This window comes from Streptomyces sp. WG7 (genome assembly GCF_049975785.1).
In the GTDB taxonomy this organism is placed as follows: Bacteria; Actinomycetota; Actinomycetes; order Streptomycetales; family Streptomycetaceae; genus Streptomyces.
Genome location: NZ_JBNGGE010000023.1, coordinates 1 through 57,333, shown reverse-complemented (window position 1 = coordinate 57,333; position 57,333 = coordinate 1). Strand labels below are relative to the sequence as shown.

The 57,333-nt window shown below is 73.2% G+C and carries 44 protein-coding genes and 1 pseudogene; 24 read left to right on the top strand and 21 right to left on the bottom strand.

Annotated features, from left to right (window positions below; all coding sequences use genetic code 11):
• Nucleotides 1–181: 181 nt before the first annotated feature.
• From ACP4J0_RS22320 to fxsA, 4 genes and pseudogenes are all read left to right on the top strand, one after another.
• Nucleotides 182–622: an Lrp/AsnC family transcriptional regulator gene (locus tag ACP4J0_RS22320; RefSeq protein WP_426523101.1), complete on the top strand. Its 441-nt coding sequence runs from the start codon at nt 182–184 to the stop codon at nt 620–622.
• 400 nt (nt 623–1,022) lie between these two features.
• Complete coding sequence (locus ACP4J0_RS22315; RefSeq protein WP_426600432.1) at nt 1,023–2,627, top strand: amidohydrolase; 1,605 nt, start codon at nt 1,023–1,025, stop codon at nt 2,625–2,627.
• 527 nt (nt 2,628–3,154) lie between these two features.
• Nucleotides 3,155–3,949, top strand: a pseudogene (locus ACP4J0_RS22310) (polyprenol monophosphomannose synthase); the annotation flags it as partial.
• Between the two features lie 304 nt (nt 3,950–4,253).
• Nucleotides 4,254–4,829 (top strand): FxsA family membrane protein, encoded by a 576-nt coding sequence (gene fxsA, locus ACP4J0_RS22305; protein ID WP_426600431.1) that lies wholly within the window; start codon nt 4,254–4,256, stop codon nt 4,827–4,829.
• 103 nt (nt 4,830–4,932) lie between these two features.
• Here fxsA and ACP4J0_RS22300 read toward each other — a convergent pair whose 3' ends face one another.
• The 4 genes from ACP4J0_RS22300 to ACP4J0_RS22285 all read right to left on the bottom strand — a co-directional run bounded on the left by ACP4J0_RS22300 (nt 4,933) and on the right by ACP4J0_RS22285 (nt 8,469).
• Nucleotides 4,933–5,307 carry an RNA polymerase-binding protein RbpA gene (locus ACP4J0_RS22300; RefSeq protein ID WP_003977404.1) on the bottom strand — a complete coding sequence of 125 codons (375 nt, stop codon included), beginning with the start codon at nt 5,305–5,307 and terminating at the stop codon, nt 4,933–4,935.
• 277 nt (nt 5,308–5,584) lie between these two features.
• Nucleotides 5,585–6,931: an MFS transporter gene (locus tag ACP4J0_RS22295; RefSeq protein WP_426600430.1), complete on the bottom strand. Its 1,347-nt coding sequence runs from the start codon at nt 6,929–6,931 to the stop codon at nt 5,585–5,587.
• Nucleotides 6,932–7,006: 75 nt separating this feature from the next.
• Complete coding sequence (locus tag ACP4J0_RS22290; RefSeq protein ID WP_426600429.1) at nt 7,007–7,774, bottom strand: glycerophosphodiester phosphodiesterase; 768 nt, start codon at nt 7,772–7,774, stop codon at nt 7,007–7,009.
• A complete protein-coding gene (locus ACP4J0_RS22285) occupies nt 7,771–8,469 on the bottom strand; it encodes a YczE/YyaS/YitT family protein (protein WP_426600428.1) in 699 nt (232 codons plus the stop codon). Before ACP4J0_RS22285 ends, ACP4J0_RS22290 begins: the two co-directional genes overlap by 4 nt.
• A gap of 102 nt (nt 8,470–8,571) precedes the next feature.
• On the opposite strand from ACP4J0_RS22285, the gene ACP4J0_RS22280 reads away from it, so the two are divergent.
• Nucleotides 8,572–10,071: a PLP-dependent aminotransferase family protein gene (locus tag ACP4J0_RS22280; protein ID WP_426600427.1), complete on the top strand. Its 1,500-nt coding sequence runs from the start codon at nt 8,572–8,574 to the stop codon at nt 10,069–10,071.
• 175 nt (nt 10,072–10,246) lie between these two features.
• Here the strand turns inward: ACP4J0_RS22280 and ACP4J0_RS22275 are convergent, their stop codons facing one another.
• A complete protein-coding gene (locus tag ACP4J0_RS22275) occupies nt 10,247–12,049 on the bottom strand; it encodes a hypothetical protein (RefSeq protein ID WP_426600426.1) in 1,803 nt (600 codons plus the stop codon).
• A gap of 60 nt (nt 12,050–12,109) precedes the next feature.
• The gene (locus ACP4J0_RS22270; RefSeq protein WP_003977410.1) at nt 12,110–12,304 is read right to left on the bottom strand and encodes a hypothetical protein; all 195 of its coding nucleotides are present in this window, start codon (nt 12,302–12,304) and stop codon (nt 12,110–12,112) included.
• A gap of 331 nt (nt 12,305–12,635) precedes the next feature.
• On the opposite strand from ACP4J0_RS22270, the gene ACP4J0_RS22265 reads away from it, so the two are divergent.
• From ACP4J0_RS22265 to ACP4J0_RS22245, 5 genes are all read left to right on the top strand, one after another.
• Nucleotides 12,636–13,028 (top strand): ankyrin repeat domain-containing protein, encoded by a 393-nt coding sequence (locus ACP4J0_RS22265; protein ID WP_426600425.1) that lies wholly within the window; start codon nt 12,636–12,638, stop codon nt 13,026–13,028.
• Between the two features lie 334 nt (nt 13,029–13,362).
• Nucleotides 13,363–14,781, top strand: coding sequence for a HEAT repeat domain-containing protein (locus tag ACP4J0_RS22260; RefSeq protein ID WP_426600424.1), 1,419 nt, complete (start codon nt 13,363–13,365; stop codon nt 14,779–14,781).
• A gap of 321 nt (nt 14,782–15,102) precedes the next feature.
• A complete protein-coding gene (locus tag ACP4J0_RS22255) occupies nt 15,103–16,230 on the top strand; it encodes a glycosyltransferase family 4 protein (RefSeq protein WP_426600423.1) in 1,128 nt (375 codons plus the stop codon).
• The gene (locus ACP4J0_RS22250; RefSeq protein ID WP_426600422.1) at nt 16,227–17,384 is read left to right on the top strand and encodes a glycosyltransferase; all 1,158 of its coding nucleotides are present in this window, start codon (nt 16,227–16,229) and stop codon (nt 17,382–17,384) included. The genes ACP4J0_RS22255 and ACP4J0_RS22250 overlap by 4 nt, the downstream gene beginning before the upstream one ends.
• On the top strand, nt 17,381–18,229 hold the full coding sequence (locus tag ACP4J0_RS22245) for an SGNH/GDSL hydrolase family protein (protein WP_426600421.1): 849 nt from the start codon (nt 17,381–17,383) through the stop codon (nt 18,227–18,229). The genes ACP4J0_RS22250 and ACP4J0_RS22245 overlap by 4 nt, the downstream gene beginning before the upstream one ends.
• A 347-nt stretch (nt 18,230–18,576) precedes the next feature.
• On the opposite strand, the gene ACP4J0_RS22240 is transcribed toward ACP4J0_RS22245, so the two are convergent.
• The 5 genes from ACP4J0_RS22240 to ACP4J0_RS22220 all read right to left on the bottom strand — a co-directional run bounded on the left by ACP4J0_RS22240 (nt 18,577) and on the right by ACP4J0_RS22220 (nt 23,129).
• Entirely contained in the window at nt 18,577–19,446 is an 870-nt protein-coding gene (locus tag ACP4J0_RS22240; RefSeq protein ID WP_426600420.1) for a biotin-dependent carboxyltransferase family protein, read from the bottom strand.
• Nucleotides 19,443–20,069 (bottom strand): 5-oxoprolinase subunit B family protein, encoded by a 627-nt coding sequence (locus ACP4J0_RS22235; RefSeq protein ID WP_426600419.1) that lies wholly within the window; start codon nt 20,067–20,069, stop codon nt 19,443–19,445. The genes ACP4J0_RS22240 and ACP4J0_RS22235 overlap by 4 nt, the downstream gene beginning before the upstream one ends.
• On the bottom strand, nt 20,066–20,824 hold the full coding sequence (locus tag ACP4J0_RS22230) for a LamB/YcsF family protein (RefSeq protein ID WP_426600417.1): 759 nt from the start codon (nt 20,822–20,824) through the stop codon (nt 20,066–20,068). Before ACP4J0_RS22230 ends, ACP4J0_RS22235 begins: the two co-directional genes overlap by 4 nt.
• 152 nt (nt 20,825–20,976) lie before the next feature.
• A complete protein-coding gene (locus ACP4J0_RS22225) occupies nt 20,977–21,792 on the bottom strand; it encodes a putative hydro-lyase (RefSeq protein WP_426600475.1) in 816 nt (271 codons plus the stop codon).
• Between the two features lie 14 nt (nt 21,793–21,806).
• Nucleotides 21,807–23,129 (bottom strand): MFS transporter, encoded by a 1,323-nt coding sequence (locus ACP4J0_RS22220; protein ID WP_426600416.1) that lies wholly within the window; start codon nt 23,127–23,129, stop codon nt 21,807–21,809.
• Nucleotides 23,130–23,305: 176 nt separating this feature from the next.
• On the opposite strand from ACP4J0_RS22220, the gene ACP4J0_RS22215 reads away from it, so the two are divergent.
• From ACP4J0_RS22215 to ACP4J0_RS22200, 4 genes are all read left to right on the top strand, one after another.
• Nucleotides 23,306–24,001: a GntR family transcriptional regulator gene (locus ACP4J0_RS22215; protein ID WP_426600415.1), complete on the top strand. Its 696-nt coding sequence runs from the start codon at nt 23,306–23,308 to the stop codon at nt 23,999–24,001.
• Between the two features lie 181 nt (nt 24,002–24,182).
• Nucleotides 24,183–25,709, top strand: a complete 1,527-nt coding sequence (locus ACP4J0_RS22210; protein ID WP_426600414.1) for a hypothetical protein — start codon at nt 24,183–24,185, stop codon at nt 25,707–25,709.
• A gap of 109 nt (nt 25,710–25,818) precedes the next feature.
• Nucleotides 25,819–26,700 carry a hypothetical protein gene (locus tag ACP4J0_RS22205; RefSeq protein ID WP_426600413.1) on the top strand — a complete coding sequence of 294 codons (882 nt, stop codon included), beginning with the start codon at nt 25,819–25,821 and terminating at the stop codon, nt 26,698–26,700.
• Nucleotides 26,701–26,756: 56 nt separating this feature from the next.
• Nucleotides 26,757–31,406 carry a hypothetical protein gene (locus tag ACP4J0_RS22200; protein WP_426600412.1) on the top strand — a complete coding sequence of 1,550 codons (4,650 nt, stop codon included), beginning with the start codon at nt 26,757–26,759 and terminating at the stop codon, nt 31,404–31,406.
• Here ACP4J0_RS22200 and ACP4J0_RS22195 read toward each other — a convergent pair.
• The 5 genes from ACP4J0_RS22195 to ACP4J0_RS22175 all read right to left on the bottom strand — a co-directional run bounded on the left by ACP4J0_RS22195 (nt 31,403) and on the right by ACP4J0_RS22175 (nt 38,493).
• A complete protein-coding gene (locus tag ACP4J0_RS22195) occupies nt 31,403–32,530 on the bottom strand; it encodes an aromatic ring-hydroxylating oxygenase subunit alpha (protein ID WP_426600411.1) in 1,128 nt (375 codons plus the stop codon). The genes ACP4J0_RS22200 and ACP4J0_RS22195 overlap by 4 nt on opposite strands.
• On the bottom strand, nt 32,527–33,732 hold the full coding sequence (gene solA / locus ACP4J0_RS22190; protein ID WP_426600410.1) for an N-methyl-L-tryptophan oxidase: 1,206 nt from the start codon (nt 33,730–33,732) through the stop codon (nt 32,527–32,529). The genes ACP4J0_RS22195 and solA overlap by 4 nt, the downstream gene beginning before the upstream one ends.
• A 19-nt stretch (nt 33,733–33,751) precedes the next feature.
• A complete protein-coding gene (locus tag ACP4J0_RS22185) occupies nt 33,752–36,208 on the bottom strand; it encodes a GcvT family protein (RefSeq protein ID WP_426600409.1) in 2,457 nt (818 codons plus the stop codon).
• Entirely contained in the window at nt 36,205–37,290 is a 1,086-nt protein-coding gene (locus tag ACP4J0_RS22180) for an S-(hydroxymethyl)mycothiol dehydrogenase (protein WP_426600408.1), read from the bottom strand. The genes ACP4J0_RS22185 and ACP4J0_RS22180 overlap by 4 nt, the downstream gene beginning before the upstream one ends.
• Nucleotides 37,291–37,635: 345 nt before the next feature.
• A complete protein-coding gene (locus tag ACP4J0_RS22175) occupies nt 37,636–38,493 on the bottom strand; it encodes an IclR family transcriptional regulator (protein ID WP_426600407.1) in 858 nt (285 codons plus the stop codon).
• 205 nt (nt 38,494–38,698) lie between these two features.
• Here ACP4J0_RS22175 and ACP4J0_RS22170 point away from each other — a divergent pair, with 205 nt between their 5' ends.
• Nucleotides 38,699–39,022, top strand: a complete 324-nt coding sequence (locus tag ACP4J0_RS22170; RefSeq protein WP_426600406.1) for a bifunctional 3-phenylpropionate/cinnamic acid dioxygenase ferredoxin subunit — start codon at nt 38,699–38,701, stop codon at nt 39,020–39,022.
• Nucleotides 39,019–40,245, top strand: a complete 1,227-nt coding sequence (locus ACP4J0_RS22165; protein ID WP_426600405.1) for an NAD(P)/FAD-dependent oxidoreductase — start codon at nt 39,019–39,021, stop codon at nt 40,243–40,245. The genes ACP4J0_RS22170 and ACP4J0_RS22165 overlap by 4 nt, the downstream gene beginning before the upstream one ends.
• A gap of 53 nt (nt 40,246–40,298) precedes the next feature.
• Here the strand turns inward: ACP4J0_RS22165 and ACP4J0_RS22160 are convergent, their stop codons facing one another.
• On the bottom strand, nt 40,299–40,868 hold the full coding sequence (locus ACP4J0_RS22160; RefSeq protein WP_426600474.1) for a hypothetical protein: 570 nt from the start codon (nt 40,866–40,868) through the stop codon (nt 40,299–40,301).
• Between the two features lie 421 nt (nt 40,869–41,289).
• Between ACP4J0_RS22160 and ACP4J0_RS22155 the strand changes: the two genes are divergently transcribed.
• From ACP4J0_RS22155 to ACP4J0_RS22140, 4 genes are read left to right on the top strand one after another with little or no spacing between them, the layout of a single operon-like run.
• Nucleotides 41,290–44,175, top strand: a complete 2,886-nt coding sequence (locus tag ACP4J0_RS22155; protein ID WP_426600404.1) for a nitrate- and nitrite sensing domain-containing protein — start codon at nt 41,290–41,292, stop codon at nt 44,173–44,175.
• Nucleotides 44,172–44,606: a roadblock/LC7 domain-containing protein gene (locus tag ACP4J0_RS22150; protein WP_426600403.1), complete on the top strand. Its 435-nt coding sequence runs from the start codon at nt 44,172–44,174 to the stop codon at nt 44,604–44,606. Before ACP4J0_RS22155 ends, ACP4J0_RS22150 begins: the two co-directional genes overlap by 4 nt.
• 10 nt (nt 44,607–44,616) lie before the next feature.
• A complete protein-coding gene (locus ACP4J0_RS22145) occupies nt 44,617–45,012 on the top strand; it encodes a DUF742 domain-containing protein (protein WP_426600402.1) in 396 nt (131 codons plus the stop codon).
• 58 nt (nt 45,013–45,070) lie between these two features.
• The gene (locus tag ACP4J0_RS22140; protein WP_426600401.1) at nt 45,071–45,676 is read left to right on the top strand and encodes a GTP-binding protein; all 606 of its coding nucleotides are present in this window, start codon (nt 45,071–45,073) and stop codon (nt 45,674–45,676) included.
• A 231-nt stretch (nt 45,677–45,907) separates the two neighbouring features.
• Here ACP4J0_RS22140 and ACP4J0_RS22135 read toward each other — a convergent pair whose 3' ends face one another.
• Complete coding sequence (locus tag ACP4J0_RS22135; RefSeq protein WP_426600400.1) at nt 45,908–47,533, bottom strand: GGDEF domain-containing protein; 1,626 nt, start codon at nt 47,531–47,533, stop codon at nt 45,908–45,910.
• Between the two features lie 149 nt (nt 47,534–47,682).
• Here ACP4J0_RS22135 and ACP4J0_RS22130 point away from each other — a divergent pair, with 149 nt between their 5' ends.
• Both ACP4J0_RS22130 and ACP4J0_RS22125 read left to right on the top strand, forming a co-directional pair.
• On the top strand, nt 47,683–48,495 hold the full coding sequence (locus ACP4J0_RS22130; protein WP_426600399.1) for a M15 family metallopeptidase: 813 nt from the start codon (nt 47,683–47,685) through the stop codon (nt 48,493–48,495).
• 47 nt (nt 48,496–48,542) lie between these two features.
• Nucleotides 48,543–49,079: an NUDIX domain-containing protein gene (locus ACP4J0_RS22125; RefSeq protein ID WP_426600398.1), complete on the top strand. Its 537-nt coding sequence runs from the start codon at nt 48,543–48,545 to the stop codon at nt 49,077–49,079.
• Here ACP4J0_RS22125 and ACP4J0_RS22120 read toward each other — a convergent pair.
• Entirely contained in the window at nt 49,070–51,448 is a 2,379-nt protein-coding gene (locus tag ACP4J0_RS22120; protein ID WP_426600397.1) for a glycoside hydrolase family 31 protein, read from the bottom strand. The genes ACP4J0_RS22125 and ACP4J0_RS22120 overlap by 10 nt on opposite strands.
• Before the next feature lie 213 nt (nt 51,449–51,661).
• On the opposite strand from ACP4J0_RS22120, the gene ACP4J0_RS22115 reads away from it, so the two are divergent.
• Nucleotides 51,662–53,638 (top strand): acetoacetate--CoA ligase, encoded by a 1,977-nt coding sequence (locus ACP4J0_RS22115; protein WP_426600396.1) that lies wholly within the window; start codon nt 51,662–51,664, stop codon nt 53,636–53,638.
• 143 nt (nt 53,639–53,781) lie between these two features.
• On the top strand, nt 53,782–54,672 hold the full coding sequence (locus ACP4J0_RS22110) for a hypothetical protein (protein WP_426600395.1): 891 nt from the start codon (nt 53,782–53,784) through the stop codon (nt 54,670–54,672).
• Nucleotides 54,673–54,738: 66 nt separating this feature from the next.
• Here the strand turns inward: ACP4J0_RS22110 and ptsP are convergent, their stop codons facing one another.
• Both ptsP and ACP4J0_RS22100 read right to left on the bottom strand, forming a co-directional pair.
• A complete protein-coding gene (gene ptsP / locus ACP4J0_RS22105; protein ID WP_426600394.1) occupies nt 54,739–56,409 on the bottom strand; it encodes a phosphoenolpyruvate--protein phosphotransferase in 1,671 nt (556 codons plus the stop codon).
• A 77-nt stretch (nt 56,410–56,486) separates the two neighbouring features.
• On the bottom strand, nt 56,487–56,936 hold the full coding sequence (locus ACP4J0_RS22100; protein ID WP_426600393.1) for a PTS sugar transporter subunit IIA: 450 nt from the start codon (nt 56,934–56,936) through the stop codon (nt 56,487–56,489).
• Between the last annotated feature and the right edge of the window lie 397 nt (nt 56,937–57,333).

Sequence of the window (57,333 nt, the reverse complement as noted above, 5' to 3'; positions counted from 1 at the left end):
GAGAACATCACGGAGACCGTCCAAGGCATGTGGTCTTCGTCACATGCCGCTCGCAGGTGCCCCGTGCGGCGGATTTGTCCCCTCTCGGCCGTCGGCCGACTCCCCGTCACATCACGAACCGGGCATGACCTGGACTGCTCAGGTATCCGAGGAGATCAACCGCCCTGTAGGTTCTTGCGCCATGGAGGAGCTGGACCGACAGATCGTGCAGCTGCTCGTCAAGGACGGGCGGATGAGCTACACAGACCTGGGCAAGGCCACGGGCCTGTCCACGTCGGCCGTGCACCAGCGGGTGCGGCGGCTGGAGCAGCGTGGCGTCATCCGCGGTTACGCCGCGGTCGTCGACCCGGAAGCCGTCGGACTGCCGATGACCGCTTTCATCTCGGTGAAACCGTTCGATCCCAGCGCCCCCGACGACATCGCCGACCGTTTGGCCGTCGTCCCCGAGATCGAAGCCTGTCACAGCGTGGCGGGCGACGAGAACTACATCCTCAAGGTGCGCGTGTCCACACCGCACGAGCTCGAGGAACTGCTCGCCCGGGTCCGCTCCCTCGCCGGGGTGTCGACCCGGACCACCGTGGTGCTGTCGACGCCGTACGAGTCCCGGCCGCCGCGGATCTGACCGTCGGCCGGGCCCCCGCGCCGCCTCGGGCGTCGTGGCGTGCGGTGCACGGCCGGCCGCTGCGGGGCGGAGGCCCGAGCCGAGAGCGCGGCGACGGGCCGCCCGGGGGCGCGCCGCGCCGGGGGCACCGTCGGCGGCCGGGAACGACGTCTCCCGGGGCCGGCTTCGGCCCGCACGCGGCGTGCGGTGGCACGACGGGCGGCCACCGTGACGTCCGTGCCCCGCTGCCCGTCTCTCCCCGCGCGCCCGGCTTTCCCCCGCGCGCCCGGCTTTCCCCCGTGCGCCCGGCTTCCGCCGCGCGCCTGGCTCTCCTGTCCGCACGCCCGGCGCGACCGCCCGTACGCCCGGCGCGGCCGCCCCGACTGCCGTGTGGTCCGGGCAAGGGGCGAGACTGGTGTTCATGAGTGAGTCCACCACCCCGTCCACGACCGTCCTGCTGCGCCGCGGCGAGGTCCACAGTCCCGCCGACCCCTTCGCGACGGCGATGGTCGTCGAACGCGGCCAGGTCGCCTGGGTCGGCTCCGAGGGTGCCGCGGACGCCTTCGCGGACGGCGTGGACGAGGTGATCGACCTGGACGGCGCCCTGGTGACCCCGGCGTTCACCGACGCACACGTGCACACCACGTCCACGGGCCTCGCCCTCACCGGCCTCGACCTGTCCGGCGCCGCCACCCGCGAGGCGGCCCTCGCCCTCGTACGGGACTTCGCCGCGGCCCGTCCGGACGACCGCGTCCTCCTCGGCCACGGCTGGGACGCTTCCCGCTGGCCCGACGGACTGCCCCCGACACGCGCCGAGCTGGACGACGCCACCGGCGGCCGCCCCCTCTACCTCAGCCGTATCGACGTCCACTCGGCCGTCGTCACCACCGCCCTGCTCGACCTGGTCCCGCAAGGCGCCGGCCGGCCGGACGGCCCGCTCACCGCCGACGCCCACCACGCCGCACGCGCCGCCGCACTCGGGGCCGTCGCCCCCGCCCAGCGCGCCGAGGCCCAGCGTGCCGCCCTCGCGCACGCGGCCTCCCTCGGCATCGGAACCGTTCACGAGTGCGCAGGCCCGGAGATCTCCTCCGAGGACGACCTCACCGGCCTGCTGCGCCTCGCGGCAGGGGAGCGCGGCCCGCGAGTGATCGGATACTGGGCCGAACAGGACGTCGACAAGGCGAGGGAACTGGGCGCCGTAGGTGCCGCGGGCGACCTCTTCGTCGACGGCTCCCTCGGCTCGCACACCGCCTGCCTGCACCAGCCGTACGCCGACGCAGGCCACACCGGCACCGCGTACCTGGACGCCGCCGCCGTCGCCGCCCACGTCGTCGCCTGCACCGAGGCCGGCCTCCAGGCGGGCTTCCACGCCATCGGCGACGCCGCCGTGACCGCCGTGGTGGAGGGAGTGCGCGCCGCCGCCGACGAGCTCGGCCTCGCCCGGGTCCGCGCCGCCCGCCACCGCGTCGAGCACGCCGAGATGCTCACCCCCGAGACCGTCGCGGCCTTCGCCGAGCTGGGCCTGACCGCCTCCGTCCAGCCGGCCTTCGACGCCCTGTGGGGCGGCGAGGACGGCATGTACGCCCAGCGCCTGGGCGGCGAGCGGGCCCGCACCCTCAACCCCTTCGCGGCCCTGCTGCGGGCCGGCGTCCCGCTCGCCTTCGGCTCCGACAGCCCGGTCACGCCCCTCGACCCGTGGGGTACCGTCCGGGCCGCAGCGTTCCACCGTACGCCCGAACACCGCGTCTCCGTACGCGCGGCCTTCACCGCGCACACGCGCGGCGGCTGGCGGGCGATCGGACGCGACGACGCGGGCGTCCTGGTGCCGGGCGCACCCGCTGACTACGCCGTGTGGCGCACCGGCGAGCTCGTCGTCCAGGCCCCCGACGACCGGGTCGCGCGCTGGTCCACCGACCCGCGCTCCGGCACCCCCGGCCTGCCCGATCTCACTCCGGGCCGGGACCTGCCCGTCTGCCTGCGCACCGTGGTGGGCGGACGGACGGTGTTCGTACGGCCGGGCGAGTGATCTCCACGGCCGACGGAGCGATGATCTTCTTCCGTCTGCCACCTGCACGTCCTCCGCTCTGACCTGCGCGTTGACATGGAAGTCGCAGGTCGAACGACTGTTGACAGGCGACGGCGGGGGGCCGGTAGGTTCGGCCGGGTCCACCACCGGACGCCCGACCGGGGAATCTTCCGCGCACGCGTCGCGGCGCCGCTGGGTCAGGGACGGTGTGCCGCACCGGCGCACCGTCGCTGGGAGCCAGGCTCAGCGCTCGCGACGCGACGAGGGAACATTCCGGCCGGTCGGGAGGTGTGACCCGGGTGGGGCCCGGGCGCTCAGTAGACAACGGCTTTCGGTCGACCCGCAGCCAGCGGGCCCCGGGTCGGCCCGAAGGGCGCCGGGCCCCCATCCGCAGTGGAAACGGTCCTTAACCGTGCATCCCTACCCCGATGCTCGGGAAATGACACCGCCATACGAACGTCCTGTCACGTCATCGCAGGCCGCGGCCATTATGGTGGTCCTCTGCGTACGGACATGAAGGGGCAGCGGTGAACGACGGCGACGGGACACCCGCGGAAGCGGGGCGGGGGAGGCGGTTCGGCCCCCTGGGCACGGCCTTGGTGATCGTTCCGACCTACAACGAGGCGGAGAACATCAAGGCGATCGTCGCGCGCGTGCGCGAGGCGGTCCCTCAGGCGCACGTTCTCGTGGCCGACGACAACAGCCCCGACGGCACCGGCAAGCTCGCCGACGAACTGGCCGCCGAGGACGACCACGTCCAGGTCCTGCACCGCAAGGGCAAGGAGGGCCTGGGCGCCGCCTACCTCGCGGGCTTCCGCTGGGGCCTGGAGCACGGCTACGGCGTACTGATCGAGATGGACGCCGACGGCTCCCACCAGCCCGAGGAACTGCCCCGCCTGCTGACCGCCCTCAAGGGCGCCGACCTGGTGCTCGGCTCCCGCTGGGTGCCCGGCGGCCGGGTGGTGAACTGGCCCAGGTCCCGCGAATTCATCTCCCGCGGCGGCAGCATGTACTCCCGCCTCGCGCTCGACCTGCCGCTGCGCGACGTCACCGGTGGCTACCGCGCCTTCCGCCGCGAGACCCTGGAGGGGCTCGGCCTGGACGAGGTCTCCTCGCAGGGCTACTGCTTCCAGGTCGACCTCGCCCGCCGGGCGATCAAGGCGGGCTACCACGTCGTCGAGGTGCCGATCACGTTCGTCGAGCGCGAATTCGGCGACTCCAAGATGAGCCGCGACATCCTGGTGGAGGCGCTCTGGCGGGTCACCACCTGGGGTGTGGGGGAGCGGGTCGGCAAGGTGCTGGGCCGCGACAGGCAGCCCGGCAGAGAGCCGGGCAGGGCGGCCGGCAAGCCGACCGGAGCACCGGCCGAGGCGCCGCCGGACGACGTGCCGGGCGTCAAGCCGGCCGAGAAGGCGGCTGAAGACTCTGCCGAGAAGGTGGCTGAGGGCTCTGCCGGGACGGTGGCCGAGAGCTCTGCCGAGACGGCTGCGCCGTCTGCCGCGAAGGCGACCGAGAAGGCGACCGAGATGGCGACCGAGACGGGCGACAAGCCGACACAGACGCCCGGCGAGAACGCCTGATCGTCCCCTTATGCCGTGCTGAGCCGGGGCCAGGCACACTAGGGGTATGACGACTGGCGCTCAGACCCCCAGGTCCCCCGCCCGGCCCCCGCGCTCCCGCCTGCGCACCTTCCTGCCGCTGGGCATCGCCGCGTGGCTCGTGCTGGAGATCTGGCTGCTGACCGTGGTCGCGGGCGCCTCCAGCGGGTTCGTGGTCTTCCTGCTGCTGGTGGCGGGCATCGTCCTCGGATCCGTGGTGATCAAGAGCGCGGGCCGCCGGGCCTTCAGGAACCTCACGGAGACCCTGCAACAGCAGCAGGCAGGCGTGATGCCCGAGGCCGCCCGACCGAACAGCGAGGGCAACGGCCTGATGATGCTGGGCGGACTCCTCCTGATACTCCCCGGCCTGATCTCCGACGCGCTGGGCCTGCTCATGCTGTTGCCCCCGGTACAGAAGGCCGTGAGCCGCTACGCGGAGCGGACGGTGGAACGCAAGCTCCGCGAGGCCGGCCCCGGAACCTTGGGCGACGCGTTCCGCCAGGCCCGCATGCGCCAGCCGGGCGGCAAGGTCGTCCAGGGCGAGGTCGTGCGGGACGACCCGGGCGGCGCACCGCAGGACCCGCGTCCTCCGCTGACGCGCTGAGCTCCGCTCCCGCCGACCCGGACCCGCCAAAAACCGCGGGTGCCGTACGTGAAGTTCACGTACGGCACCCGCGGTGTTCGGTTGTGCTGCTTACGGTTTCCCGCTACGCACTCTTGCGACTGTCTCGCGGATGCACCGCGATGTTCATCGCGCCGGAGCGCAGAACGGCCAGTCGCTCCTCGAGGACCTCTTCGAGTTCCTCGCGGGTGCGCCGCTCCATCAGCATGTCCCAGTGCGTACGCGCGGGCTTGGCCTTCTTCTCCTCAGGGCCGTCGCCGTCCACAAGGAGTGCCTGGGCCCCGCAGACCTTGCACTCCCACTCCGGCGGGATCTCCGCCTCGACCGAGAAGGGCATCTCGAATCGATGCCCCTTCTCGCATGCGTACTCCACGGCCTGGCGCGGGGCCAGGTCGATGCCGCGGTCCGTCTCGTAGCTGGTCACCACGAGGCGCGTGCCGCGAAGAGCTCGCTCACTCATGAATCGTGCCTCCCGGGCTTGTCGCCCACAGGACAGGTGTCGCTGTCGTCGTCATCCGGTCAACGTCCGGGCGGCGGTAAAGATTCCCGTCCCGACTCCCGTTCCGGGCGTCTGCGTCGCCGTCGCAGTCGCAGCCTTGCAACCAGTGCAGTACCCGCCGACGTCCGGTTTGTCACCTCTGCTAGCAGATGTGGCATAGCGTTTCGGCACCTTTGACGCGCAGTAACGGTACGCCTGGCAGGCCAAACGCGTACACTACAGCCTTTCGCGCCAAGTGCTAAATCCTTTCGGGTACCGGGTTGCCCGCGTCGCCGATGGCCCGCCGTACCGGGACCCGCGCGAGCAGCACGAAACCGATGACGAAGAACGCCACCAGCGAGATGATCGCGTCGCGGTAGCTCCCGGTCAGCTGGTAGGTGAGCCCGAACAGCAGCGGCCCGAGCCAGCTCATCCCGCGGTCGCTCAGCTCGTACGCCGAGAAGTACTCCGCCTCCTTGCCGGGCGGGACCAGGTGGGAGAACAGCGAGCGGGACAGCGCCTGACTGCCGCCCAGGACGAGTCCGATCCCGGCGGCCAGCATGAAGAACCACGCCGGCTTTCCCGCCGGCAGGAAGTAGCCGGCCGCGAGCGTGACCGTCCAGGCGACCAGCGACCCGAGGATCGTGCGCTTCGCCCCGTACGTCCGGGCCAGCCGGCCCAGCGCCAGTGCGCCCGCGACCGCCAGCAACTGGACCAGCAGGACGGCCACGATGAGCGTGGACTGCCCGAGGCCCAGCTCCTCGGAGCCGTAGACCGAGGCCTGGGAGATCACCGTCTGGATGCCGTCGTTGTAGACGAGGTACGCCAGCAGGAAGGCCAGGGTCAGCGGGCGGCGCCGCATGTCGCGGACGGTCGCCGCGAGCTGCCGGAACCCGGGCAGGGTGGCTTCCCGCGCGGGAACGCGGCGGTCCCGCAGCCGTCTCAGCGGGATGAGCGCGAAGGCGCCCCACCACAGGCCTGCCGACGCCAGACAGACCCGGACCGCCGCGCTCTCGCTCAGCCCGAAGGAGTCGTGGGCCGTGTACAGGACCAGGTTCGCGATCAGGACCAGTGCCCCGGCCGCGTACCCGAAGGCCCAGCCGCGGGAGGAGACCGCGTCGCGTTCCTCGGGCGGGGCGATCTGGGGCAGGTAGGAGTTGTAGAGCATCATCGCGACGGACTGCGCGGCGTTGGCGACGACCAGGAGCAGCCCGCCGAGCAGGTAGCGGTCGCCGTCGAGGAAGAACATGCCGGTCGTGGCCGCGGCTCCGGTGTACGCGGCGGCGGCCAGCAGCGGCTTCTTGCGGCCCGAGCGGTCGGCCGCGGCACCCACCAGGGGCATCACCAGGACCGCCGCGATCACCGAGAGGGACACGGAGTACGCGAAGAACGACCCGGCCCGCACGGGTATGCCCAGCGGGTGGACGTACCCGTCCGCATCCGCGGCCGACTCGGCGACCGACGTCAGATAGGGGCCCAGGAACACGGTGAGCACGCTCGTCGAGTAGACGGAGCACGCCCAGTCGTAGAAGTACCAGCCGCGCTGCTCGCGTCGACGGTCGTCGGCGCCGTCGGCCTCGTCCGTCCGCAGGGTGTCGGTGCCCACCCGTGCCCTCGCTTCCCCGTGCACGCGCGACGTCCCGGGTCCGCTCGGCGGGTCTCAGACGGTCCCCGGACGGTCTCAGACCCAGACGCCGCGGTCCTCCATGACCTTGCGCAGTGTGTCGATGTGATCGGTCATGATGCCATCCACGCCCAGGTCGAGGAGCCGGTGCATGCGGGCGGGGTCGTTCACCGTCCAGACGTGCACCTGGAGCCCGCGCGCGTGGGCGGTGCGCACGAAGCGGTGATCCACCACCTGGATGCCCGACTGGGCCTCGGGCACCTGTGCGGCCACCGCAGAGCGGCGCGGCGCGGCCGGGACGCCCCAGGAGCGCAGCCGCAGGTCGAGGATGCCCCGGGTGCCGTACGAGGTGGCCAGGCGCGGGCCGGCCAGGCGCTGGGCGCGGACGACGCGGGCCTCGGAGAAGGAGCCGACGCAGATCCGGTCCCAGGTGTCCGTCCGCTCGATCAGGTCCAGGAGCGGCAGCAGCGCCGGCTCCGCCTTCACGTCGATGTTCCAGCGCACCCGGGGGAAGGTCTCCAGGAGTTCCTCGAAGAGCGGCACCGGCTCCACGCCCGCCACGCGCGCGCGGCGCACCTTCTCCCACGTGAGGTCGGCGATGCGGCCGGTCCCGTCCGTCACTCGGTCCAGGGTGGCGTCGTGGAAGGCGACGAGCTTGCCGTCCCGCGTGGCGTGGACGTCCGTCTCGATGTACCGGTAGCCCGTCTCGACCGCGCGCCGGAACTGCCGCAGCGTGTTCTCCAGGCCGTCCGCGGCACCGCCCCGGTGGGCGAAGGCGATCGGGCCGGGATGGTCCAGGTAGGGGTGGCGTATCGCGGTGGTCACCGACGCAGTATCGCGCGCCGGGGTTGACCGGCGGCAACCACCGTGCTGCCGCCCGGTGCCGGGGGAACGGCGAACGCGCGGAGGAACACCTGGGCGAGCGGGCCGATGGACACGGCGTACAGCAGGGTGCCGGCGCCGACCGTGCCGCCGAGGGCGAAGCCCGTCACCACGACGGTGATCTCGACGGCGGTCCGCACCAGGCGTACCGAGAGCCCCGTGCGCTGGTTCAGCCCGGTCATCAGTCCGTCGCGCGGGCCCGGACCGAACCGGGCGGCGATGTACAGCCCGGTCGCCGCGCCGTTCAGGACGATCCCCGCCACCATCATGGTGATCCGCGGAATCCAGCCGTGGGCGTCGGGCACGACGGTCAGCGTCGCGTCCATCGCGGCGCCGATCACCAGCACGTTGGAGACCGTGCCGAGGCCCGGCCGCTGGCGCAGCGGTATCCACAGCAGCAGCACCGCCGCGCCGAGGAGGGTCAGCACCAGGCCCATCGACAGGCCGGTGCGCTCCGCGAGGCCCTGGTGCAGCACGTTCCACGGCTCCAGGCCGAGACCCGACCTGACCAGCAGCGCCGAGCTCGCGCCGTACAGCACCAGGCCGCCGTAGAGCTGTGTCAGTCGCCGGGGGAGCTGCCGATGCCCCGGTTGCCTGCTCTGCCTGGTCTGCCTGCTCTGCCTGGTCTGCCTGGACAAGATGTGCCCCCCTGGGTCGTGGTAGTGGCCTGCCGCATGACACCCTGTGGCTTGAGAAGGTGAGCCAACCATGGCCAATTCGGGGAAGGTGGACTGATTTCCATGGCGCAGTGGACCTCGGCCGTGGGGGCGGGACAGCTGGCCCGGCTGCTCGGCTCCCAGCAGGACCGCCCGGCCGGACCCGGCACCCGTCGCCCACCCGCCTATCGTGCGCTCGCCGATGGCATCCGGCTCCTGGTGCTCGAAGGACGCGTACCGGTCGCCGCCCGGCTGCCCGCCGAACGCGAACTGGCCCTGTCCCTGACCGTCAGCCGCACCACGGTCGCCGCCGCCTACGAGGCACTGCGCGCCGAAGGCTTCCTGGAGTCCCGGCGCGGCGCGGGCAGCTGGACCGCCGTACCGGCCGGGAACCCCTTGCCGGCGCGCGGTCTGGAGCCGCTGCCGCCCGAGGCGCTCGGCTCGGTGATCGACCTCGGCTGCGCGGCACTGCCCGCGCCCGAGCCCTGGCTCACCCGTGCCGTGCGGGGCGCCCTGGAGGAGCTTCCCCCCTACGCGCACACCCACGGCGACTATCCGGCCGGACTGCCCGCACTGCGCGCGATGATCGCCGAGCGCTACACCGCGCGCGGGATCCCGACCATGCCCGAGCAGATCATGGTGACCACGGGGGCGATGGGCGCCATCGACGCCATCTGCCACCTCTTCGGGGGGCGCGGTGAGCGCATCGCGGTGGAGTCGCCTTCGTACGCCAACATCCTCCAGCTGATGCGCGAGGCCGGGGCCCGGCTGGTCCCCGTCGCGATGGCGGAGGGGCTCACCGGCTGGGACGTGGACCGCTGGCGCCAGGTGCTGCGCGAGGCGGCGCCCCGCATCGCCTACGTCGTCGCCGACTTCCACAACCCCACGGGTGCGCTCGCCGACGAGGACCAGCGGCGGCGGCTGGTGGACGCCGCCCGCTCGGCGGGGACGGTGCTCGTGGCCGACGAGACGATGAGCGAGCTGTGGCTGGACGACGAGGTCGAGATGCCGCGCCCCGTGTGCGCCTTCGACCCGGCCGGGTCCACGGTCGTCACCGTCGGCTCCGCCAGCAAGGCCTTCTGGGCCGGGATGCGCATCGGCTGGGTCCGCGCCGCGCCCGACGTGATCCGCAGCCTGGTCGCCGCGCGCGCGTACGCCGACCTGGGCACGCCCGTACTGGAGCAGCTGGCCGTGAACTGGCTCTTCAGCACCGGCGGCTGGGAACAGGCCGTCCAGGTGCGGCGCGAGCAGGCCCGCCAGAACCGGGACGCGCTGGTGACCGCGGTACGGCGGGAGCTGCCCGACTGGGAGTTCGAGGTGCCGCGGGGCGGGCTCACCCTGTGGGTGCGGACCGGTGGCCTGTCGGGCTCGCGGCTGGCCGAGGCGGGGGAGCGGGTGGGGGTCCGGGTCCCGTCCGGACCGCGTTTCGGGGTCGACGGGGCCTTCGAGGGCTACGTCCGGCTGCCGTTCACCGTAGGCGGCGCGGTGGCCGAGGAGGCGGCGGTGCGCCTGGCCGCGGCGGCCCGGCTGGTGACGAACGGGGGCGCCGGGGGCGGCGAGGCACCGCGGACGTTCGTGGCGTAACGAGGCGTGGAGCAGGGTGTGGAAGAGGGCGCAGAGAGAAGGGGGCGCAGAGAGAGCAGAGAGAAGGGGGCGCGGCGCCGGTGGCGAAGCCGGGGCGGCGGCGTGGCCGCTCCGGTCCGGCCAAGCCCGGTCCGGTCCGGTCGGGTGTCCGGTGGCGGGCGTCAGGTGCCAGCTGTCAGGAAGCCTCCGCCGCGACCGCCTTGGCCGCAACAGTCTCCGCCGGAATAGGCTCCGCCGGAATGGGTTCCGCCGGGACGGGCTCCGACGGAACCGGATCCACCATCGCCTTCACCGCCGTCGTCTCCCTCGCTGCCGGGGCCGGCTCGGCGTCCGTCGCCGGCTTCTTCAGCCCGGTCCCGGCCTCGGGCCTGGCCGGGGGATCCTTCTTGTCGGTGGAGACGGGCTCCGGTTCCGGCTCCGTCGCTTCCGGCGCCTCCGCGGGGATCGGCGCCCGTTCCCCGTCCGCCGGCGTCGTGCGCGGTGGGAGCAGGTCCAGCACCGCCTGCCGGTGGGCCTCGCTCGTCGCGTCGTCGTAGGGGTCCGGCGTGGCCGGGACCTGGAGGCGGTGCACCGGGCCGGTTCCCAGACGGGCGTAACCCCGGCCGGGCGGGACCTGGTCGACGGGGGTGGTGTGCGGGGGAGCGCCCAGCACGGTCGTCAGCTCGTCCGCCGTGGCCGGGCCGAGGACGACACGCGCGCGTGTGTGCTGCCGTACGGCGTCGCTGAGGCTGTCCAGGGCGTCCAGCTGATCGGCGACGACCACGGTCACGTGTGCGGCGCGGCCGTGCCGCAGCGGGATCTGGAGCAGGGACTGCGGGTCCCGGCGGCCGTCCGCGGCGGCCAGGTGCGCGAACGCGCTCGGCCGGTCCACGAAGACCCACAGCGGCCGCCTGGTGTCGTCGGGTGCCGGCCGGCCCTCCTGGCGGGCACGGTTGACGGAGATCAGCCGGCGTTCCGTCTCGGCGGCGGCCCACTCGAGGCTGGTCAGCGCCCCGGTGAGGCCGCACTCGACGGCCAGGACGCCGTCCCGGCCGACCAGGCAGGCGTACTCACCGGTGCCGCCGCCGTCGACGATCAGCAGGTCGCCGTGGTGCAGGGCCTGCAGCGCGACCGAGCGCAGCAGGGTGGACGTGCCGGTTCCGGGCTGTCCCAGGACCAGCAGGTGGGGCTCGGTCGAGCGGACTCCGGTGCGCCAGACGACCGGCGGCACGTCGCGCCGCTCCTCGCCGTGGGTGAGCGGGAGGGTGCGCTGGACCCGGGTCGGGTCGGTGAAACCGAGGACGGTCTCGCCGGGCGCCGTCACGAAGCGCTGGGCGGCGATGTCGGTGGGGAGCGCCGCGAGCACGTCGACGGAGAGGTGGTTGGCCTCCTCGTCCCACGTGAAGTGGTACTCCCGGCCCCGGCCGGACTTCGCGGCGAGCAGGTGCTCGATCCGGGCGCGGGCCTCGGCCTCCCCGTCGGTGAAGTACGCCGGGTAGCGGATGACAAGGTGGGCGAAGCGGCCGGTGTCGTCGAACTCGTACGCCGGGAACGCCTTCTCCCACGCCCCGCCGTGGGCGTACAGGGGGTCGGGGTCCTCGGCGACGGAGAAGTACGGGACGAGCGCCTCGTAGAGCGACGTCAGGCGCCTGGTCTGGGAGGCGTCGGGGCCCTCCGGCTCGGGTGGGGTGCGGTCCCTGCCCTGCCATGCTGCCGCCGCCATCAGAGTGATGACGGCGAGCAGCGGGCCGTACGGCACGAGTGCCACGACCAGGACCACCGAGGCCGCCAGGAACAGCAGCGCGCCGCGCCGGTCCTTGGGGGTCTCGCTCCATCTGCGCCGCGCGGCCGCGGCCAGGCGGCGCAGACCGCGGGCGATCGTGATCAGCGGCTGGAGGACGTCGGTGGCGCTGTCGGCCGCCGTCCGGGCCAGCTCCCGGCTCCGGGCGAGCTGTGCGCCGCCGTTGCTCAGAATGCGGGGGAGGGGCCGCCGGGCCACTGCTGCCTCCTGGAATCGCGTACGTGCGTACGTGCGGGTGTTCGGACGGGGGAGAGGGCCTCAGAACTTGATTCCGCCGAGGAGGCCCGCCAGGCTCTCGCCGCCTGCCTTGATGCTCGGGGCGATGGCCGTACTCGCCAGATAGAACCCGAACAGGACGGCGACCAGCGCGTGCGAGGCCTTGAGGCCGTCCTTGCGGAAGAAGATGAAGACGACGATGCCGAGCAGGACCACGCCTGAGATCGAGAGGATCATGTGAGTTCTCCTGGTTCGCGGGGACAGTCACCATGAGTACTTCCAGGCTCACAGCATGTATCCATACGATAAAAGGTGCAAATGGGGGAAATTCGGCGGAATTACCCCAGGTGGCGGAGCGCTCCCTTGGGCCGGTTGAGCAGGGCTGTTGCGCCCGGCGGGTTCCTTGCTGATCTTTACCTCGGGCACTTCGGCTCATGTGCCGCACGAGCCAGTACCCTGGCGATTCACTCGTACGGCCGCGCCGCTCGCGGCCGTACGCGCACACAGTCCCCGACGTCCGTCACGTTCGAGACGTCCGCAACGTACGCAGTGAGAGGTGGTCCGGCCGATGAGTGAAGCCCCCGACCCGGAGGTCGTGGAGCTGGCGACCAAGATCTTCGATCTGGCCCGGCAGGGGCGGACCGAGGAATTGGTGGCGTATGTGGACGCCGGCGTTCCCGCCAATCTCACCAACGACCGCGGCGACTCCCTCGTCATGCTCGCCGCCTACCACGGGCACGCCGACGCGGTGCGCGCGCTGCTGGCCCGAGGCGCCGAGGCCGACCGCGTCAACGACCGGGGTCAGACCCCACTCGCCGGAGCCGCCTTCAAGGGTGAGACGGAAGTGACCAGGGTGCTTCTGGAGGCGGGCGCGGACCCCTCCGCGGGCACCCCGTCGGCCGTCGACACGGCGCGGATGTTCGCCCGGACGGAGCTGCTGGAGCTGTTCGACGCCCAGTGACCGGACGCCGGCCCGGAACCTCTCCGGGGCCGCTCCGCACTTTCTGACCAGGGAAAACACGAAAAACGGGGGAGGCGGTACCGGGCCGCCGAAATTTCGGTCGCGGCAGATGTGACCGCCGGGTCATCATGACGACGTGGTTCACGGACGCGATGGCTGGGCAGGTGTTGCCGCACCGCGCGGGCCGTGACACGGCCCGCACGGGCCATCGACGAGAGGCAGAGGAACATGGTCTTCAGCAAGCAAGAGACGGCGGGCGCTCCGACGTGTTGGCGCACGGCCAGGTAACGCGTGTTCCCCGGTTGCGTCGACGCTTGATGTGAGGCTGTTTCCCATGTTCGATCCGGTCATAGCGCCCAGCGGTACGCTGCTCGGCCTGCTTCAGCGGGGTCGCGGCGACGGCACGCTGCACGCGCTCACCGCTCCGCGCGCCGAAGCGCTCGCGGCACTGAACCACTGTGTGCTGCACGACCCCCGCCACGACTGGCAGGTCGAGAACCGCTCCCTCTACTACGCCCGCCTCTACCTCGACCTGAACGGCGAGCTGGACGCGATCGAGGCCCATCTCTTCGACCCCGAGGACATCCTCGACGGCGACGAGTCACGCACCGGGCTCGCCCTCGCGGTCCTCGGCCACCTCGCCTCCTACGGCAGGCTGGACGCGCTCGAGCTGTTGCGCGGGTACGCCGCCCACGGCGTCAACTGGGCGTGGGCCCTCGACGAGCTGGCCCTGCGCGACGACGACGCCGGACTTCGCGCCCTCGCCGCCCCCGTCCTGGCACGCTTCCCGCGCGACGCCGAGGGCGACGCCGAGCTGGCCGTCGCCGTGCGGGACGCCTTCGAACCCCGGCCCTGGCGACTGTGGGCCGACGACCCCCGCGAATCGATCGCCACGCGCGTGCGTGCCGCCCACGAGGCGGGCTCCTTCGACCGCTGGCAGCGGCAGATGAGTCCCACCGGACCGCGTCCGGGCTGGAGTGTGCGGGCCGTGTTCGAGTGGGCCCAGCAGGGCGTCGAGCGCGGCGCCGCGCTCCATGTGCCGGCCGCCCGGTGTCTCACGGCCGTCGCCGGCCCCGAGGACCGGCCCGAGATCGTCGAGGCCGCGCGGTCCGGCGACGAGGGTGCCCGCTGTACCGCCCTGCGCTATCTCGCCGACGGCAACGATCCGGACGCCCTCGACCTGATCGAGGGCGCCGTGAGCACCGGCTCGACGCCGGTCGTGGAGGCGGCCGTCGCCGCTTTCGAGCGGATGCGCAGCCTCGCCGCCGTCGACCTGGCGCGCCGCTGGGTGCACCGGCCCGACGCCCTGGGCGCCGCCGCCGGACGCGTACTCGCCTGCCGGGGTGGAGCGCAGGACCGCGACCTCGTCCTCGCCGCACTGCGGGAGGCGGTACGCGGTGAAGGCCCCGACGCTTCGACCCTGTGGACCCTCGTCGACGGCACCGGCCGGCTCGGCATCGCCTGCGCCGCCCCCGTACTGCGGCACATCTACCGTGAGACGGCCTCCTCCCACCTGCGCGGCCGGGCGGCCCGCGCGCTGGCCGCCACCGACCCGTCCTTCGCCGCCGGCTTCGCCATCGAGTGCCTGTGGGACTGCGAGGAGACGACGCGCGAACTCGCCGCCCGCCATGCCGAGACCGGCGACAACCGCGTCGTCGAACGGCTGCGCAGGCTCGCCGCCGACCCGGCCGAGGAGGACGAGGTCCAGACGGCCGTGCGCAGCCGCTTCGGACCGGACGCGCCCGCCGTGTGAGCGGGCGGCGACCCGTCCCCGCGCGAGGAGCGGGGACCGTGGTCGAGCGAGGGGCGGGGACCGTGGTCGAGCGAGGGGCGGGGACCGTGGTCGAGCAGGTGGGTCACCGTCGGTGAGTGAGCACTGCCGTCGCGCCGCCCGCCGGTGGCGGCCCGTCGGGCGGCAGGCGGCCCACCAGATGAACGACGGGTGACCCGCGGGGCAGGCGGGCATGGCCGCGGGCCGACCCGCTCGGGTGGGCAGGTCAACGCTCATGGGACGTTCCTCGCCAGGAAAGATCGACGTTGACGCGAGCACGTCCAATCCGGCGACAACACCGGTATGCGTGTCGTCATCGTGACCGAATCCTTTCCCCCCGATGTGAACGGCGTCGCCCACTGCGCGCTCCAGACCGCCCGGCACCTCGTCGACCGCGGTCACGACTGCGTCGTCGTGGCTCCGGCCACCGCTCCCGGCGGCGAGGCGGACACCTCCGCCCCGTGCCCCCTCGTCCGGATCCCCTCCCTCCCGCTCCCCGGCTACCACCAGGTCCGCGTCGCCCTGCCCAGCCGGCGCGTGGCCGCCGCGATCGCCGAGCACCGCGCCGACCTCGTCCACCTGGCCAGCCCGTTCGTCCTCGGCGTCCGGGGCATGGCCGCCGCGACCCGGCTCGGCGTCCCCGCCGTAGCCGTCTACCAGACCGACCTCGCCGGATACGCCCGTACGTACATGGGGGCGGGCGAGGCCGCGGCCTGGCGGCGCATCCGTTCCGTGCACGCCGCCGCCGACCTCACTCTCGCCCCGTCCAGTGCGGCCCTGCGCGACCTTCGGGCGCACGGTGTGCCCCGGGCCGTGCTGTGGCCGCGCGGGGTGGACACCGCCCGCTTCCGGCCCGGCCGGCGAGACGAGGCACTGCGCCGTGAACTGGCCCCGGACGGTGAGCTGATCGTCGGCTACGTCGGGCGGCTCGCCCCCGAGAAGCAGGTGGAGCTGCTGTCCGGCGTCTGCGGCCTGGACGGCGTGCGCGTCGTGGTCGTCGGCGACGGGCCCAGCCGGACCGGCCTGGAGCGGGCGCTGCCGGGCGCGGTGTTCCTCGGCCGCCGTACCGGCGACGAACTCGCCCGGGTCTTCGCCTCACTCGACGTGTTCGCGCACACCGGCCCCTTCGAGACCTTCTGCCAGACCGTGCAGGAGGCCATGGCGAGCGGGGTGCCCGTCGTCGCGCCCGCGGCCGGCGGCCCGCTGGACCTCGTCACCCACGGGCACACCGGGGTGCTCGTGCCGCCCCGCGACGCCGCCGCCGTACGGGACGCGGTGTGGTCCCTGTCCGCCGACCCCGCGCTGCGGGCCGCGTACGGGGCGGCCGGGCGGGCGGCCGTCGAGGGGCGGACCTGGGCGGCCGTCGGCGACCGGCTGATCGGGCACTACTCGGACGTGCTGGCCTCGCGGAAGGCGGTGCTCGCGGCATGAGCGCGCTGCGGATCGTCCGGCTCGCCAACTTCGTCGCCCCCGCGTCCGGCGGCCTGCGCACCGCCCTGCGCGAGCTGGGCAGGGGCTACCGGGAGGCCGGGCACGACCCCGTCCTCGTCGTCCCCGGCGAGCGAGCCGACGACCGGGAGACCGAACAGGGCCGGGTCATCACCCTCCCGGGACCGCTGCTGCCGGGCGCCGGCGGATACCGGGTCCTGACCGACAGGCGGCGCGTGGCCGCGCTGCTGGAGGAACTGGCCCCCGACCGGTTGGAGGTGTCCGACCGTACGACGCTGCGCTGGACCGGCAAGTGGGCCCGGCGGGCCAGGGTCCCCGCCGTGATGGTCTCCCACGAGACCACCGACGGGGTGCTGCGTGCCTGGGGCCTGCCCGAGCGGACCGCCCGGCGCACCGCCGACGCCCTCAACGCCCGTACGGCGCACACCTACGCACGCGTGGTGTGCACCACGGAGTTCGCCGAGCGGGAGTTCGCCCGCATCGGGGCCCGCAACGTCGTACGGGCGCCCCTGGGCGTCGATCTGACCGGGCGGCACCCGGCGTTGCGCGATCCGGGGCTGCGCGCCCGGCACGCGCGCGTGGACGAGACCCTGCTGGTGATGTGCTCCCGGCTGTCCGTCGAGAAGCGGCCCGGCACGGCACTGGACGCGCTGGCGGCGCTCCGGCGGCGCGGCGACCGGGCGGTACTGGTCGTGGCCGGGGACGGGCCGTTGCGCCCGCGGCTCGAACAGCGGGCGCGGGAGCGTGGGCTGCCGGTGACCTTCCTCGGGCATGTCGCCGACCGTGGGCTGCTCGGCGCGCTCCAGGCGTCCGCCGACGTGTGCCTGGCGCCCGGACCGGCCGAGACCTTCGGACTCGCCGCGCTGGAGGCGATGGCGTGCGGCACGCCCGTGGTGGCGAGCCTGTCGTCGGCGCTGCCGGAGGTGATCGGCTCCGCCGGGGCAGTCGCGGCCGACCACGGGGAGGCCTTCGCGGACGCCGTGGACCTGCTCCTCGAACGCCTGGAGGCGGACCGGCGGGAGGCGGCACGCGCGCGTGCGGAGTGTTTCGGCTGGGACTCGGCGGTCGAGGCGTTCCTGGCCGCGCACGACGCGACGGCTCCCGCCCAACCGGTGTCGCCGGAGGCCGTGTCATGAGACGCGTCCGGTTCGTGGCCCTCGGCGACTCGCTGACCGAGGGCGTGGGCGACCCGCTGGGGAACGGGTGGCGCGGCTGGGCGGCGCTGCTCGCCGCAGGACTCGCCGAGGAGCCCGCGGAGTTCACCAACCTCGCCCGCAGCGGGGCGCAGACCCGTGACGTGGCCGAGCGGCAACTGCCGGCCGGCATCGCCCTGCGCCCCGACGTCGTGTCCGTCGTCGTCGGCGTCAACGACACCCTCCGCCGCACCTTCGACCTCGGCGCCGTCGCCGCCCGGCTCGACACGGTGTACGGCGCCTGCACCGCGCGGGGTGCGCTGCTGCTCACGGCGTGCCTGCCGGACCCCGGGGCGATGCTGGGGCTGCCGGGCGTGCTGGCCCGCCCGCTGGCCCGGCGGCAACGGGCGGTCAACGCCGTGGTGCACGCCCTGTCCGACCGGTACGGGGCCGTGCACCTGCATGCGTGCGAGGGCGACTGGATCACGGACCGTGCGATGTGGAGCGCGGACCGGCTGCACCCCGGCGAGCTGGGCCACCGGCAGCTGGCCCTGCGCTTCCACGCACTGCTCGCCGAGCGTGGCGACGCCACCGGCCCTGCGCCCTCACCGGACAACGAGTTCCCCGCCCCGTCCCGGTCGGCGAACCTGTGGTGGCTGGCCACCGCCGGCACCGGCTGGGTGGCCAGGCGTTGCACCGACCTGCTGCCCCAACTGGTGACCCTGGCCGCCGACGAACTGCGGCACCACGCGCGCGGGACGAGCGCCCGGCTCGACCTGCGCACGTCCGCCGCGGTCTCCGCCGCCCTGGCGGCCGTGGCGACGCCGGAGCGGCCGGAGGCGGCGTGACGGGGCGTGTCCGGATACGGGAGTCGGGGGGAAGGCGGCACGGCGGTGTGTGCGCCGGTCCCGTACGGCAGTGCGGCGCCGTGGCGCCGTGGGTGTCGGGACACGGCGGGCGTCGGCCGCCCGTGCCGGTCCGGGTTGTGTGTACTGGTCCGGGTTGTACGGGCTGTACGTACGGGTATGAGTCGTACGTGCGAGTACGGGTTCAGGTGCGGGTACGGGCCCACGTGCGGGTACGGGCCGACGTGTTGGGCGCGTCGCCGGGCCGCGTACGCCCCTACCCGGCCGTACACCCCACCCGCCCGCACGGACCGCCCTCGCCGCACCGGCGCACCGCGTTCCCGCCCGCGTCAGCCCCTGCGCACGGTCACGAAGCGCACCGGTGTCCCCGGTACCGCCTGGGCCGCCGCCGGGAGGTCGGTGGCGCGGGCGACGCCGATCACCGGGTAGCCGCCGGTCGTCGGATGGTCGGCCAGGAACACGACCGGTCTGCCGTCGGGCGGCACCTGCACCGCCCCCAGGACCATGCCCTCACTGGGAAGTTCGCCCGTGCGGGAGCGTTGCAGGGCGGGTCCGTCCATGCGCAGTCCGATGCGGTTGCTCGCGGGCGACACCCGATAGGTGCGCGAAACGAACGTCCGTACCGCCTCCGGCGTGAACCAGTCGGCCCGCGGGCCCCGCGTGACGTGCAGGACCAGCTCCGTCGGGGGAGCCGGCTGCGGGGTGACGTCCACGCGCGCGTGCTGCCCGTGCGGTCGCCCCAGGGGCAGCACCATGCCGTCCGTGAGGGGCGGCGGCCCGAGGCCGGACAGCAGGTCGGTGGAGCGGCTGCCGAGGACCGCCTCGACGAGGACGCCGCCCGTGACGGCCACATAGGTGCGGACGCCGGAGTCGGCCGCCCCGACGTCCACCAGCGCACCGGCCGGCACGCCGACAGGCGCGCCCCAGGGCACCGGCCGGCCCTCCACCGTCACCGGGCACGGAGCGCCGCCGGCCGCCACCGTCACCGCACACCGCGGGCGCAGGGCACAGCCGGTCAGCGTGGTCTCCAGGACGGCGGCGTCGGGCGGGTTGCCGACCAGCCGGTTCACCAGCGCCGCCGCCGGCGCGTCGAGTGCCCCGGAACGGGGGACCCCTAGGTGCGCATGGCCGGGGCGTCCCCGGTCCTGCACGGTGGTCAGGGCCCCGGCCCGGACGACGGCGAGCGCACGGTCCGTCATGAACCCCCCTGGCGTCCGCGGGACACGAAGCGCACGCGCGTGCCCGGCGACAGCAGCGCCGCCGGCACGCGCGTGTGGTCCCACAGCACGGCGTCCGTGGTACCGATCAACTGCCAGCCGCCCGGCGACGAGCGCGGGTACACGCCCGTGTACGGCCCCGCAAGCGCCACCGAACCCGCCGGGACGGCGGTGCGCGGGGTGCCCCGGCGCGGGGCGTCGTACCGCGCGGGCAGACCGGTCAGATAGCCGAAGCCGGGTGCGAACCCGCAGAAGGCGACCCGGAACTCGGTGCCCGCGTGGATGCGCGCCACCTCCTCCTCCGCCACTCCCCAGTGCGCGGCGACGTCGGCCAGGTCCGGACCGTCGTAGCGGACCGGGATCTCGACGACGGGCCCCGTGCGCGGGGGAGCGGGCGGTACCTCGGCGGCGGTCAGCTCGAACGCGAGGCGGGCCGGATCGGTGAGGCCGTCGAGGAGGACGGTGCGGGCCGCCGGGACGATCTCCCGGGCCGAGAGCGTGCCCTCCGCGCGGCGCCGCAGCAGCTCCGCGTGCAGTGCCTCGGCCTCCTCGCCCGAGGAGACCTCGACGAGCAGGGCGTCGTCACCGACGGGCAGGACGTTCATGCGAAGGCCTCCACGCGCACGCCGGAGGCCTCCAGCCGCTCCCGCACCCGGCGCGCCAGCTCCACCGCACCCGGCGTGTCGCCGTGCACGCACAGGGAACGTGCGTGGACGCCGACCCGCGCCCCCGAGCGGGCGGTGACGGTGCCGGAGACGGCCAGCCGCACCGAGCGTGCCACGACGGCGTCCGGGTCGGCGACCACGGCGCCCTCCTGTCCGCGCGGCACGAGCGTGCCCTCGTCGGTGTACGCGCGGTCCGCGAACGCCTCCGTGACGACGGGGAGCCCGGCCCGGCCCGCCAGTTCCAGCACACGCGAGCCGGGCAGCCCCAGCACGGGCAGGGTGCCGCCCGCGAGGACCACCCCGTCGACGACCGCCGCGGCCTGCTCCTCGTCCCGTACCACCCGGTTGTACAGGGCGCCGTGTGGCTTGACGTACGCCACGCGCGTGCCCGCCGCCCGGGCGAAGACCTCCAGGGCGCCGATCTGGTAGGCCACCTCGGCCGCCAGCTCGCCGGGCGGCACGTCCATCGCGCGCCGCCCGAAACCGGCCAGATCCCGGTAGGAGACCTGTGCGCCGACACGCACGCCCCGCTCGGCCGCCGACTCGCACACCCGCCGCATGGTCGCCGGGTCTCCGGCGTGGAAGCCGCAGGCCACGTTGGCGCTGGTGACGACCGAGAGCAGGCCCTCGTCGTCGGTGAGCCGCCAGCGGCCGAAGCCCTCGCCGAGGTCGGCGTTGAGGTCGATCGAGGTCATGTCTCCAGTGTCTCCGGTGTCTCCGGTGGGTCTCCGGTTGCCGTTGCCGTTGCCGTTGCCGTTGCCGTTGCCGTTGCCGTTGACGATTCCGTTCCGCTTCCCCTTCCGCTTCCCCTTCCGTTCCGGGACGGGTCCCCCCCCCGGCTCCGCCGTCAGATCACGCGGTACTGCTCGTCACGGGCGTCCGTGAGGAACATCTGCCCCGGCGCGTGGGTGAGGGCGAACGGCGGACGCGAGGCCATGACCGCCGCCTGCGGGGTCACTCCGCAGGCCCAGAACACCGGGATGTCGTCCGGCCCGATGTCCACCGGGTCGCCGAAGTCAGGCCGGCCCAGATCGTCGATGCCCAGCGCCGACGGGTCGCCGCAGTGCACCGGGCTGCCGTGCACCGCGGGGAGCAGGCTGGTCTCGTGGATCGCCGCCGACAGGTGGGCGGGCGGCACCGGGCGCATGGACACCACCATCGGCCCGCGCAGTCGCCCGGCGGGACGGCACTGCCGGGTGGTGACGTACATGGGGACGTTGCGACCCTGCTCGACATGGCGGACCGGGACTCCGGCCGCGGTGAGCGCCCACTCGAAGGTGAAGCTGCACCCGATCAGGAACGACACCAGGTCGTCCCGCCAGTGGGCGCGTACGTCCGTCGGCTCGTCCACCAGCTCGCCGTCCCGCCACACCCGGTAGCGCGGCAGATCGGTGCGCAGGTCCGCGCCGTCGGCGAGCGAGGTGGTCCATGACCCGGCGTCCGTGACGTCGAGCACCGGGCAGGGCTTCGGGTTGCGGGTGCAGAACAGCAGCATGTCGTACGCCCAGTCGGCGGGCACCGAGATCAGGTTGGCCTGGGTGTGGCCGGCCGCGGCCCCGGCCGTGGGTCCGGTCAGCCCTTCCCGGAAGCGGGAGCGGGCCGTTCTCGGGCTCCACGCGCGCGCGTACTCGTCGGCGAGGACGATCGGCCGGTCGTCGGCCATGTGGTGCGAGCGGTTCACGTCAGTTCCTTTCCGCGTGTCTCCGGCAGCCCCAGCAGAGCCAGCGCCGCGATGCCGTAGCCGATGGCGCCGAAGACCAGCGCGCCGCCCACGCCCCAACTGTCGGCCAGAAAGCCGACCGTGGTCGGGAAGACGGCGCCCACGGCGCGCCCGGTGTTGTACGTGAAGCCCTGCCCCGCGCCCCGTACCGCCGTCGGGTACAGCTCGCTCAGATACGAACCGAAGCCGCTGAAGATCGCCGACATGCAGAAGCCGAGCGGGAAACCGAGCACCAGCAGCAGCGTGTTGGCGCCGCTGGGGATGTTCGCGTACGCCAGGATGCACAGCGCCGACAGCAGCGCGAAGAGCCAGATGTTGCGCTTGCGGCCCAGCAGGTCGGTGAGGACGCCGCCGGTGAGGTAGCCGATGAAGGCGCCCGAGATCAGGAACGTCAGATAACCGCCGGTGCCCACGACCGACAGGTCGCGCTCGTCCTTCAGATAGGTCGGGACCCAGGTGGCGAGGGTGTAATAGCCGCCCTGGACGCCGGTGGAGAGCAGACTGGCGAAGAGTGTGATCCGCAGCAGGCCCGGCGAGCCGGCCGTGCCCGGCTTGAAGATCGCCGCGAACGAGCCCTTCGCCGGGTCCTTCCGGCGGGCCGCGGCGGCCTCGGGCGCGTCCTGGACGCTGCGCCGCACCCACACCACGAGCACCGCGGGCAGCGCGCCCGTCCAGAACATGATGCGCCACGCGAGGTCGTCACCGGCCAGCGAGAACACCAGCGTGTACACGACCACCGCCAGTCCCCACCCGACGGCCCAGGAGCTCTGGATCGCGCCGAGCGTGCGACCGCGGTGCTTGGCGCTCGCGTACTCGGCGACCAGGATCGCGCCGACCGCCCACTCGCCGCCGAAACCGAGGCCCTGCAGGGCGCGGAAGACCAGCAGCGTCTCGTAGTTGGGCGCGAAGCCGCAGGCCACGGTGAACACGGCGTAGGTGATCACGGTGAGCAGCAGTGCCTCGACCCGGCCGACGCGGTCCGCCAGGACGCCCGCGAGGGCGCCGCCGACCGCCGAGACGACCAGCGTGACCGTCGTGAGCAGACCGGTCTGGCCGCTGTCCAGGCCGAAGTACGCGGCCAGCGCGACCATGGTCAACGGCAGGGTGAAGTAGTCGTACGAGTCGAGCGCGTAGCCGCCGAACGCGCCGCCGAAGGCGCGGCGCCCCTGTGGGCCGAGGGCGCGCAGCCAGCCGAACGGGCCGTCGTCCGGGGCGTGTTCACCTGTGCCGGACGGACGGGTGCCGACGGACGGTGCCTGTGGTCGAGGGGGTGTGCTCATGGTGCACCTCGCAGTGGGAGGACGGAGGGTGCTTGCCGAGAGTGAGCCGGTCGGTGCGGCGGCGCGGTGCGCGGAGCGGGCGCCGTGCCGACACTTGAAGGCACCGTAGGGGATCGTTCAACGATCCCTCAATACCCCTGTTGTTTCGTTCTGGTATCTGCGATTGAATTCCGGGCATGGCAGAGCAGTTGACGGGACTGGCGGACGACCGTGCCCTCCTCGGGCGGACCAGCACCGCCGAGCGGGTCTCCGACATCCTCAGAAGCCGGATCGCCGAAGGCTACTTCCCGCCCGGGACCCGGCTGTCGGAGGACAGCATCGGCGGCGCGCTCGGGGTCTCACGCAACACGCTGCGCGAGTCGTTCCGGCTGCTCACCCATGAACGCCTGCTCGTCCACGAGCTCAACCGGGGCGTCTTCGTCCGGGTCCTGACCGTCGAGGACGTCGAGGACATCTACCGCACCCGCGCCCTCGTCGAGTGCGCCGTCGTCAGGGGCCTCGGAGAGCCGCCGTACGTCCTGGACGGACTCGCCGGGGCCGTCGAGGACGGGCGCCGGTCGGCCCGTGAAGGTGACTGGAAAGGTGTGGGTACCGCCAACATCCACTTCCACCGGGAACTGGTGGCCCTGGCCGGCAGCGAACGCACGGACGAACTGATGCGCAGCGTCTTCGCCGAACTGCGCCTCGCCTTCCACGTCGTGGACGACCCTCGGCGCCTGCACGAGCCGTACATCGCGCGCAACGCGGAGATCCTCGACGTCCTGGCTTCCGGCGAGCGGGAGGCGGCGGAGCGGCTTCTCGCGGTCTACCTCGAGAACTCGCTGAAGCGGGTCGTGGAGGTCTACCTGCGGAGGGTCGGGGACGAGGGGTAGCCCACCCACCACGGCCCCCGGCCCCCGGCCCCGGTCTCTGGTCCCCTGGCCCCCCTGGCCCCTCCCGCTCCCCCCGGGAGCGCTCCCGGTTGCGCCCCCGGAGCGCCCGCGGAGCCCGTCGCGTCGGGGCCCAGATGCGTCGTTTGGGTTGTTGTCAGACCGAGGACCTAGTCTGTGCACCGTGACTTCGCCTGCATCGACGGACAGTGTTCCGCCCCAGCTCAGCGCGGGGCCGCGCCCTGCCCCGGGCCCGGCCGCCGACGAGGGGCTGGCGCGGCGGCTGCGTGCGCTCGCCTGCACGGCGCCGCTGCACGACCTCGACGTACGCAAGGCGAACCTCGCGGGTGAGTACTCGGTGTACGGCATGGCCGAGGTCGCCCTCGCCGCCATCGACCTCGTCACGCTGAACATGGACTTCGACACGGGCGCCGACCACGACCAGATAGTGGCCCGGCTGATCCCGCGCGTCGCCGCCCAGGCCCCGGCACGGCCCGCCGCCGAGCACGAGCGGGTGGCCCGCTGGGTCCTGGAGAACCTGATCAACGTCGGCAGCGTCGACCGCGGCTTCCGCGCGGTGTACGGCACCTTCGGGCCGGACGGCACCTATGTGCGCCGCGACTACGACTTCAAGCTGCTCGAAGAGGTCCCCGGTCCCGGCGGCACCGTCTACCTGCGCACCACGGACGAGGCGGTCAACGTCCTCGTCGGTGCCCTGGACACCGACGTCACCAGCGCCCAGATCGCCGCCGAGGTCAAGCTGGAGGTGCTGATCAGCCGGGGCCGCCTCGCCGACGCCCAGCTCGCCGCCGAACAGGCCCGGTACCGGACCGTGCAGTACTCGGAGACCCTGCGCCGGGCCCTGGACGCCACCCGGCGCAACGTCCGCGCGGTGGACTGGCTGAGCGCCGTCCCCGACATGATCGCCGAGGCCCTGGACCACGTCGCCGACAGGTACCGCCACGAGAACGCGATCCTCACCAACATCCGCAAGGCCCGTGACGAGTCCGAGGACCCCGAGCACAAGCGTCGCGCCGCCGAGCTCGTCGACATCGTCAAGGACTGCATCCGCCGCCACACCCAGCTCCAGTCCCGGCTGCTGGAGGCCGGCCCGCTCTTCCGCGCCGAACAGGACCGGCAGGCCTTCGCCACCCCTCTGACGACCTCGGGCCTGGACCTGTACGGCCATCTCGTCGCCCCCGTCCTGCCGCTGCCCCTGGAGCGGGCGCTCCGGGTCACCGACGCCTTCTTCGCGCGCGGCACCGGCCTGCGCACGCCCGTCTCCGTCCGGGTCGGCGACCTCGTCGACATCCTGCTGACCCCGCCCGTGGAGCGGGAGCACCTGGGCGCCGAGATGCCGGAACCCGACCTGATCGCCACCCCGGACGACAGCCGTTTCAGCGAGGAACAGCTGGCCGCGGCCATGGAACTGCTCGACCTGCCGCACGACGCACCGCGCCGGCTGTCGGGGCTGCTGGCCGACGCCCGCACCCGCGACGCCGAGCTGCCGTACCTCGTCGCCCTGCTGGCCGTCCACGCGGCCAGCCCGCCCGTCGGCACCGCCTACCGGCAGGGCGAGCCGAAACTGCTGTTCGCCGTGGACGACGGCACCGAGCTGGACGACCCCGAGTTCGGCGGTGCCGACCTCATCGTCGGCACGGCACTCCTGGACGCGGCGGGGATGGCCGCGGACCGCACGGAGGCGGCATGACGACGCGTCGGCGGCACCGGCGGCAGCCCTCCGAGCACCGTCAGCACCTTGAGCAGCACCCGCACCAAATCGGGCAACACCAGCACCAGCACAGCGAGGAGTACCGACCGTGACCGAGCACGTCGACCGGAGCGAACCGGAGGCGGGTGCCGCGTCGGCCGCCACGGCCGTCACGCCCGCCGACGCCGCCGACGCGGCGCGGCTCGTCGCCTTCGGCCTCCAGCCCAAACTGCTGCCCGCGCGGGACCAGGAGTACGCCGACCTGCTGCGCCGGTACCGCGAGGACCCGCCGTTCGCACGGCTCGCCGACGCCGTCGCCGCCGGCCTCGGACTGATCGTCCTGGAGGTGTCCCCGCGCGCGGGGATGGCCGTGACCGCCGCCGAGGACTCGGTCTTCGCCGTCCGCATGGGCGACTACGCGCGGCGTGCCGCCACCGACTCCGGCGACCGCTTCCTGCACGGCCTCGCCCACCTCGCCGTGGCCGCCATGGCCTACCCGCGCCCCGAGGACCTCGCCGACGACGGCTACATCGGCCGCGTCACGGTCAACGGCGTGGACGCCTTCGTCCGCCAGGCCTGCCGCCGGCTGGAGGAGCGGGCGGAGGAGCAGGGCGAGAACACCGACCCGGCCACCGACGCCCCGGGCCTGGAGGCCGCCTGGCGGATCTGGGTCAGACGCAGCGCGACGGGCGCCACCAAGGACGCGCGCAGACTTCCCGGCTCCACCACCGGCATCGTCGGGAAGGCCGCCGCGTTCCTCACCGAATCCGGCTTCCTCCAGCGCACCGGCGACGACAGCGGCGGCACGTACCGCACGACGGCCCGGTACCAGCTCCAGGTGCGCGACATGGCGGGCAGCGCCGCCATGGCCGAGCTGCTGGACCTGGGCATCGTCCCGGTGACCGACGGCACCGCGACGCTGCTGCCCGCCGAGGAGACGGACGACCTGGAGCTGGTGGCCGACGCCGGCCTGCCGTTTCACTCCTCCTGACACCCCCCCACCAGCCCCCCGCACCCCACTTTCACGAAGACTTACGAGAGTCCGCCATGTACGAGCTGTCCCGGGTCCGCCTCTACTCCATCGGACCCGCCGGTGCGCGCTACGCCGACACCGTGCTTGACCTGCGCGGTGTGGGCCGGCCCGTGCCCGACCCCGCGCCCACGCAGGCGGAGTTCTTCGAGGAGGAGCCGGTCGGCCCCCCGCGCCGGCCCGCGCCGGCCGGCGTGCTGTTCCTGGAGAACGGCGGCGGCAAGTCCGTCCTGCTCAAGCTGATCTTCTCGGTGATGCTGCCGGGCCACCGCAACACCCTGGGCGGCGCCAGCTCCGGAGTGCTGCGCAAGTTCCTGCTCGCCGACGACTGTGGACACGTCGCGCTGGAGTGGCAGCACGTGCAGACCGGCGAGTGCGTCGTCGTCGGCAAGGTCAGCGAGTGGCGCGGGCGCCAGGTCTCCGGCGACCCGCGCAAGTTCGCCGAGGCCTGGTACTCCTTCCGGCCCGGTCCCGGACTCACCCTGGACAACCTGCCCGTCGCCGAGGCCACCGCCGTCCGCCCGCCCGTCGAGGGCGTCTCCGGCGCCCAGGGCCGACGGCGCACCATGAAGGGCTTCCGGGACGCCATCACCGAGGCCGGGAAGGCCTACCCGCACCTGGAAGTGCACTGGGAGGAGATCCACGACCGCTGGATCGAGCACCTCACCGACCTCGGCCTCGACCCGGAACTCTTCCGCTACCAGCGCGAGATGAACGCCGACGAGGGCGAGGCCGCCGGTCTCTTCGCGGTCAAGAAGGACTCCGACTTCACCGACCTGCTGCTGCGCGCCGTCACCGACACCCGCGACACCGACGGACTCGCCGACCTGGTCGGCGGCTTCGGCAGCAAACTGGGCCGGCGTGCCGAGCTGATCGCCGAACGCGACTTCACCGCCGGGTCCGTCGACCTCCTCGGCCGTATCGTCGAGGCCGCCGACGCCCGCACGCGCGCGCGGGACATCCACGGCGCAGCCGAACGCCGGACCAGGACCCTGGCCCGCCGGCTCACCGCCCGCGGCGCCCAGGAGCGGAGTCGGGCCGGCGACCTCGCCCAGCGGGTCACCGCCGCCGCGTACGCCGTCACGCACGCCGAGTCGGCCCAGGACCGCAGCGCCCTCATCGCCGCCGAACTCGCCTACCGGCACGCCTCGCTGGCCCTGACCGCGGCCGAGAAGTCGGCCGCCGCGCAGAAGCGCGAACTCGCCGACGCGCGCACCCTGCACTCCGCCTGGCAGGCCGCCGAGGCCGTCCTGCGCCACCGCGCCGCCGCCGACCGCGTCGCCCGCGTGTCCGCCGCGATCCAGGAGGCCGAGCGGGACGCCGCACCCGCGCTCGCCGCCCGCTCCAAGGCCGCCGTCGACCTCGTCCGCGCCCTGCACGCGGCGGCCGGGAAGGTCGAACACCACGCCAACGAGGAGGAGGAGCGGTCGGCTTCCCTCCAGGAGGTCAGCGACGCCGCCCACCGGGACGCCACCACCGCGGCCACCGAGGCGCAGCGGGCCCGCAGCGAGGCCGGGCATCTGCGCCAGCGACTCGCCGAGGTCGAGCAGGAGACCGACGAGGCGGTCCGCGCCGGCTGGCTCGACGACAGCGCGCCCGACGCCGACCCCGCCCGCGCCGCCCTCGCCGCCAGCGACGCGGAGAAGACGACGGTCGCGGCCTGGGACACCGCCCGGGAGGCGGCACGCCGGGCCACGGAGCACGCGCGTGAGGCGGCCGCCGCCGAGAGCCGCGCCGAACTGACGGCGGCCCGCGCGGCGGACGCGGCCACCGCGGCCGGACGCGCCCATGAGGCCGAGCGCCGCACGGCCGGGGCACTGGCAGCCGAGGAGCGGCTGGCGGAGCTGCTCGGCCTGGCCGCCGAGACCCGCCCCGGTGTCCCGCGGCCCCGCCAGGAGACCGACCGGGACCCGGCCGCCGCGCCCGAGGCCGCCGACGGCGTCCTCACCCCCGAGGAACTCGACCGCTTCGCCGACGAACTGCGCGAGCTCCTCGACGACACCGTCTCCTCCGCCGAACGCCAGCTGTTCGAGCTGCGCACGGCCGCCGCCGACGACTCCCGCATCCTCGGCGCGCTCGGCGACGGCGGACTGCTGCCGCCCGGGCCGGACGTGCTGGCCACCGTGGAGTTCCTGGGCGAGCACGGCATCCCCGCCCTGCCCGGCTGGCGCTACCTCGCGCAGGCCGTCGACCCGGCCGACCACGCGCGCGTGCTGGCCGCCCGCCCCGAGCTGGTCGACGGCGTGATCATCACCGACCCCGACTCGCACACCCGCGCCCGCGAGGTCCTCGGCGACGCGGCCCTGCTGCCGCGCTCCGCCGTCGCCGTCGGCACGGCCGCCGCCCTGCTCGCACCCACCCCCGCGCCGGGCTCCGACGCCGGCGACGTCTTCCTCGTACCGCCGAACCCCGCGATGCACGACGAGCACGCCGCCGACGAGGAGCGGCACGCCCTGCGCGCGCGGGCGACGGAGCGGGACGAGGAGATCCGCACCCTTGCCGCCCGGCTCGGCAAGGACCGGGAACTGGCGGCCCGGCTCGCCTCCTGGCGCACCGGCTGCCCCGCCGGACGCCTGGCCGAGCTGGCGCGGACCGCCGAGGAAGCGCACGCCTTCGCCGAGGAGACCGAGGCCGAACTGACCGAGGCGCGCACGGTGCGGGCCGAGGCCGACGAGAGCGCCGCCGAGGCCGTACGGCTGCGGGACGAACGGCAGGAGGCCGCGCAGAAGGCCCGCCGGGCCGCCGACGCCCTCGCCGGACTCGCCTTCCGGCTGCGCGAGCGCGCCGGCTGGCAGGTCAGGCTCCGTGAACTGGCCGACGAGGGCGCCGAGGCCGAGGCCCGCGCCCAGGCCTGCCTGGAGCGGGCCCGCGCCGCCGACGAGGACCGGCGCGCCGCCCAGCGCGCCGCCGACGACGCCCGCCGCACCGCACGCGCACTGCGCGCCGAGCGCTCCGAGATCGCCGGCGCCCCCGACGACGTACCCGAGGACGGCACGGACACGCCGCAGTCGTCCCTGCCCGCCCTCCGCGAGGCCTACCGAGCCGCCTCCCAGCTCTACGAGAAGGTGGGCGTCGGCGCCGACCTGCGCGCCGAACAGGCCCGCGCGGAGAGCGACGAGAGCGCCGCGCGCGCGGACCTGGACCGGCTCAGCAACAAGGTCCGCACCCGGGCAGGGCAGCTGCTGGAGTCGCCCGACGGCTCCGACGGACCGTCCCGGCAGGCCGCCGCCGCCCGCGCCGAGGAGCTGGTGCAGCTCCTGGAGACCCGCATGTCCAGCGCGAGTGAGCAGCTCGGCAGGCTGCGCGGCGAGGCCGAACGGCACGCACCCGAGGACGGCGACGCCCACACCGAACTCCCCGAGGAACTCCTCCCGCGCGACGCCGGGCACGCCCAGACCCTGCTGCGCACGGCGACCGCCGAACTCGCCTCCCGAACCGAGGCACTCACCCAGGCCCGCGAGGCGCACGCCGAACTCCTCGACGCCCACCGTGCCGCCGAGGACGCGGCCGGCGGCTTCGACGAGATCGCCGCCATGCTCCGCGACCTGATGCGCGAGCACACGGCCGACGAGGAGCAGGAGGAGCCCGAGCCCTACCCGGGCGGCCTGGAGGACGCCCGCCGGGCCGCCGCCGAGGCCCGCCGCTCGCTGCGCGGCTGCGCCGCCGACCTGTCCGCCGCCGAGGCCGCCGTGCGCGAGGCGAGCGACGCCCTCGTCCGCCACGCCAACTCCACCCGCTACGAGCAGGTCCGCACCCCCGCGCGCCAGCAGATCCGCGAGCTGCCCGCCTCCGCGCTGCCCGAGCACGCCGCCAAGTGGGCGGACGCCTTCGCACCCCGCCTGCGCGTCCTGACCGACGAGCTGGCACAGCTGGAGCGCAACCGCGACTCGATCGTGGACCGGCTGCGCGGCCTGGTCGAGTCCTCACTCGCCACGCTCCGCTCCGCCCAGCGGCTCTCCCGGCTCCCGGAGGGCCTCGGCGAGTGGTCCGGGCAGGAGTTCCTGCGCATCCGCTTCGAGGAACCCGATCAGGCCACGCTCACCGAGCGGCTCGGCGAGGTCGTCGACGAGGCCACCCGCGCGGCCGTGAAGAAGAACTCCGACCTGCGCCGCGACGGCATGTCCCTGCTGCTGCGCGGTGTGGCCGCCGCACTCCAGCCCAAGGGCGTGGCCGTCGAGATCCTCAAGCCCGACGCCGTACTGCGCGCCGAGCGCGTCCCCGTCGGCCAGATGGGCGACGTCTTCTCCGGCGGGCAGCTGCTCACCGCGGCCATCGCCCTCTACTGCACGATGGCCGCGCTCCGCAGCAACGACCGGGGCCGCGACCGGCACCGCCACGCCGGCACCCTGTTCCTCGACAACCCCATCGGCCGCGCCAACGCCACCTATCTGCTGGAGCTCCAGCGGGCCGTGTCCGACGCGCTCGGCGTCCAGCTCCTGTACACCACCGGCCTGTTCGACACGACCGCGCTGGCGGAGTTCCCGCTGGTCATCCGGCTGCGCAACGACGCCGACCTCCGGGCGGGCCTGAAGTACATCAGCGTGGAGGAGCACCTGCGGCCGGGACTGCCCCAGCCGACCCCGGCCGGTGAGGGCGGCGGCGAGGCGGTCCACAGCGAGATCACGGCGACCCGGATGTTCAGACGGCCGGCCCAGTCACCCGCCTAGGCAGGTTCGTTCAGCCGCTCCAGCAGCCACTCGTGGAACACCCCGATGTGGTGCTCGGTCGGGACCAGCACCCCGCCCGCACGGTACGCCCGGGACGACATGGCCGGCTGGGTCCGCTCGCAGGCCGCGAAGTCCTGCGTGTTCACCCGGTGGAACAGCTCCACCGACCGCGACAGGTCCGCCCCGGACGCCACGACGTCCGGGGCGTACAGCCAGTCGCACTCGACGACCGTGCGGTCCTCGGCGAGCGGGAACATGCGGTGCAGGATCACATGGTCCGGTACGAGGTTGACGAAGACCGTCGGCTTGACGGTGATGGCGTAGTAGCGACGGTCCTGGCCCGGTGACAACTCGGGCAGCGTGCCGAAGCCCTCGCCGCCGTCGACCGTGAAGCCCTTCACCTCCTCGCCGAACTCGGCGCCGTGGCCCACGTAGTACTGGGCCGCGTACCCGTCGGCGAACTCCGGCAGGACGTCGGTGAGTTCGGGGTGGATGGTCGCGCAGTGGTAGCACTCCATGAAGTTCTCGACGATCAGCTTCCAGTTGGCCCGCACGTCGTACCTGACGCGTCGCCCGAGCGCGAGGTTCTCGGTCCCGTACCGCTCGATCGCGGCCGGGTCGCCGAGCCGTTCGACGGCCGCGCCCCGCACCGTCTCCTCGAAGGAGGGCGGCGCCTCGGCCAGGCACACCCACGCGTAGCCGAGCCACTCGCGCACAGCGACCCCGACCAGGCCGTACGCGGCACGGTCGACGTCCGGCATCTTCGTCAGGTTGGGCGCCGCGACCAGCCTGCCGTCGAGGTCGTAGGTCCACGCGTGGTACGGACACCGGAGGCCGCGGCGTACCTGGCCGGACTCCTCCAGGCACAGCCGGGCCCCGCGGTGCCGGCAGATGTTGAGGAAGGCGCGGAGTCCGCCCGCGCGGGTGCGGGTGACGACGACGTTCTCGCGGCCGACCTGCACGGTGCGGAAGGAGCCGGGCCGGTCGAGGTCGGCCCCGCGGACGGCGCAGAACCACATCGACTCGAAGACGTGCCGCTGCTCCTGACGGAAGACCTCCGGGTCGGTGTAGTAGTGGCCCGGCAGGGTCGCGATGAGACTGGGGGACGGGGGAGTCGTCGTCACGTGCGTGCTCCTCGGGCGGGCGGGGCGGTGGTGTGGGACCCCCCGCCCGGGCGAAGCCGGGAGCGGAGGCGGGCGGGGTCGAACAGACCGATGGGGTGGGCGGTGGTGCCGGTCAGGGCCAGGTCGGCGAGGATCTCGCCCACCACGGGCACGAACTTGAAGCCGTGCCCCGAGAAGCCGCAGGCCACGACCACCGAGTCGGGGTGCGCGGGATGCCGGGCGATCACGAAGTGCTCGTCCGCGGTGGTGGTGTACATGCAGGTCGAGGCCTTGAGGAGGGTTCCGGGCAGGTCGGGGACGCAACCGGACAGGTGGGCGGCCATCGCCTCGACCTCGTGGTCGTGGACCGTCCGGTCGATGGTCTCCGGGGTGGTGGCCCGCCCCTTGCGGAAGAAGGCGACCTTGGCACCGCGGTCGGGGCCGTCGATGGCGGGGAAGCCGTAGACCTGGACGCCGGCCGCGTCCTCCCATACGTAGATCGGGTGGTGGTCGGGGTGGAAGGGCCGGATGCCGTTCCGCGGCTGGAACCAGTACATGACCTGCCGTTCGACCGTGAACGGCACCTCCAGGTCGGTGAGCAGCCGCGGTGCCCACGCGCCCGGGCAGACCACCAGCCGGGAGGCGGTGTAGGTGTTCTCGGCGGTGTGCACCCGCACGCCGTCCCGGTACGGCTCCCAGCGGGTCATCGGCTCGTCGAAGTGCAGGTCGGCGCCCTGCCGGGTGGCGAGCTGGAGGTGGGCGGCGACGGTGTTCTCCGGGCGCAGGAGACCGGCCTTGGCCTCGTACAGCGCGACCTCGTCGTCCTGCGGGGCGAGCGTGGGGAACCGGCGGCGGATCTCCCGGGCGTCCAGCATCTCGTGCGGCAGGTCCCACTCGCGTGCCGAACGCAGCGAACCGGAGACGGTCCAGGAGTCGGGGCGGCCGACCATCACCCCGCCGCACAGCAGGGCGATGTCCCGGCCGGTGGCCCGCTCCAACTCCTCGTACAGCTCGTAGGCGCGCAGCAGCAGGGGGACGTACGCCGGGTCCTCGAAGTACGACTGCCGGGTGATCCGGGAACCGCCGTGGCTGGAGCCGCGGTTGTGCACCGGGTCGAACTTCTCCAGGCCCAGCACACGGGCACCCCGCGCGGACAGGTGGTGGGCGGCGGCGCTGCCCATGCCGCCGAGACCGATGACGATCACGTCGTAGGTGGGGGACAAGAGCGAGCCTCCTGGGGCCTCAGCGGCGGATACGGGACATCTGCGGGTCGAACAGCGGCTCGTCGGCGACCGTGGCGGGCACCTTCTCCCCGAAGTACTCCACGTGCACACCGGTGCCGGTGGCCAGACCGGCGGGGAGCCAGGCGTAGGCGACGCAGCGGCCGAGCGTGTAGCCGTACGAGGCGCTGGTCACGTATCCGGCGGGCGTGCCGTCCACGTGGACGGGCTCCTTGCCCATGACCACGGCGGCCGGGTCGTCGAGGAGGAGGGGCGTCAGACGCCGGGCCGGCGCGCCCGCGCGCTCCAGCGCGGCCCTGCCGACGAAGTCCGCCTTGTCCATCCGGACCGCGAAGCCGACGCCCGCCTCGTATGGGTTGTGCTCGTCGGTCATGTCCGTGCCCCAGGCCCGGTACCCCTTCTCCAGGCGCAGGGAGTCGAAGGCGGAACGCCCGGCCGCGACCACCCCCAGGCTCCGGCCGGCCTCCCACAGCGTGTCCCAGAGCCTGAGCCCCAGGTCGGCGGTGGTGTAGAGCTCCCAGCCGAGTTCACCGACGTAACTCAGGCGCATGGCCGTGACCGGGACATGGCCGACGTACGTCTCCTTCACGCGGAAGTAGCCGAACGCCTCGTGCGAGAAGTCGTCCGGGACCAGTGGCTGGACGAGGTCGCGGGCGAGCGGGCCCCAGACCCCGATGCAGCAGGTGCCGGAGGTGATGTCCCTGATGTGCACTCCGTCGGATGCGTGGCGCAGGAGGTGGTCGAGATCGGCGGGGGAGTTGGCGCCGACTTGGAAGCGGTCGGGGGCGAGGCGGGCGACGGTGAGGTCGGAGCGAATGCCTCCGGTCTCGTCGAGGAGCAGGGTGTAGGTGACCGCGCCCGGCTTCCTGCGGAGGTTGTTGGTGGTCATGCGGTCCAGGAAGTCCAGGGCTCGGGGGCCGGTGACCTCCAGGCGGCGCAGCGGGGTCATGTCGTACAGGGCGGCCTTCTCGCGGGTCGCCCGTGCCTCCGCCGCGGCGACGGGAGACCAGTGCCGGGCCGACCAGGCGTCGCGGGCGGGGAGCCGCAGGTCCGCGGCGAGGCCGGCGTTGGCCTCGTACCAGTGCGGGCGTTCCCAGCCTCCGCCCTCCAGGAAGTACGCGCCGAGTCGCTGCTGCCGGGCGTGGAAGGGGCTGACCCTCAGGGGGCGCGGCCGCCCCGTCGGCTGAAGCGGGTGGACGACGTCGTACACCTCGGTGAACCGCTGTGAACCGCGCTCACGGATGTACGCCGGTGAACGCTGCGCCTCCTCGAAACGCGTGAGGTCGCACTCGTGCACGTCGAGCGACGGCCGCCCGTTCACCATCCACTCGGCGACGGCCTGGGCGGCACCGGCCGAGTGGGTGACCCAGACGGCCTCCGCCAGCCAGAATCCCCGCAGCGTGCGCGACTCGCCGAGGACGGGCATGCCGTCCGGGGTGAAGGAGAAGACGCCGTTGAACCCCGACTCGATCTCCGTCTCGCGCAGGGCGGGCATCAGCCGGCGGCAGTCCTCCCAGCTCGGCGCCCAGTCGTCGGGGGTGAAGGGGTAGGACGAGGGCATGTCCATGTCCCGGGCGCGAGCCTCGTCGTAGGCGGGGACGGCGAAGGGGTCCACGGGCAGCGGGCGGTGGGCGTAGGAGCCGATGCCGAGCCGGTCGGTGTGCTCTCGGAAGTACAGGTCGCGGTCCTGGAAGCGGAGGATCGGCTTCGAGGCCTCCTCCGTGGCGCCGCTCAGCCGGGGCACCGGCCCGGTCCTCGCGTACTGGTGCGCGAGCGGTTGCAGGGGCACGTCGACGCCGGCCATGAGGCCGACGACCGGCCCCCAGAAACCGGCGGCGGAGACGACGTGGTCGGCGGGGAGCGCGCCCCGGTCGGTGACGACCCCCGTGACCCGGCCGTCCCGCCGCTCGATGCCGGTGACCGTGTGCCGGTCGAGGAAGCGGGCACCCCGCGCGGTGGCCCGGTCGAGCTGGGCACGGGACGCGTGCAGGGCGCGGGCCAGGCCGTCCCCGGGGGTGTGGAAGCCGCCGAGCACCACCGACGCGTCGAGGAGCGGCCAGAGTTCCTTGCACCGGGCGGCGTCGACGACCTCGCCGCGCACACCCCAGGCGGCGGCATGACCGGCCCTGCGATGCAGGTCGGCGAGTCGTTCCGGGGTGGTGGCGAGCTCCAGGCCGCCGACCGGGGCGAAGCACCGCACGCCGTCCGCCTCGAGGGAGCTGAACTTGTCGACCGTGTACTGGGCGAAGGCCGTCAGGGTCCGGGACGGGCTGGTCCGGAAGACGAGGCCGGGCGCGTGGGAGGTGGAACCGCCTGGGGCCGGCAGCGGGCCCTGCTCAAGGACGGTGACGTCCCGCCACCCGCGGGCGGTCAGCTCGTCGGCGAGGGAACAGCCGACGATGCCGGCGCCGATGACGACCACGCGGGGGCTTTCGGGGTGGGCGTCGCGGGTGCTCACAGGACCACCACCGAGCGCAGCACCTCACCGCGCCGCATCTTGGCGAACGCTTCCTCCACCCGGTCCATCGAGGTCGTCTCCGACACGAAGGCGCCCAGGTCCAGCATCCCGTGCAGGTACTGGTCGACGAGGAACGGGAAGTCCCGGCTCGGCAGGCAGTCGCCGTACCAGGACGACTTGACCGCGCCACCGCGCGAGAACACGTCGATGAGCGGAAGTTCGACCGTCGTCTCCGGTGCGGGCACCCCGACCTGGACCAGCACGCCCGCGTGGTCGCGCATGTAGAAGGCCTGACGGAACGTCTCCGGACGCCCCACCGCGTCGATCGCGAGGTCCACGCCGTGGCCGTCGGTGAGGGCGCGGACCGCCTCCACCGGGTCCGTGCCGCGGGAGTCGACGGTGTGTGTGGCGCCGAACCGTTCCGCCCGGTCCAGTTTCCCGCTGTCCACGTCCACCGCGATGATCTTCGTGGCGCCGTTGAGGGCGGCGCCCGCGATCGCCGCGTCGCCGACGCCACCGCAGCCGATGACGGCGACCGAGTCGCCGCGTTTGACGTCGCCGGTGTGGACCGCGGCTCCGTACCCGGCCATCACCCCGCAGCCGATCAGACCGGCCGCCTCGGGCCGGGCGGCCGGGTCGACCTTCACCGCCTGCCCCGCCGCGACCAGCGTCATCTCGGCGAACGCGCCGATGCCGAGGGCGGCGGTCAGCACGGTGCCGTCGAGCAGGGTCATCGGCTGGGCGGCGTTGCGGGAGTCGAAGCAGTACCAGGGGCGGCCCCGCCGGCAGGAACGGCAGCCGCCGCAGGGCGCCCGCCAGGCGAGGACCACGTAGTCGCCCTGCCGCAGATCGTGGACACCCGCTCCGACGGCCTCGATCGTGCCGGCCGCCTCATGGCCCAGCAGGAACGGGAAGCCGTCCGTGATCGCGCCCTCCCGGTAGTGCAGGTCGGTGTGGCAGACCCCGCAGGCTTGTACCGCGACGAGAACCTCGCCGGGCCCCGGATCCGGGACGACGATCGTCTGCACCTCCACCGGTGCGCCCTTCTTCCCAGCGACTACGGCACGGACCTCGTGTGGCACGACAAGCTCCTCTGCTGTTGCGCATTGCACGATGGGTTGCGCGCTGAGGAACATAGTGAGAAGGCCATCGAGCGGCCGTCAAGAGGACCGGGCGACCCTTGGCCGTGGGAACGGGCCGAATGGCGAGAGGAACCAGGACCGGAACACACCGGACACACCACGGCGCGGGGACGGAGGAGGGGCGGGCCGGAGAGGGCGGGACGGAGGAAGGGCAAGCCGGAGGAAGGGCGCGGGGCCGGACGAACCCTCGGGGATCCCGGTCCCGCGCCGCGGTTGTCTGCTTCGGCCCGGCCCGGCCCGGCCCGTCGTTCGGGCCCGTCCCGTCCCGTGCCTCCCGTCGTCGGCTCAGGAGCCGTACCCCATGCGGCGGGACAGTTCGGCCCCCGCCGCCAGGACACGCTTCGCGAGGCCGGGCAGCCGGTCCGGCGTCAGCCGGTACACCGGCCCCGAGACGCTGATCGAGGCGATCACCTTGCCGTCGTGGGAACGGACGGGCGCCGCCACGGCGGCGAGCCCGATCTCCAGTTCCTCCTGCGTGATCGCGTAACCCTGCCCGGCCACGGCCTCCAGTTCGCCCCGCAGCACCGCCGCGCCGGTGACGGTGTGCTCGGTGAACCGGTGCAGCGGGCGGGCCAGCAGGCCCTCGCGCAGGGTGGGCGGCAGGTGGGAGAGCAGCACCTTGCCGCTGGCGGTGGCGTGCAGCGGAGTGCGCCGGCCGAGCCAGTTCTGCGCGGTCACGGAGGCGGTGCCGCGGGCCTGCATGACGTTGACCGCCGCGTCGTCGTCCAGCACCGCGATGTTCGACGTCTCCCCGAGTTCGTCGGCGAGTTCGCGGCACACCGGTACGCCTTCCTGCGAGATGTCCAGGCGCACTGCCGCCGCCCCCGCGAGGCGCAGTACGCCGGCACCCAGGTAGTACTTGCCCCGCTCCTTCTCCTGGGCCACCAGGCCGCGGTTCTCCAGCACGCCGAGCAGCCGGAACGCGGTGGACTTGTGCACGTCCAGCTCGTCGGCGATCTCGGTGACGCCCGCCTCCCCGTGCCGGGCGAGGATCTCCAGCACGCTCACCGCGCGGTCGACCGACTGCACGGCGCTCGCCGTCCCTCTGCCGGCCTGCCTGCCCGAGGGGGCCGAGCGCGCCAAGTCCTCCGCGTTCTCCACGTGCTCCTCACCATGGTCGGGCTGGTTCTGTGTGCGGGTCATGGCTCAACTCCCACCACCTGGCGGCCCCGTTCGGACCGCATCTGCGGGAAGCCCTTGACGCCACGGGCACCCGCCCCGGATTCTGTTGCGCATGACGCTCTTCAATGCGTCATGTGAAACATCATGTTACCGAAGCGTCCGGATCCCGGAAGAGCACGCGTCCCGCACCGTCGGGAACACGCGCTCCGGACCGAGAGGGGGAGCCATGATTCCCGTCTGCCGCCTCGAAGACCTCCCCAAGGGGGAGTCCGCCCGCGTGGGGACGAGCCCGCCGATCGCCGTCTTCCACACCGACGACGGTGATCTCTACGCCATCGACGACACATGCACCCACCAGGACGCCTCCCTGTCCGAGGGCTGGCTGGAGGGCTGCCTCGTCGAATGCCCGCTGCACGCCGCCTCGTTCGATCTCCGTACGGGCCGGCCGACCTGCCTCCCGGCTCGCAGGCCCGTCCGCACCCACCGCGTCACCGTCCACGACGGCATCGTCCACGTCGGCCTCGCCACGGAGGAGGGAAGCGCCGCATGAGGACCGTGACGGTCGTCGGCGCCTCGCTGTCCGGCCTGTACGCCGCCCGGGAACTGCGTGCCCAGGGCTTCGACGGCCGGCTGGTGGTGGTCGGCGACGAGCCCCACCGCCCCTACGACCGTCCTCCCCTCTCCAAGGACTTCCTCACCGGCCGGGCGGACGAGGACCGACTGGCCCTCACCGATGCGGAGGAGACGGCCGAGCTGAACGCCGAGTGGCTGCTCGGCGTCCGTGCCCGCGGCCTGGACGCCCGCGGCCGTACGGTGTTGCTCGACGACGGCCGTACGGTGTCCACCGACGGCGTCGTCGTGGCCACCGGTGCCTCGGCCCGGCGCCTGGCCGGCGACGGCCTGGACGGCGTCCACACCCTGCGTACGCTGGACGACGCCCGTGCCCTGCGCGCGGAGCTCACCCGGGGTCCCCGCAGAGTCGTCGTCATCGGTGGCGGCTTCATCGGCGCGGAGACCGCCTCCTCGTGCGCCGCCCTCGGTCACACGGTCACCGTCGTCGAGGCCGCTCCGCTCCCGCTCGTGCCCCAACTCGGCGCCGAGATGGCCGCCGTCTGCGCCGCGCTGCACCGCCGCAGTGGTGTGGAACTGGTCACCGGCGCGTCCGTGGCCGCACTGCACGGCACGACCGCCGTCACCTCGGTGGCACTCGCCGACGGCCGTACCCTGCCCGCGGACGTGGTGGTCGTCGGTATCGGTGCCACGCCCAACACCGCCTGGCTGGCGGGGTCGTCACTGGCCCTGAACGACGGCGTCCTGTGCGACGAGGGCTGTGTGACGTCCCTGCCGCAGGTGGTCGCCGTCGGCGACGTCGCCCGCGTCGGCGGCACGCGCGCGGAGCACTGGACCTCTGCCACGCAACAGCCGCGGGCCGCCGTGACCAACCTGCTCGCCGGACGCACCGTGGAGAGCGCGAGAACGCTGCCGTACTTCTGGTCCGACCAGTACGGTGCCCGCCTTCAGTTCGCCGGCCGACGCCTGGAGGGCGACACCGCCCGCATCGCCGAAGGCGAGGTCTCCGACGGAGCGCCGGCCGAGGGCGGCTTCCTCGTCCGATACGAACGCGACGGTCGTACGACCGCGGTACTCGCCGTGGACCGGCCACGCCCCTTCATGCGGGCCCGACGCGACATCGCCCGCGAGGCCGGGTGGAACCGGCCCGCGGCCGACCGCATCCAACCGACGGCCGACCGTCTGCGGTCGGCCGCGCCGTGAGACACGGCCCCGCCGTAGCCCGTTCACTCAGCAATGTTCCGGAACCCGGCCGTTCAACCGTGCGACAACCGCCCCGCGCCGCCCTGCCGGCGTATCCGTTCCTGGGCCCGCTCCGCCGACCGGGCCTGCCGCCTGGCACGGCGACGCTCGCGTCGCATGGCCCGCGCGGTGCTGCTCGGCATCGACACCACGCCGTGCCGCTGGTGCCAGACCTGCCTCGTCACCCAGACGTCCAGCACGCCCCAGGTGGCCACCACCGTGCCCGCCACGCTGCCGATCACCATGGGGAACGCCAGCCAGGATTCCGCCAGCGTGCACAGGAAGGCCACCATGGCCATGATCAACGTAACGGCGACGACCAGCACCGCGCGGACGGCCGCCGTACGCACCGGGTCCGGCAGGCGACGCCGCCGCGCGGGCTCCTCGGTCCACAACGGCCGGTAGGCCGACTCCTGCTCCCGTGCCTCCGGCCGGCCCGACCGCTCCGGCCGCTCACGCGCCGACGTGTCCGGCCCCGCCGCCGGGATGCCGTCATCCGGCACCTCGGGGACCGAGCGGGCCGTCAACTCGGCCGCACTGCCGCCCTCCGGCGCCTTGCGCCGCTCCGCCGTGCCCATCGACATGTCACTCCCCACCGCCAGCAGACAGCTCTCCCGTGTACGAAGCACGGCTCCCCTCTGGCTGCCCTGCTTGCGCTGCTTTACGCCGCTCGAGGCCGGGATGCGGCCCCCGCGGCCGATTCCGCCTCGATTTCCCGTAGTGAAGGACGAACGGCGGGCCTTCAAGATTCCCGAAAATCCCGCACAGTCGAAAAATTCCGGCCAATCCGCCCGCCATACCACGAGGAAGCTCCTCCCCGACCGCCACCGGATCCCGGGAGGCAATCTCCCCCAATGACCGGACAACTGACCATCGCCCGGCGGGGGTGCGGAGGTTCGCGCCCCGGACGGGTCTTCGAGTTACCTGCGCGTCAGTAGTAGGCTCGCGCCGTTTGTTGACGTACATGTGCACCCCCTGCCGGTGGGGGTCGAGCTGGGGGAGGCCATGCGCTTTCGCGGGAAGTCGATCCGCCGGAAGATCGTGGCGCTGCTTCTCGTGCCGCTGGTGTCCCTGACCGCGATCTGGGCCTTCGCCACGGTGCTCACGGGGCGTGAGGCGAGCCGGCTGTTCAGTGTCTCGACCGTCGTCGAGGAGATCGGCTACCCGGTCGAGGACACCGTCCGCGTCCTCCAGCAGGAACGCCGCCAGACCCTGGTCCACCTCGCCGACCCGCGCGCCTCCGACGGACTCTCCGCCCTGCGGCGCAGCCGCGCCGCCACCGACGAGGCCCTTGCCGAGATCCGCCGCAACGCCGCGGACGCCGACGTACGCGACGCGCTGCGCGAGGCCGAGGAGGAACGGCTCACCGCCGTACTGGACGCCCTCGACGGCATCGGCTCGCTGCGCCGCAGCGTGGAGGACGGCACCGTCGAGCGTGCGCAGGCGCTCGGCCTCTACAACCGGCTCGTCGACTCCTGCCACGAACTGCTCGCCAACCTGCACGTCGTCGACAACGTGGGCCTGGACAAGCAGTACCGAGCCCTCGTCAACGTCTCACGCGCCCGCGAACTGCTCTCCCGCGAGGACGCCCTCCTCGGCTCCGCCCTCGTCACCGGCCGGCTCACCCGCGGTGAGACGCGGGACGTCTCCGACCTCGTGGCCCAGCGCACCATGATGTACGACATCAACCTCCCGTTGCTGCCCGCCGCCGAACGAGGGCGGTACCAGCGCTTCTGGAAGAACGCCTTCTCCGCCCCCCTGCGCGTCGCCGAGGAGGCGGCCGTCTCCACCGAGGCCGGCACGCCACGCGGCGTCACCGCCAAGAGCTGGGACACCGCCGCGGGCCGTGTGCTCGACGAACTCGGCGCCCTCGACGATCACGCCGCCGACCGCTACCAGGACCGCGTCGACCCGGTAGCGACGAACGTCATCGCCAAGGTGGTCGTCGCCGGCGCGCTCGGCCTGATCGCGCTGCTGTACTCCCTCTTCCTGTCCGTACGCGTCGGCCGCTCCCTCATCCGCGACCTCAGGCAGCTGCGCATGGAGGCCCACGAGGCGTCCGGCGTACGCCTGCCCAGCGTGATGCGCCGCCTCTCGGCCGGCGAGAAGGTGGACGTGGAGACCGAGGTGCCGCTCCTGGAGTACGACAGGAACGAGATGGGCGAGGTCGGCCAGGCACTGAACACCCTCCAGCGGGCCGCGGTGGAAGCAGCCGTCAAACAGGCCGAACTCCGCGCCGGCGTCTCCGAGGTGTTCGTCAACCTCGCGCGCCGCAGTCAGGTGCTGCTGCACAAGCAGCTCACCCTGCTCGACACCATGGAGCGCCGCACCGAGGACACCGAGGAACTCGCCGACCTGTTCCGCCTGGACCACCTGACCACGCGTATGCGCCGGCACGCCGAGGGCCTGGTCATCCTCTCCGGCGCCGCCCCGTCCAGGCAGTGGCGCAAGCCCGTCCAGCTCATGGACGTGGTGCGTGCCGCCGTCGCCGAGGTCGAGGACTACGAGCGCATCGAGGTCCGCAGGCTGCCCCGGATCGCCGTCACCGGACCGGCGGTCGCCGACCTCACCCACCTCGTGGCCGAGCTCCTCGAGAACGCCACGGTGTTCTCGCCGCCGCACACCGCGGTGCAGGTCCTCGGCGAGCGTGTCGCCAACGGCTTCACCCTGGAGATCCACGACCGTGGCCTCGGCATGGCGGCCGACGCCCTTCTCGACGCCAACCTCAGGCTCGCCGAGACACGCGAGTTCGAGCTGTCCGACACCGACCGGCTCGGTCTCTTCGTCGTCAGCCGGCTCGCCCAGCGGCAGAACGTCCGGGTGTCCCTGCAGCCCTCGCCGTACGGCGGTACCACCGCGGTCGTCTTCGTGCCCGACGCGCTGCTCACGGACGACGCGCCGGACACCAACGGCGTCGGGTTCCGTCTCGACCGCCCCCAGCACGTCAAGAAGAAGGAAGGGGCGGAGAGCCGCCGGTCCGCCCTCTCCCACATGCCCGCACGGTCGCCGGACCGGCCGGCCCCGCTGCTGGACGGCCCGGTCGAACTGGAGGCGCCTGTCGACCTGGACGCCCTCGACGACCTGCCGGGCGCCCTCGACGGCCAGGACAGCGAACGGGGCGGCCTGTTCCGCCCGCACCGCTCGCTCGTCGCGGCGGACGACGACCGGGTGGCCCGCCGCGCCCAACGGAGACGTCAGGAGCCCGCCGTCGAAGGCGACTCGCCCCGGGACGAGGACGGGACGAGCGCGCCGGTCGCGCTGCCCCGCCGCCGGACCCCCAAGCTGGTCAGTTCACACGGGCGCCCGGTCTCCGAACGGGCCCCCCGGGACGCGGACGAGGCGGCTCCGGCAGACGCGGAGCGCACGGCAACCCGGCCAGGACCCCAGGCACGAACGGGTGAGCCGCCCGCGCTGCCGACCCGCCGCCGCACCGACGACCGCACCGACGACCGCGGCGACGGAGGCACCAACGGTCGTGACGCCGACCGCCCGGAGCCCGACGCGCTGTCGTCCCTCCCCGCTCGCCGCCGCGGCGCGTCTGCCGCGCGCAGGGGCCCCGTGTCCGGCAACGGCGAGGACCGCTCGTGGCACGCCGACCGCGCCCCCGGCGTCCAGAGAGGAACCCCGGACGCCTCCGGACCCGGTGCGGGCGCGCTGCCCCGGCGCGTGCGGCAGGCAAGCCTGGCACCCCAGCTCAGACAGAGCCCCGAACCGCCCGCCGAGGACCGCTCGGATCCCGCCGACCGGGACGCCGAGGAAGTGCGCAGCCGTATGGCCTCGCTCCAACGCGGCTGGCAGCGCGGCCGCGAGGAGAACGCCGCGGGGGACGACGTCCCCGGCGGTACGGCACCACAAGCACCACAGGAAACGAGTAAGGGGGACGGTCGATGACCGCACCGAAGACGACCGGCCACACCACGACCAAGTCCGGGGAGCTCAACTGGCTCCTCGACGACCTGGTGGACCGTGTCGCGAGCATCCGCAAAGCCGTCGTCCTGTCCGGCGACGGTCTGGCGACCGGGGCTTCCAAGGACCTGACCAGGGAGGACAGCGAACACCTGGCCGCCGTGGCGTCCGGTTTCCACAGTCTCGCCAAGGGCGTGGGCCGGCACTTCGAGGCGGGCAGCGTCCGGCAGACGGTCGTCGAACTCGACGACGCCTTCCTGTTCGTCACCGCCGCCGGTGACGGCAGCTGCCTCGCCGTCCTGTCGGACGCCGACTCCGACGTCGGCCAGGTCGCCTACGAGATGACCCTCCTCGTCAAGCGGGTCGGCGTGCATCTCGGCACCGCTCCGCGCACCGATCTGTCCTCGGGCGGGTAAGTGGGATGACATGAGCGCAGACGGTCAGGGAAGAAACCACTGGTTCGACGACGAGGCCGGGCCCGTCGTCCGTCCGTACGCCATGACGCGCGGCCGCACCACCAGTGCGGCCCAGCACCGCCTCGACCTGATCGCGATGGTGGTCACGGAACCCCACGGGGACGATCCGGAGGCGGACGTCACGCTCTCCCCGGAGCACGTGGACATCGTCGGACTGTGCCGGGACACCCCGCAGTCGGTCGCTGAACTCGCCGCCGAACTCGACCTGCCCATCGGCGTGGTACGGGTACTGGTCGGAGACCTCGTGGACGCCGAACTCGTCCACGTGAACCGGCCCGTGCCCCCGGCCGAGCTGCCGGACGAGAACATCCTGCGCGACGTGATCAACGGGCTGAGGGCACTGTGAAGCGGCCTCAGGGCAGGGCAAGCGGCACGGCAAGCGGCACGTTAAGGAGAAGAAATCGATGATCTTCGGGCGTTCTCAGCGCGGCAAGCCGCCGGTCGAGCCCGTCACGCTCAAGATCCTGGTGGCCGGCGGCTTCGGCGTCGGCAAGACCACCCTCGTCGGCGCGGTCAGTGAGATCCGGCCACTGCGTACCGAGGAACTGCTCACCGAGGCCGGGCGGCCCGTCGACGACGTCAGGGGTGTGGAGGGCAAGCACACCACCACGGTGGCCATGGACTTCGGGCGGATCACGCTGCGCGAGGACCTGGTGCTGTACCTCTTCGGCACACCCGGCCAGGAGCGGTTCTGGTTCATGTGGGACGAGCTCTCCGAGGGCGCGCTCGGTGCCGTCGTGCTGGCCGACACCCGCCGCCTGGAGGACTGCTTCGCCGCCGTCGACTACTTCGAACGCCGTTCCATCCCGTTCGTGGTCGGCGTCAACTGCTTCGAGGGGGCGGCCCGCTACCCGGCGGAAACCGTACGCCAGGCCCTCGACCTCGACGCCGGCGTGCCCCTGGTGATGTGCGACGCCCGTGACCGGGAGTCGGTCAAGGAGACACTCATCGGCGTGGTCCAGCACGCCATGGCCCAGGCGGCGGACCGCCGCCCGGTCGTCATGACGTGACGGCCGGGGGCACGGAGACGACACCCGCCGGCCGCACTGGTTCGGGACCCGCGGGACGAGCACCGGCCGCAACGGTTCGCGGCCCGCGGGACGAGCACCGGCCGCTACGGCACCGCGAGCGCGGGCCGACGGCTGCCGACGCGCGTGGACACCGGCCCTCCCGACGTACACGCCGACCTGGCCGACGACGGCCGCACGGTCGCGCCTCGGTGCCCACGGAGCCGGTCCGGTTCACCCCGCCGGAGCCGCCGCCCGGTCCGAGCCGCGCCGGACCTCCCACCCCGGCACGCCCGCCCGGCCCAGCACCCAACTCGCCCCGTGCAGGGCCTTCGCGGCCTTCTTCAGCGGGGCCAGGCAGGCCGCCGCCTGCCGGTGGTCCGGCACGCCGCCCGGCGGGCACAGGACCGTCGCCAAGGAGAGCGTCACGGGCCGCCCGCCGGCCGACCACGCCACGTCCAGCACGGAGGTGGCCAGGGGATCCAGCCCGTCCGGGTCGGTGAGCACCAGGAAGTCGTCACCGCCGATGTGCCCCACGCGCGTGGAGCCCGCCGCCTTCTGCAGCAGCGTGCGCCCGATCGCCCGGATCAGTTCGTCACCCGCCGCGAAGCCGGCCCCGTCGTTGACCTGCTTGAAGTGGTCCACGTCGAGCCAGCTCAGCGCGAACGCCCGCCCGTCCGCGATCCGCCGGTCCACCTCGCCCGTGATCGCGTCCGAACCGGGCAGCCGCGTCAGCGGATTGAGCCCCGCCGCCTCCTCGACCCGGCTCTCGGCCAGCGCCCGCACCAGATCCGCGAGCCGCACGACGCCCACGCACCGGCCGCACGCGTCGACCACGGCCACGTCGTCCGACGTACGGCCCGGGCCGCCGACCGCCACCACGTCCAACACCTCCCAGGCCGTCGCGTCGACCCCCACCGTCCGCGGCAGGTCACCGAGCTTCGCGGCGGGCCGGTCGGCGTACAGGGCATGCCCGTAGCGAGCCGACATCGACAGCAGGAAGCGGGAGCGGTGCACCGACCGCACCGGAACCCCCTCCCGGTCCACGAGCAGCACCCCGGACACGTCGGGCGACCCGGTCAGCAGCGCCCGCACCTGCCCCGCCGAAGCCGTCACGGGCAGCAGCGCGGCCGGCCGCACGAACTGCCGTACCGACGGCCCCGAACGCGGTGCCGGTACGACGCCGGCGGAACCGGCCGGAACGTACACGTCCGCCGCGGGCAGCCGCGTCGGCGGCCCGAACAACTCACCCTGCGCCAGCTGTGCCCCGGCCGACCGCGCGGCAGCGCACTGCGACTCCGTCTCCACGCCCTCCACGGACAGCAGCGCCCCCAGCTCGTCGCACAGCACCCGCATCGCCCGTACAGCCGCCGGCCGCGCCAGCAACGACGCGTCGAGCTTCACCAGCTCCGGCGCCAGGTCCGTCAGCAGCCGCAGCGGCGCGTCCCCGTCACCGACGCCGTCCGCGCACACCCGGAACCCCTGGCCCCGCAACGCGGTCACCGCCTCCAGCAGGGCGCGACGCGGAACATGCGTGTACGGAGGACAGACGTCGACCGTCACCTCCCACGGCATCCGTCCCGCCTCGCGTACGGCGCCGTGCAGCTCCTGCAGACCACCGAGGTCGGCGAGCGTGCCCGCGAACACGTTGACGTGCAGCGGCAGCAGCGTCTCCTTGCGGACCGCCGCGCGGAACGCCGCCACCGCCAGCCGGCCGTCGAGTTCCGGGTCGCGCCGGGCCTCGGCCAGGATGTCGCCGGTCTCCGGGCGGGCGAGTATCTCCAGCGCCGTGACCCCGCCGGTCATCAGGTTGACCACCGGTTGGAAGGCGAAGCGGAGAGTGTCCGTCCAGGAGCGCACGGGAGCAGAATGGCGCCGCGGGCAGCCCCACGGGCCCAGTTCACGTGACGTTCACACAGGATTCCGGCACGCCCGCGAAGCGTACGGACGGCGAGTCGCCGGCCCGCCCACTTCCCCCACGGAACGCGCACCTGATAGATGCAGGGAGCATGACACGACTCTCCACCGCGCTCCGCGGTCTGGCGACCACCCTCGCCGCCCTGCTCGCCGCCACGGCCGTTCCCGCCGCCGCCCGGGCGGCGACCCCCGAACCGAGGGCCCCGAAGGACTTCGTCGCCCTGAGAAGCGTCGACCCGACGATCATCCAGGAGATGCGCTACGTCACCCCGCACAACTTCGTCGGCGAGCGCATCGACGGCTACCGGCAGCCCCTGTGCATCCTCACCCGCCCCGTGGCCGAAGCCCTCCACGACGCCCAGACCCGGCTGCTGCGCCAGGGCTATTCCCTCAAGGTGTACGACTGCTACCGGCCGCAGCGCGCCGTCGACCACTTCGTCCGCTGGGCCGAGGACCTCGACGACCAGGACATGAAGGCCGAGTTCTACCCGGACGTCGACAAGACCCGTCTGTTCGCGGACGGTTACATCGCGGAGAAGTCCGGCCACAGCCGCGGCTCCACCGTCGACCTCACGATCGTGAAGCTCCCGGCGAAGCCCACCCGGCCGTACCACCCGGGGCAGCCCCTGGTCCCCTGCTTCGCCCCCCAGGACGAACGCTTCCCCGACAACTCCGTCGACATGGGCACCGGCTACGACTGCTTCGACACCCGCTCACACACCCTCGACCCCCGCGTCCAGGGCGCCCAGCGGGCCAACCGGCTGCTGCTCAAGAACACCTTGGAGGACGTCGGCCTGGTGAACCTCCCCGAGGAGTGGTGGCACTTCACGTACAAGCCCGAGCCCTACCCGGACACCTACTTCGACTTCCCGGTCTCCGCCAAGTCCCTCGCCGGCCGCCACTGAGCCGCCTGCCGGAGCCGCCCGCCGAGCCATCGGATACAGTCCGCCGCGTGTCCGAAACTCATACCTCCGTTCCCAACTCCGCACCCGACTCCCACTGTTCGAGCTGCGGATCGCCCTACGGAGAGGGCGTCTCCGGCCGGCCCCGCACCTGCCCGGCGTGCGGCACCACGGCCTACCGCAACCCACTGCCGGTCGCGGTCGCCCTCCAGCCCGTGTACGACACGCAGGGCACCGCCCTGGTCGTCATCACCCGCACCGTGTCCCCCGCGCGCGGAGGCGTCGCACTGCCCGGCGGCTACATCGACGACCGGGAGGACTGGCGGCAGGCCGTCGTGCGCGAACTCAAGGAGGAGACGGGCATCGACGCGGCGAGCCGCGACGTACGGCTGATCGACGCCATGAGCTCGCCCGACGGCCACCTGCTCCTCTTCGGGCTCCTCCCCGAGCGGCCGGCCGAGAACCTCCCGTCGTCCGTCGCCACGGACGAGACCGAGGGGTGGCACCTGCTGCGCAGGGCGGAGGAGCTCGCCTTCCCCCTCCACACCCGGGCCGTGCGGGCCTGGTTCGAGGGCCGCTACATCTGAGCCGAGCGCTCCTCGAGCCCACGGACGCGCACCGGTCGGGACGGCTCGCTCACGCCGTCCTCGCCCTCCCTCTCCACGACGAGCCCCCGCGCTCCCCAACGGGACACGTACCGCTCGATCTCCGGTTCCGCCCAGCCGTCGCCCGCGTCCGGCACGACCAGCCCGCCGCCGGTCCGCCCCCGCGCGGGCGCCCACACCTCCAACTCGGTCCCGCCGTCCTCCCCCCGCACCGGAAGCACGGCTCCCGCACGCGCGAACACCGGAATCCGCGCCGGCGGAGCATCGACGAGAATCTGCGCGGGCCCTTCGTACGCCCGCTCCGTCACCACGTCGTACCAGCGCCCCCGCGGCAGCCGCACGGCCCGCCGGTCCGCCCCCGGATCGAGCACCGGTGCCACCAGCAGACAGTCACCCAGCAGAAAGGCGTCCTCGCAGTCCCGCAGCGCCCGCTCCTCCGGCGCCGACCACCACAGCGGGCGCACGTACGGCGCGCCCGTACGCCGGGCCAGATGCGCCAGTGTCATGAAGTAGGGCAGCAACCGCCGCCGTTCGACGAGCGCCGTCCGCGTGTGCTCCAGCACCTCGGCACCCAGCGCCCACGGTTCCCCGCGGCCCGCCCGCGACCCACCGCGCGTGCGGAACAGCGGCAGATAGGCGGCCAGCTGGAACCACCGCAGGTACAGCTCCGGCGACCGGTCCCCGCCGGCCTCGCCCACATCCGGCCCCGCATACGGCACGCCGCACAGCCCGAGCCCCATCACCAGCGCCAGCGACGCCCGCAGTCCGGGCCAGCCCGCGGCCACATCACCGGACCACGTGCCGCCGTAACGCTGCATCCCGGCCCAGCCGGACCGCGAGAGCACGAACGGCCGCTCCTCGGGCACCAGGCTCCGCAGCCCCTCGTAGCCGGCCCGGGCCATGCACAGCGCGTACACGTTGTGCGCCTCCCGGTGATCGCCGCCCCCGCCCTCCAGGGAGTGCCGGGCCGAACGGGCCAGCGTCGACTCCCCGAACGCGGCCAACGAGGTGGGCTCGTCCAGATCGTGCCAGAACCCTGCGAACCCCTGCCCCAGCCGCTCCTCGTAGAGCCCGCCCCACCACTCGCGCACACGCGCGTGCGTGAAATCCGGGAAGACCACGTCCCCGGGCCACGCCACCCCCCGGACGACCGGCCCCGAGGCGTCCCGTACGAACACGTCCTGGCCCGTCCCGCTGTCGTAGACGGCGTTGCCGGGCGCGGCGGGGACCACGGGCCCCACCACCGACACCAGCCGGACACCGTCCCGCCGCAGCTCCTCGGCGAGGACGGGCAGCTTGGGAAACCGCTCCTCGTCCACGGTGAACACCTGCCGCGCATCGAGATGGCCGACGTCCAGATGCACGGCGTCGAGCGGCAGGTCACGCTCCTGGTAGCCGGCGACGATCCGCCGCACCTCCTGCTCGTCACCGAGACCCGACCGCACGTGATGGTGACCGAGCGCCCACGCCGGAGGCAGCGCCGACGCCCCGGTGAGCGACGCCCAGGTGAGCAGCACGCGCGCGGGGGTACCGGCCATCACCCAGCACCGCAGCGGACCGCCCTCCATCCGCAGCACACTCCGCCCCGGCCGGTCGTGCCCGGAACCCGACCCCTCCTCGCCCTCCCGCAACGCCACCGTGCCGTCCCACGAACTGTCGTGGAACACCAGATGCGTCCCCGCGTCGGCCACCACCAGCTGCACCGGCATCGTGACGGACGACGGATCCTCCGCAGGAGAGAAGGCCGGTCCCACCGCCGTGTTCCACAGCCGGTACGTGCCGGGCCTCAGCCGAGGACCCGTGGCCCGCCCGCCGAGCCCGAAGAACCGGGCGTCCGCCGCCACCTCCGAACGCTGCGTCCAGCGCGCCGCACCACCGCCGACCGGTTCCCACCAGCGGGGCGGCAGCTCACGGCGCAGCACCACGCCCCCAGGCGTACGGACCTCGATCTGGCCGTGCCGGGACACTGACACGGTCGCCCGCTCGGCCACCACCCGCCAGCCGCCGTCCTTGTCCGGCTCCAGCACCGCCCGCGGGTCCGGCTCCGGACAACGGCCCGCCAACGCGTACGACGGCTCCGGCCCGGCCCCGTCCCAGCCCCAGAACACGGCCCCGTTCACGGCGACGAGAATGCGCAGCTCCGAGCGGCTGAACCGGACGACACCACCGCCGGGCCCGGGCTCCACCTCCCGCATCGGCCCCGGCACCCGCGCACGCTCCGCACCCCGCGGCGGCAGCCCCGCGGCGTCGGCACGCCGCCTGCGCCACGCCGCCCGTACGGTACGCAACCCCTGCGCCGCCCCCGCAGAGCCGACCATTTTCACCGAACGCACCAGGTCACGACCGTCCATGCTGCTCACCCTGCCATCGACGACCTCCCGCGCGGGCCTCGTTCAACTGCCGTTCACCCGTGACGGGACCACATCTTCACGACGCCGACTATGTGGCGCGCGCCCTGGTGCGGAAATCGATCACGTGGCATCGTCCGTGTCAGCCGCGTCACGCGCACACCCCAGCCCGTGCGCGGAGGACGCACACGACGCGCACAGTCCGGGAGCCGCCCCATGCCGACCGTGAACCCCCAGCCGCTCTGGCAGCCAGATCCGCAGCGCATCGACCAGGCACGGATCACCAGGTTCCAGACCTGGGCCGCAGAACACCACGGCGCCCCCGCCGAGGGCGGATACGCCGCCCTGCACCGCTGGTCCGTCGACGAGCCGGCCGCCTTCTGGAAGGCCGTCACGGAATGGTTCGACGTACGCTTCTCGACCCCCTACACGCGTGTACTGGGCGACCGCTCGATGCCCGGCGCCCAGTGGTTCCCCGGCGCCACCCTCAACTACGCCGAGCACGCCCTGCGCGCGGCGGCCACCCGAGCGGACGCACCGGCCCTCCTGTACGTCGACGAGACCCACGAGCCGAGCCCCGTCACCTGGTCCGAGCTGCGCCGCCAGGTCGGCTCGCTCGCCGCCGAACTGCGCGCCCTCGGCGTACGCCCCGGTGACCGCGTCAGCGGTTACCTGCCGAACATCCCGCAGGCCGTGGTAGCCCTCCTCGCCACCGCAGCCGTGGGCGGCGTCTGGACGTCCTGCGCCCCCGACTTCGGCGCCCGCAGCGTCCTGGACCGCTTCCAGCAGGTCGAACCGGTCGTCTTGTTCACCGTCGACGGCTACCGCTACGGCGGCAAGGAACACGACCGCCGCGACACCGTCACCGAACTCCGCCGCGAACTGCCCACCCTGCGCGCCGTCGTCCACATCCCGCTCCTCGGCACCAAGACCCCCGAGGGTGCGCTGGACTGGCAGGCCCTGACGGCCGCGGACACGGACCCCGTCTTCGAGCAGGTGCCCTTCGACCACCCCCTGTGGGTGCTCTACTCCTCCGGCACCACCGGCCTGCCCAAGGCCATCGTCCAGTCCCAGGGCGGCATCCTGGTCGAGCACCTCAAACAGCTCGGCCTGCACTGCGACCTGGGCCCCGAGGACCGCTTCTTCTGGTACACGTCGACCGGCTGGATGATGTGGAACTTCCTCGTCTCCGGCCTGCTCACCGGCACCACGATCGTCCTCTACGACGGCAGCCCGGGCTACCCGGACACGGGCGCCCAGTGGCGCATCGCCGAACGCACCGGCGCCACCCTCTTCGGCACCTCCGCCGCCTACGTCATGGCCTGCCGCAAGGCCGGCGTGCACCCCGCCCGCGACCACGACCTCTCCCGGGTCACGTGCGTCGCCACCACGGGCTCTCCGCTCCCGCCCGACGGGTTCCGCTGGCTGCACGACGAGTTCGCCGCGAGCGGGGCGGACCTGTGGATCGCCTCCGTGAGCGGCGGCACCGACGTGTGCTCCTGCTTCGCGGGCGCCGTCCCCACCCTGCCGGTGTACATCGGCGAACTCCAGGCCCCCGCCCTGGGCACCGACCTGCAGTCCTGGGACCCCAGCGGCGCGCCCCTCACCGACGAGGTCGGCGAGCTGGTCGTCACCAACCCCATGCCCTCGATGCCGATCCGCTTCTGGAACGACCCCGACGGCAGCCGCTACCACGACAGCTACTTCGACACCTACCCCGGCGTCTGGCGGCACGGCGACTGGATCACCCTCACCTCCCGTGGATCCGTCGTCATCCACGGCCGTTCCGACTCCACCCTCAACCGGCAGGGCGTCCGCATGGGCTCGGCCGACATCTACGAGGCCGTCGAGCGCCTTCCCGAAATCAGTGAATCCCTCGTCATCGGCGTCGAGCAGCCCGACGGCGGCTACTGGATGCCCCTGTTCGTGCACCTGGCCTCCGGAGCCGTACTCGACGAAACCCTCCTGAACCGCATCAAACAGACCATTCGCGAACAGCTCTCTCCGCGCCATGTTCCCGACGAGGTCATCGAGGTACCCGGTATCCCGCACACCCTGACCGGCAAGCGCATCGAGGTCCCGGTCAAGCGCCTCCTCCAGGGCACCCCGCTGGAGAAGGCCGTCAACCCCGGCTCCATCGACAACCCGGACCTGCTCCGCTTCTACGAGGACCTCGCCCGCGAGCGCACCTGAAAGACCCTCGACGAGCCGGCCGCAAGACCCTCGACGAGCCGGCCGCCCAGAACGGCGGCCGGCTCACGACGCCGCCCCGACGCTGTTGTCAGTGCCGCCAGTTACTGTGAGTGAGCATTGATCGACTGCGCAGAGGGGGAATCATGGCGCACACCGACCAGACCGGGCGACGCGTCCTGCGCCGGGAAATCGCCGGCACCATCGGACTGCTCACCGACGAACACGACTTCCGTGCCATGCGGCGCTACCGCAGCTTCACCTTCGACGACCACGCCGCCTATCTCCACCAGGTGGAAGCCCTGCTCAGGTCACGCGCCTCACAGGGCGCCCACACCAGCGTCGCCCTGTTCGACCCGGAGGAATACGCCGACTTCTGCTCGGCGACGGGCCTCGACCCCGACGCCGCCGCCAGCCGCACCCGGTTCACCGCCGAACTCGCCGCCAGCGGACCCACCGTCCCGTACGAGGGCCAGCCCCTCGCCGACCTCCTCCCGGACCTCGTCGACGAAGCCGTCCGCCAGGCCACCTGGGAGTACGCGTCCACCCTGCTCGCCCGCCTCGGCAACTGCGCCACCTGCGGCGAGGATCTCGGCCGAGCCGCCTTCACCCGGGCCACGCGCCTCCTCGTCCGCATCCTCGAAACGGCTCCACCGGGCAACCGGCACCTGGTCTGCAGTGTCTCGGGCTCCCCGGAAACCCTCGTCTCCGCCCTGTACGCCGACGAGGACATCGACGGCACCCCGCACATCGACGAGGCCGAAACCCTGGAATTCACCAGTGTCCTCGCCCTCGGCCTCGCCACCCACAGCCCCGGGGGACTCGTCATGCGGATCAGCACCCCGGGCGGCCCGGACCGCATCCACGGCTGGCGCCTGCGGGGATACGGCCTCGAACCCCTCACCGCCGGTGAAGTCTTCGACGCGTACTGCACCGACGCGGACTCCGGGGACCTCATCTCCCCGGAATCCAACGTCGACTACTGCGCGCCCCCCGACCTCGGAGACGACCACCTGCCACCGGGACACCACCACTGAACGCGTGCGGGGCGCCCCACCCGAAGGTGGAACGCCCCGCGCCACAGCCGCAGCCTCGTCCGGCTCCTACTCGCCGGACAGCACCGCCTGCGCGGCGTTGCGCGCCTCATCGGCGCTGTCCGCCGCCCGGGCGGCAGCCGCGGCACGCTCGCACTGCGCCAACGTGAACTTCGCCAGGGTCGCCCGGACATAGGGAAGAGAAGCCGCACCCATGGAGAGCGAGGTGACGCCCAGACCGGTCAGCACACACGCCAGCAGCGGGTCCGAAGCGGCCTCACCGCAGACACCACAACTCTTGCCCTCGGCCTTCGCCGCCTCGGCGGACAACGCCACGAGGTCGAGCAGCGCCGGCTGCCACGGGTCCTGCAACCGGGACACCGCGCCCACCTGACGGTCGGCCGCGAAGGTGTACTGCGCGAGGTCGTTCGTCCCCAGCGACAGGAACTCGACCTCCTGCAGCACCGAGCGCGCCCGCAGCGCGGCCGACGGGATCTCCACCATCGCGCCGAACTTCGCCCGCAGCCCGGCCTCGCGGCACGCGTCCGCGAACGCCTTGGCATCGGCCCGGTCCGCCACCATCGGGGCCATGACCTCGAGGTAGACGGGCAGCCCCTCCGCCGCCTTCGCCAGCGCCGTCAGCTGCGTGCGCAGCACGTCCGGGTGGTCGAGCAGCGTCCGCAGACCACGCACGCCCAATGCCGGGTTCGGTTCGTCACCGGGGGTCAGGAAGTCCAGCGGCTTGTCGGCGCCGGCATCCAGCACCCGCACGACGACGCGCCCCTCGGGGAACGCCTCCAGCACCTGCCGGTAGGCGGCGACCTGCTTCTCCTCCGACGGCGCCTTCTCGCTGTCGTCGAGGAAGAGGAACTCGGTACGGAAGAGACCGACACCCTCAGCCCCGGCCTCGACCGCCGCGGCCACGTCCGCGGGCCCGCCGATGTTCGCGAGCAGCGGCACCTTGTGACCGTCCGAGGTCGCACCCGGTCCCGTCGACGCGGCCAGCGCGGCCTTGCGCTCGGCAGCCGCCGCCCGCAGCCGCGCCTTCTTCTCCTCGCCGGGGTTCACGAAGATCTCACCGGTGCTGCCGTCCACGGCGACGACCGTGCCTTCGGGCAGTTCCCCGGCGCCCGGCAGCGCCACCACGGCCGGCACGCCGAGCGCCCGCGCGAGAATCGCGCTGTGACTGGTCGGCCCACCCTCCTCGGTGACGAAACCGAGGACCAGCGCCGGGTCCAGCAGCGCCGTGTCCGCGGGTGCCAGATCCCGCGCGATGAGAACGTACGGCTCGTCGCTGTCCGGGACGCCCGGCATCGGCACCCCCAGCAGACGGGCGACGATACGATTCCGCACATCGTCGAGGTCGGCCACGCGGCCGGCCAGGTACTCGCCGGCACCGGCCAGCAGCGCGCGGTAGGCGGCGAAGGCGTCGTACACCGCGCGCTCGGCCGTGCTGCCGACGGCGATCCGCCGCTCCACGTCCGACATCAGCTCGGGGTCCTGGGCCATCATGGCCTGCGCCTCGAGCACCGCCTGGGCTTCGCCCCCCGCCAGATTGCCGCGCGCCATCAGGTCGGCCGCCACAGCCTCCACGGCCTTGCGGGCGCGCCCCTGCTCACGCTCCGCGTCCTCGGCCGGAATCTGCTTGGCCGGCGGCTCGAGCACCGCCGTCCCCATGTGCCGAACCTCGCCGATCGCCACACCGTGGCTCACACCGACGCCTCGCAGCGTTGTCTCCATCTCACCCGTCCCGATAATGCGGCGGGTCCCGCCGCCGCGGTGGTTGTCCTACCAGCCGTCATACGACGGCGGTGATGTCACTTCCAGAGAAAGAGACTCTCGCCGGCCTTCACTTCGCCGTCCTCACGGAGATCGGTGAGGGCCTCGGCCGTCGCCTCGAGGGCCACGATCGGACAGACCGGCGACTTGCCCGCGGCCTCGACGGCGGCCGGGTCCCAGCGGACCACGCCCTGCCCACGCACGACGGTGTCGCCCTTGTTCACCAGCAGCTCGAAACCCTCACCGTTGAGCTGCACGGTGTCGATGCCGAGATGAGTCAGCACACCGTGCCCGCTGTCGTCGACCACGACGAAGGCGTGCGGGTGCAGGGACACGATGACCCCGTCCACGGGGGCGACCGCCTCAGAAGGCTCCCGTACGGGATCGATGGCGGTACCCGGGCCGACCATGGCGCCGGAGAAGACGGGGTCGGGCACAGCGGCCAGTCCGATGGCACGTCCTGCGAGCGGGGACGAGACGGTGGTCATGGGAAGCCTCCCAGGGGCGGTGATGTGTACGGGCCGTCACTGCCTGTCCCGGACGGCGCACTGACGAGCAGGGTATGTCATAGGAAGTACCGGTTCCGCATGAGTGTTCCGATTAGAGGTCTAGACCACAGTCCCCACGGATTTGCACCCGTTCCACGGCTCCGTGTAGAGTCGTTACTCCTGCATGAGGCTGAGCGATGCGAAGCAGGCGTCCTCGCCCCGGCAGTACCCAACTCATCAGATCCTATCGCTGGATCGCCTTCTGCGTGCTCGCAGGACGGTGGTCAGAGGGACCGGGAAAGCCTGATAGTGTTGGAAACACCGAAGGGAAGCGCCCGGAGGAAAGCCTGAGAGAGTCTCTCGGGTGAGTACAAAGGAAGCGTCCGTTCCTTGAGAA

What these genes read in the sequence shown, in the direction of transcription:
- ACP4J0_RS22320 (WP_426523101.1), top strand. Translation starts at nt 182, where the DNA reads ATGGAGGAGCTGGACCGACAGATCGTGCAGCTGCTCGTCAAGGACGGG.
- ACP4J0_RS22315 (WP_426600432.1), top strand. Translation starts at nt 1,023, where the DNA reads ATGAGTGAGTCCACCACCCCGTCCACGACCGTCCTGCTGCGCCGCGGC.
- fxsA (WP_426600431.1), top strand. Translation starts at nt 4,254, where the DNA reads ATGACGACTGGCGCTCAGACCCCCAGGTCCCCCGCCCGGCCCCCGCGC.
- ACP4J0_RS22300 (WP_003977404.1), bottom strand. Translation starts at nt 5,307, where the DNA reads ATGAGTGAGCGAGCTCTTCGCGGCACGCGCCTCGTGGTGACCAGCTAC.
- ACP4J0_RS22280 (WP_426600427.1), top strand. Translation starts at nt 8,572, where the DNA reads ATGGCGCAGTGGACCTCGGCCGTGGGGGCGGGACAGCTGGCCCGGCTG.
- ACP4J0_RS22270 (WP_003977410.1), bottom strand. Translation starts at nt 12,304, where the DNA reads ATGATCCTCTCGATCTCAGGCGTGGTCCTGCTCGGCATCGTCGTCTTC.
- ACP4J0_RS22265 (WP_426600425.1), top strand. Translation starts at nt 12,636, where the DNA reads ATGAGTGAAGCCCCCGACCCGGAGGTCGTGGAGCTGGCGACCAAGATC.
- ACP4J0_RS22260 (WP_426600424.1), top strand. Translation starts at nt 13,363, where the DNA reads ATGTTCGATCCGGTCATAGCGCCCAGCGGTACGCTGCTCGGCCTGCTT.
- ACP4J0_RS22255 (WP_426600423.1), top strand. Translation starts at nt 15,103, where the DNA reads ATGCGTGTCGTCATCGTGACCGAATCCTTTCCCCCCGATGTGAACGGC.
- ACP4J0_RS22250 (WP_426600422.1), top strand. Translation starts at nt 16,227, where the DNA reads ATGAGCGCGCTGCGGATCGTCCGGCTCGCCAACTTCGTCGCCCCCGCG.
- ACP4J0_RS22245 (WP_426600421.1), top strand. Translation starts at nt 17,381, where the DNA reads ATGAGACGCGTCCGGTTCGTGGCCCTCGGCGACTCGCTGACCGAGGGC.
- ACP4J0_RS22240 (WP_426600420.1), bottom strand. Translation starts at nt 19,446, where the DNA reads ATGACGGACCGTGCGCTCGCCGTCGTCCGGGCCGGGGCCCTGACCACC.
- ACP4J0_RS22235 (WP_426600419.1), bottom strand. Translation starts at nt 20,069, where the DNA reads ATGAACGTCCTGCCCGTCGGTGACGACGCCCTGCTCGTCGAGGTCTCC.
- ACP4J0_RS22230 (WP_426600417.1), bottom strand. Translation starts at nt 20,824, where the DNA reads ATGACCTCGATCGACCTCAACGCCGACCTCGGCGAGGGCTTCGGCCGC.
- ACP4J0_RS22225 (WP_426600475.1), bottom strand. Translation starts at nt 21,792, where the DNA reads ATGGCCGACGACCGGCCGATCGTCCTCGCCGACGAGTACGCGCGCGCG.
- ACP4J0_RS22220 (WP_426600416.1), bottom strand. Translation starts at nt 23,129, where the DNA reads ATGAGCACACCCCCTCGACCACAGGCACCGTCCGTCGGCACCCGTCCG.
- ACP4J0_RS22215 (WP_426600415.1), top strand. Translation starts at nt 23,306, where the DNA reads ATGGCAGAGCAGTTGACGGGACTGGCGGACGACCGTGCCCTCCTCGGG.
- ACP4J0_RS22200 (WP_426600412.1), top strand. Translation starts at nt 26,757, where the DNA reads ATGTACGAGCTGTCCCGGGTCCGCCTCTACTCCATCGGACCCGCCGGT.
- ACP4J0_RS22175 (WP_426600407.1), bottom strand. Translation starts at nt 38,493, where the DNA reads ATGACCCGCACACAGAACCAGCCCGACCATGGTGAGGAGCACGTGGAG.
- ACP4J0_RS22170 (WP_426600406.1), top strand. Translation starts at nt 38,699, where the DNA reads ATGATTCCCGTCTGCCGCCTCGAAGACCTCCCCAAGGGGGAGTCCGCC.
- ACP4J0_RS22165 (WP_426600405.1), top strand. Translation starts at nt 39,019, where the DNA reads ATGAGGACCGTGACGGTCGTCGGCGCCTCGCTGTCCGGCCTGTACGCC.
- ACP4J0_RS22160 (WP_426600474.1), bottom strand. Translation starts at nt 40,868, where the DNA reads ATGTCGATGGGCACGGCGGAGCGGCGCAAGGCGCCGGAGGGCGGCAGT.
- ACP4J0_RS22155 (WP_426600404.1), top strand. Translation starts at nt 41,290, where the DNA reads ATGCGCTTTCGCGGGAAGTCGATCCGCCGGAAGATCGTGGCGCTGCTT.
- ACP4J0_RS22150 (WP_426600403.1), top strand. Translation starts at nt 44,172, where the DNA reads ATGACCGCACCGAAGACGACCGGCCACACCACGACCAAGTCCGGGGAG.
- ACP4J0_RS22145 (WP_426600402.1), top strand. Translation starts at nt 44,617, where the DNA reads ATGAGCGCAGACGGTCAGGGAAGAAACCACTGGTTCGACGACGAGGCC.
- ACP4J0_RS22140 (WP_426600401.1), top strand. Translation starts at nt 45,071, where the DNA reads ATGATCTTCGGGCGTTCTCAGCGCGGCAAGCCGCCGGTCGAGCCCGTC.
- ACP4J0_RS22130 (WP_426600399.1), top strand. Translation starts at nt 47,683, where the DNA reads ATGACACGACTCTCCACCGCGCTCCGCGGTCTGGCGACCACCCTCGCC.
- ACP4J0_RS22120 (WP_426600397.1), bottom strand. Translation starts at nt 51,448, where the DNA reads ATGGACGGTCGTGACCTGGTGCGTTCGGTGAAAATGGTCGGCTCTGCG.
- ACP4J0_RS22115 (WP_426600396.1), top strand. Translation starts at nt 51,662, where the DNA reads ATGCCGACCGTGAACCCCCAGCCGCTCTGGCAGCCAGATCCGCAGCGC.
- ACP4J0_RS22110 (WP_426600395.1), top strand. Translation starts at nt 53,782, where the DNA reads ATGGCGCACACCGACCAGACCGGGCGACGCGTCCTGCGCCGGGAAATC.
- ptsP (WP_426600394.1), bottom strand. Translation starts at nt 56,409, where the DNA reads ATGGAGACAACGCTGCGAGGCGTCGGTGTGAGCCACGGTGTGGCGATC.
- ACP4J0_RS22100 (WP_426600393.1), bottom strand. Translation starts at nt 56,936, where the DNA reads ATGACCACCGTCTCGTCCCCGCTCGCAGGACGTGCCATCGGACTGGCC.